This window comes from Nocardioides mangrovi, assembly GCF_020073815.1.
In the GTDB taxonomy this organism is placed as follows: domain Bacteria; phylum Actinomycetota; class Actinomycetes; order Propionibacteriales; family Nocardioidaceae; genus Nocardioides; species Nocardioides mangrovi.
Genome location: NZ_JAIQZJ010000013.1, coordinates 1 through 55,225, shown reverse-complemented (window position 1 = coordinate 55,225; position 55,225 = coordinate 1). Strand labels below are relative to the sequence as shown.

The window sequence follows — 55,225 nt, the reverse complement described above, 5'->3', positions numbered from 1 at the left end:
GTTGTCGTCGATCGCGAGTCGTACGTAGACGGGCATCTCCCGAGCCAGCCGCACGGCCCGGTCCAGGTAGGTGCCCGCACCCTGTCCGTAGAGCATCCGCCCCAGCTCGGCGCCGTAGGCCGTCGCGTCGCCGGCGTGCTCCGCCAGAGCCGTCAGGTCGAAGGTGACCGGGTCCGGTGCGAAGTACTGGTAGTCCTCGGTGTCCCCCGGCGCGTTGAAGAGGATCGAGAGGTCGAAGGCGCCGTCGCCGCGCCACTGCAGGAGCAGCTGGAGATCACTGTGCTTGAGCGCTGCGGATGCTGCCATGACGTACCTCGACACCCCGAGTCGTGTCCAAGCTCGCAGTCCACCAGCCCGTCACGCTGGCGACCCGTGGATCCGGCCTACATACGCCATAGTCGGTAGCGCCCGCCGGGAACCCCGGACTCAACACTGCTCCGCGTCCGAGGGCTCCAGCACGAGCGCGACGCCGTCCACCGTGAGCCGGCCCGTCGACCACGGCGTCACCGCCGAGCACCCCTCACCCCGGCCGGAGACGACCAGCTCGGTCGCCCCGCCGGCCTGCACGGTCGCCGACGCGACGTCCCACCTCGTGCCGCCCTCGCGGAACGCCTCCGACACGACCCAGACCGCACGGTCGGTGGGATTGACGACCCGGAGCGTCACCGTGAACGACCCGTCGACGTCCTGCCGGGACCCGACCACCGCGACCTCGGGCCCCTGGCCGCAGAAGGCGTCGACGGCCCGCCGGTAGTCGTCGAGGTTCGACGGCCGGTAGGTGGCGCTCACCGCGTCTCGGCCAGCGCCTCGTGACTCGACCGTCAGCACGGGGACCAGGTCGCGTACCTCGCACCTCGGGTGGATCCAGCCCTCGGCGGATACCCGCGTGTGCGCGGCGACCGGGAACGGGTCCGGCCCGGGCTCCTCGTACGTGCTCGACGCGAAGTGCAGTCCGCGCTCGACCTCGTCGCCGAGGGCGACGGATCCGCCGGTCAGCAGACTCGTCTCGGCCAGGACCGGGTCGATGCCCAGTCGGAGGCCGCCAGGCTCGACGTACACGTCGAACGGGATCGGCTGGGCGCCCTCGAGCGCCTCCGCGTCGTCGACGTCGTCGCCGATCCCGAGCCCCGCGCCGACGACCGCGGCCACGACGGCAGCAGCGCCGATCGCTCCGCCGGCCCAGAGTCTCGACATCGGACCAGCCTGCAGAATGAGTCGACGCCGCTGGCGGCTCGAGCGCGACGTCACCAACATCGGCGACTGACTCCCTCCTGAACCCGCCGGCGCTAGCGTGCGTCCAAGCGCGCGACACGAGGAGGCCGGATGCGGCGGGCAGTGGGCGTGGGCGCGGCCGCCGTCGGGGTGGCGGCGGTGCTCGTCGCCGCGCTCGTCGTGGGGCTCGGCGGTTCGGACAACAGCGGCACGACCGACGGTCCCGTCATCACGCTCGCGGGCGACTGGGACGGCTACCCGGCTGCCGAGGTGACGGGGCGGCTGACCCTGGTCGACGGCTGCCTGCTCCTCGGACGATCGGTGGTGTTCTGGCCGCACGGCGCCTCGTGGGACGCCGACGAGCAGGCGGTCGAGTTCGGCGGCGACTTCGACGACTCGACGGCGGTGACGGTCGGGGCGATGTTCACCGGCGGTGGCGGCTTCTTCTCGGCCGGCACCCTGAGCCGGCTCACCTCGATCGACGCCGACGCGCTGCTCCGCTGCGTGCGTACGACGGGGGCCGACGACACCGTGATGGCCTACCCCTCGGGCTGACGCCCAGAACTCTCATCGAGCGCGAGGTTCAGGACCGCCCCGGCGCGGTTACCGTGCAGGGCATGCGCTCCCTCGTTCTCGGAACCGTCCTGGCCCTCGGCGCCACGCTGTCCGCCCCCGCGGCGCAGGCGCACGCACCCCAAGCGGTCCACGCCGGCAAGGCCGATAAGGCCGACAAGGCCGACAAGGCCGACAAGAAGGCCGCCGCGCCCGGGCTGCACGTCAAGCGGCTGGTCACCGGCCTCGACCACCCGTGGGACGTGAAGCCGATCGGCAAGGGGCGGCTGATCTACACCCAGCGCGAGCGGGCGACGGTGTCGATCTGGGCCCACGGGCGCAAGCGGGTGATCAAGAACTTCCCGTCCGGACAGGTCTGGGTCTCCGGCGAGACCGGGCTGATGGGCCTCGAGGTCGCGAACGACTTCGGCAGCAGCCGCCGCTTCTGGACCTGCCAGGGCGGCAACACCAGCGGGGGTGGCCACGACGTCCGCGTGATGACGTGGACCCTCGACAAGCGGCTGCGCCGGGTCACCTCGCACCGCGAGCTGCTCGGCGGCTTCCCCACCACCAGCGGCCGGCACGGCGGCTGCCGCCTGCTCCAGGTCGGCTCGAAGCTGTACGTCGGGACCGGCGACGCGGCCACCGGCACCAACCCGGAGAACAAGAAGTCCCTCGGTGGCAAGACGCTCTGCCTGCGCCTCAGCGGCCGCCCGTGCGCGAGCAACCCCTTCGTCCACAGCGGCAACCGCAACAAGCGCTACGTCCACACCTACGGCCACCGCAACGTCCAGGGCCTCGCCCAGCGCGCCGACGGCAGCCTGTGGTCGATCGAGCAGGGCACCTACCGCGACGACGAGGTCAACAAGCTCCGCAACGGCGGCGACTACGGCTACAACCCTGTCCCCGGCTACAACGAGAACGTCCCGATGACCGACCAGTCGCTGCCCGGCAAGCAGATCGCCGCGAAGTGGCGCTCGGGCGACCCGACGCTGGCCACCTCCGGCGGTGGCTTCATCGCGGGCAGCGCCTGGGGCGCGCTCGACGGCACCCTCGCCGTCGCGGCCCTCAAGGCCGAGCGCGTCCTCTTCCTGACCTTCTCGAGGGCCGGCCGGCTGCAGGACGTCCGGACGCCGAAGAAGCTCCGTCAGTACGGCCGGATCCGCACCGTCGTCGACGGCCCCGGCTCGGTCTTCTACGTCACCACCGACAACGGCAACGGCGACGACGTGATCCTGGCGGTGCGCCCGAAGAGCTGAGCCCGAGCAGGAGCCCCGCTTGGAGCGATCCGCCATCCTGCCTGTGTGGACACCCAGACCATCGCGAACCTCCTGCTCGTCGTGGCCTTCATCCTCGTGGGCGGTGTCTTCGCGGGCACCGAGATCGCGCTGGTCTCGCTGCGCGAGGGCCAGATCAACGCCATGGAGCAGCGCGGCGCGCGCGGTGCCCGCGTCGCGTCGGTTGCCCGCGACCCCAACCGCTTCCTCGCCGCGGTGCAGATCGGCGTCACCGTGGCGGGCTTCTTCTCCGCGGCGTACGGCGCCTCGACGCTCGCCCCCGACTTCGCCCCGGTCCTGGAGCACGCCGGGCTCGGCGAGAGCGCCGCGGACACCGCGTCGCTGATCCTGCTGACGCTCTTCATCGCCTACCTCTCCCTGGTGCTCGGCGAGCTGGTGCCGAAGCGGCTCGCGCTGCAGCGCTCGCAGGGCGTCGCCTACCTGGTCGGCGGCCCGCTGGACCGCTTCGCGATCCTCATGCGCCCGGTCGTGTGGCTGCTGTCGGTGTCCACCAACGCCGTCGTCCGCCTCTTCGGCGGCGACCCGAGCGCCACCTCGGAGGAGCTCTCCGAGGAGGAGCTGCGCTTCCTCGTCGACCAGCACGAGGGCCTCGCCGACGACGAGCGCCGGATCCTCACCGACGTCTTCGACGCCGGCGACCGGTCGCTCTCGGAGGTGATGCGCCCGCGCGCGGACGTCACGTTCCTGCCGCTCGACGCCACCGTCGCCGAGGCGGTCGCAGCCGCCCGCGCCCACCCCTACTCCCGCTTCCCGGTGATCGGCGAGGACCTCGACGACGTCCGCGGCTTCCTCCACGTCCGCGACCTGCTCGGCGCCGACCCGCAGCGCAAGGTCAAGCACCTCGTCCGCTCGCTGGTGCACCTGCCCGCCACCAACCGCGTGCTCCCGACGCTCTCCCGCATGCGCGCGGAGAGCGTGCACATCGCCGTCGTCGTCGACGAGTACGGCGGCACCGACGGCATCGTCACCCTCGAGGACCTGGTCGAGGAGCTGGTCGGCGACATCCGCGACGAGTACGACGAGGCCGCGCCCGTCGAGAGCGCCACGGACGTCGAGGCCGGGCTGACGATCGAGGACTTCTCGGCCCGCACCGGCGTCCCCCTCGAGGACGGCCCCTACGAGACCGCCGCCGGCTACCTGCTGCACCGCCTCGGGCGGATCGCCCAGGTCGGCGACGCCGTGGAGGTCGACGGCCGGCTGCTGACGGTGAGCGCGGTCGACCGGCACCGGATCACCCGGATCACGGTGCTGCCGGCTACCGAGGGGTGACGCGACCGCGCAGGAAGTAGGCGACCGGGAGCATCCCGGCCGAGTTGACCACCACGAGGGCAACGCCCCAGACCCGCTTCGAGCCCCGAACCTCTGCCGCGGGACGGCGGGCCAGGTCGACCAGCGCCGCGGTCTTCAGCAGTCCGTCGACGGTCGCACCGACGACGATCGCCCGGCGCACCCTCGGGCTGAGCTCGTCCCACCGCTTCCTCGCCATGCCTCCAGCCTAGGTCCGGCGCAGAAGTCGTAGCCGACCACCTGCGCCGACGGGAGCCCGACCATGTCGAGATCGGCGCCGCTACACGCTCAGCAGCGCGACCGCGCCGACCCAGACCAGCACGGAGAGCACCGCGACGTACGGCAGCCGGCGCGGGTGCGGCGTCCACCAGGCGCAGGCGACCAGCAGCAGGAGCACCCACGCCACGAGCAGCAGGACGACCACCCACCAGGGCGCGAAGACCGCGCTCGCGGCGTACAGGAAGAACGTGCACGCCAGCCCGGCCATGCCGACGAACGGCCAGGGCGAGATGGGTTCGTTCACCCTCGGCTCACTCCGAGTCGTTCCACTTCGGGTCGTTGTCCCACTCCTGGTTGCGCTGCTCGGCCTTGTCGAGCGCGCCCTCGGCCTCCTCGCGGGTGCCGAAGGGACCGAGCCGGTCGATGGGCGGGCACATGTCCTCGCCCTGCTCGACGCGGTGGTGCTTCACGCAGAACCAGAAGTCGGCCATATCGGGAACGTACTAGACCCGCTGACAGACGCAACGTTCCCGAAACACGCAACTGGGTATGTTCCGGCCCATGAGCATCACCGGGCTGTTCGAGGACTATCCCGGCGCGCGCGGGCCGGCGTACGACGAGATGTTCGCGGCCGAGCAGCTGCGGGCGCCGTACGAGCGACTCCGGTCCTCGCTGACCGACCTCACCATCCCCGAGCTCGCGGCCCGGGTGGAGGCGCTGCAGGCGAGCTACCTCGACCAGGGCGTCACCTTCGACATCGGCGGCGAGGAGCGGGCCTTCCCGCTCGACATCCTGCCGCGGGTCATCGAGATGGACACCTGGTCGACCATCGAGCGCGGCGTGCAGCAGCGGGTGAAGACGCTGGAGGCGTTCCTGGCCGACGTGTACGACGCGGGCCAGGTCTTCGCCGACGGCGTGATCCCGCGCCGGGTGATCGCGACCTCGTCGCACTACCACCGGGAGGCGGCCGGCGTACGCCCGCCCAACGGGGTGCGCGTGCACGTCTCCGGCATCGACCTGATCCGCGACAACGCCGGCGAGTTCCGGGTGCTCGAGGACAACGTGCGGGTGCCGTCCGGGGTGTCCTACGTCATGACCAACCGGCGCGCGATCTCCTCCGCGCTGCCCGAGCCCTTCGCCGAGCACCGGATCCGGCCGGTGGCGGGCTACCCCCAGCGGCTGCTCGCCGCGCTGCGCGCCGCCGCCCCCGCGGGCGTCACCGACCCGACCGTCGTGGTGCTGACGCCGGGCGTCTACAACGGCGCCTACTTCGAGCACGCGCTGCTCGCGCGCACCATGGGCGTCGAGCTGGTCGAGGGCCGCGACCTCGTCTGCCGTCGTGGCCGGGTGATGATGCGGACCACCAAGGGTCTCGAGCAGGTGCACGTGATCTACCGGCGCGTGGACGACGAGTTCCTCGACCCGGTGCACTTCCGCGCCGACTCGATGCTCGGCTGCCCCGGCCTGATCGACGCCTCGCGCGCCGGCAACGTCACGCTCGCCAACGCGGTCGGCAACGGCGTCGCCGACGACAAGCTCGTCTACACCTACCTGCCGGACCTGATCCGCTACTACCTCGACGAGGAGCCGGTCCTCAAGAACGTCGACACCTGGCGGATGGGCGACCCCGAGGCCCGCGAGGAGGTGCTCGACCGGATCGACGAGCTGGTGCTCAAGCCGGTCGACGGCTCCGGCGGCAAGGGCATCGTGATCGGCCCGCGGGCCACCCGCGCCGAGCTCGACGAGCTGCGGGTCAAGGTCCTGGAGGACCCGCGCTCCTGGATCGCGCAGCCCGTCGTCCAGCTCTCGACGGTACCGACCTTCGTGGACGGCAAGTTCGGTCCCCGGCACGTCGACCTGCGGCCCTTCGCGGTCAACGACGGCAACCGCGTGTGGGTGCTCCCCGGCGGCCTGACCCGGGTCGCGCTCGCCGAGGGCGAGCTGATCGTCAACTCCTCCCGTGGCGGTGGCTCCAAGGACACCTGGGTGCTCGCCGGCCCGGGGCCGCTCCCCCGCCACGCCGAGACCACGACGGTGCCGGTCAGCCCGCCGCCGCAGACCACCGGGCCGGCGCTCTCCGACCTGGCCGACCACGAGCAGCAACAACAGCAGCAACAGGGGGTCTCGACAGGCTCGACCACCCAGGAGGTCCCGCCGTGCTGAGCCGGATCGCCGAGTCGATGTTCTGGATCGGTCGGTACGTCGAGCGGGCGGAGGACACCGCCCGGATCCTCGACGTGCAGACCCAGCTCCTCCTCGAGGAGGCGGGCATCGACGAGCAGACGACCTGCCGGACGCTGCTCTCGATCATGGGCGTCGAGGTCGACGACGACACCCGGGTCGACCTGACCACGGTGCTGCGGCTGCTCGCCTACGACCCGCACCACCCGAGCTCGATCGCCTCCGCGCTGGGCGCGGCCCGCGAGTCCGCGCGCCGGGCCCGCGAGACGCTCTCGGTGCCGATGTGGGAGTCGATCAACACGACGTACCGCGCGATCCCCTCGGGCCACTTCACCTCGATGCGGCCGCCGATGGTCTTCCAGTGGGTGCGCGAGCGGGCGGCCTTCATCAACGGCACCGCCGACGCGACGATGACCCGCGACGAGGGCTGGCACTTCCTCATGCTCGGGCGCTGCATCGAGCGCGCCGACATGACCTCACGGCTGGTCGCGACCGCCGCGGTCGCCGCGAGCACGGGCTCGCCGTGGACCAGCACGCTCCGCGCCTGCGGCGCCTACGAGGCGTTCCTGCGCACCTACCGCGGCATGGAGACCGACCGGGGCGCGGCGGAGTTCCTGCTGCTCGACCGGCTCTTCCCGCGGTCGGTGGTCTTCTCGCTCAACCGCGCCGAGCAGTGCGTGGACAACCTGGAGTCGTCCGGCCAGCGGGCGGGCTTCCAGAACGAGGGACAGCGGCTGCTCGGCCGCACCCGAGCCGAGCTGGAGTACCGCTCGCTCTCCGACGTCCTCGCCGACCTGCCCAACGAGATGGAGCGCCTGCAGCGCACCTGCGCGCTCGCCACCGAGGCGGTCACCCGCCGCTACTTCGCCGGCGCCGAGGCGCTGGCCTGGCAGGGGGTGCTCTGAGTGAGCATGCAGCTGCGCGTCGTCCACCGGACGACGTTCGAGTACGACGGCAAGGCGGTCGCGTCGTACAACCAGGCGCGCCTGACGCCGCAGACCACGCCCGAGCAGATCGTGTCGCACAGCCGGGTGGAGGTGTCGCCGGCGCCGTGGATCTACGAGTACCGCGACTACTTCGGCACCGCCGTGACGGCCTTCGAGGTGCTCGAGCCGCACGACTCGATGACGGTCACCGCGACCGCGACCGTGCACACCAACCGCCCGCCGGCGGGGATGCCGACGATCAGCTGGGAGGAGCTCGCCGACCCGGACGTGATGGACCGGTGGACGGAGTACCTCGCCCTCGCACCGATGACCGAGCCCGGCGAGGACTTCGCCGCGCGGGTCAAGCAGATCGGCGCCGACGCCTCCCTCCCGGGCGACGCGGCCCGCGCGATCTGCGAGCTCGTCCAGCGCGAGGTGGAGTACCGCGTCGGCGCCACCGACGTGCACTCGCGCGCCGCGGACGTGTGGGAGCAGCGCGCCGGCGTCTGCCAGGACATGGCGCACCTCGCCATCGGCGGCATGCGCCAGCTCGGCATCCCGGCCCGCTACGTCTCCGGCTACTTCCACCCCCGCGCCCGCCCCGAGATCGGCGAGACGGTCCCCGGCGAGTCGCACGCGTGGGTGGAGTGGTGGGACCACGGCTGGCACGCCTTCGACCCGACCAACGACACCGAGCCGGGCGACCGGTACGTCGTGGTCGCCACCGGGCGCGACTACGACGACGTGAAGCCGCTCAGCGGCATCTACTCCGGGGCCGCGACCTCGGCGATGGACGTCGAGGTGACGGTCACTCGTCTGGGGTGAGCGGCAGCTCCTCGGCGACCCGGGCGCGCATGTAACGCGGAGTTATGGGGTCTCCCGAGGCGTTGCAACGGGGCGGAAGGTCCCATAACTCCGCGTTACATATCGGCGCGGGCTTCAGCCCTCGGGGTTGAGTCGCTGCTCGACCCGGAGGACGGCGAGGCCGTGGTCGGGGTCGCCGCTCATCGCAGCGGCCAGCCGCAGGTGAGGAAGCGCCTCGGCGTACCGGCTCTGCCGCTCGAGGCACCGGCCCAGCGCGTGCTGGGACCAGTCGTCGGTCGGGTTGTCGGCCACGAGCCTCTCGAGGTCGGACTCGGCGCGCTGCAGCTGCGCGCGCATCAGGTAGGCCCACGCGCGCAGCGTGAGCAGGCCGGTGTTGTCGGGCTCCTGCTCCAGCGCCGGCTCGACCAGCTCGAGCGCCTCCTTGGGGGCGCGGTTGGCAAGCAGGTCGAAGGCGGTGCGGTAGGCCGATTCGGGGGCTGCCGCCATCTCCGGGAAGACGATGCGCGGCACGGGCAGCATCTCGTCGTTCATGTCGCTCCTAACGCTCGCAGGGCGTGTCCGATTCCCGCTAGTAGGTCGGCGGGTCGTCGTGCAGGATCAGCTGGAAGAGGACGTGATCGACCCAGCGTCCCCCGATGAAGAGGAAGCGCTCGGCCACGCCGTACTGCTGGAAGCCGGCGCGCCGCAGCACGGCCTGGCTCGCGGTGTTGTGCAGCATCGTCCCGGCCTCGAGCCGGTGCATCCCGATCCCCCGCGCGTACTGCTCCACGTGCCTCACCATCCCCGTCGCCAGCCCGCGCCCGAGGTGCTCGTGGTCGAGCCAGTAGCCGACCGTCCCGCTCTGCAGGACGCCCCGCACGACGTTGTCGAGCGCCACCTGCCCCACGATGCGCCCGTCGTGCCACAGGCAGAAGACGTGCCGCTTCCCCGACGCCTGCTCCCCGATCTGCCGCGTGATGTCCGCGGCCTGCCCCTCGACGGTGAAGAACGACTCCGGCCGCACCGGGTCCCACGGCGCCAAGTGCTCGCGGTTGCGCCCGTACGCCGCCGCCCGCTCCCCCGCATCCTCGATCGCCAACGGTCGCAGCTCATATCCCTCAGCCAGCACGATCCGAGGCTATCCGGCGGACCGGGGCCACGCTGGTTGAGGTGCGAGGAGCGCCAGCGACGAGCCGTACCGGTGGTTGAGGTGCGAAGGCGCTCTGGCGCCTGAGCCTCGAAACCCCGGAACCCGACGTACGGCGTCGAGCTAGATCTTCTCCATCTTCCGGAACGGGCTCGCCACCCGCACGGTCTTGGAGCCGAAGTTCACGGTCACGCCGGCCGGGTCGAGCGCGACGACCGAGCCGAGGCCGTGGAGGTCGTGGGAGACGCGGTCGCCGCAGTCGTACTGCTCGATCTCCGCCTCCACCTCCTGCTTGAAGGGGCTGCTCGCGGGCTGGCGGACTCGGGAGTGCGGCGTGGTAGTCATCGGTTCGAGTATGGACCCGGGCGAGCCCCGGCGGAGCATCCCCGCAGAAGAAGCTGTCGCCGACGAAGACCCGGCTGGACCACTACGCCGCTATCCTTCTCCTGCGGATGGGCTGGCCGGGCGACCGCGTGGAGGCAACTCCCCGAGGAAGGTCCGGGCTCCACAGGGCAAGGTGGTGGGTAACACCCACCCGGGGCAACCCGCGGGACAGTGCCACAGAGAACAGACCGCCCCTGGCAACAGGGGTAAGGGTGAAACGGTGGTGTAAGAGACCACCAGCGACCGGGGTGACCCGGCCGGCTCGGTAAACCCCACCTGGAGCAAGGTCAAGAAGTCCGGTGCTTGCACCGGACGCGCGCATGACTGAGGGCGGCCCGCCCGAGTGCGCGGGTAGACCGCTGGAGGCGGCCGGCAACGGCCGCCGTAGATGGATGGTCGCCACGCTTCGGCGTACAGAACCCGGCCTACAGGCCAGCCCATCCGCTGCGAGGGTTCGTGCACGGCCAGGGCGGGCAGAGAGAAAGCCATGGTAGCGAGCATCGGCTTCTACTCCGACGACCTGACTCGCGAGCACATCGTTGCGGCCAACCGTGCGGCGATGCTCGTGGACCTCACCGCGGCTTGGCGCAGCTGGTTCGAGGAGGTCGGGCTCGAGTCCCCGGACGGACTCACCTACCTCGCCATCGATGATCGCGAGAAGCCACGGCGCTGGGTGCGTGGGCCGGATCTGACGTACAAGGTCGGTGCAGCCCGCATCGTCCGGGCGGAGGCGGATGGGCGGCTGGTGGCCGAATGGTTGGCGATCTTCGGCGAGATGTTCGACTACTGGGCCGAGAAGAAGGGCACCGATCCGCACCCGCCGTTGCCCGACCCGGATGCGCCGCTGCCGCCGGAGGTCGAGGCCAATCTCATGGCGTTCTACGGCAACCAGGTCCTGATGGACGCCGAGACGGAGCTGATGATGGAGCTTCTCGACGACGACTGACGCCTCCGTGATCGGGTATCGAACAGTCATGAGCACCCACGCGCTGCCCGCACGACGCGGCCTCCCGTCCGGTCTGGCGCTGGTCGTCTTCCTGCTGGCGGTCGCGGCGGTGGCCGGCGTCGGCGGTCTCGCGGCGGCGAACGCATCGGACACCTACGACCGGCTCGAGCTGCCGGCGTTCGCGCCGCCCAGCTGGCTGTTCGGGCCGGTGTGGACGGTGCTCTACGTGCTGATCGCGGTCGCCGGCTGGCTGGTCTGGCGGCAGGTCGGCGTCGACCGGGCGATGGCGGCGTACGCCGTGCAGCTCGTGCTCAATGCGTGCTGGACGCCGCTCTTCTTCGCCGGGGACTGGTACGGCGCGGCTCTCGTGGAGATCGTCGTGCTGGTGGCGGCCGTGGTGGTGACGATCGGGATGTTCTGGCGGCGGCAGCGGGCGGCGGCGTACCTGCTCCTCCCCTACGCCGCGTGGGTCGGGTTCGCCACGGCGCTGAACGCGTCGATCTGGTGGCTGAACCGCTGACCGAAACGTCGCTCGCGGGGCCCGCCGAGAAGTAGGGTCCGACCATGGTCTGCGCGTCCTGTGGAGAGGCGCTGCCGGCCAATGCCAAGTTCTGCCTCGAGTGCGGGACGCCGGTCGCGGCGGACAGCGGCCGTGAGGTCCGCAAGACCGTGACCCTGCTCTTCACCGACGTCACCGGCTCGACGGCGATGGGCGAAAGCCTGGACCCCGAGGCCTACCGGGGCGTGATGGGCCGCTACTTCGACGTGGCCCGAGAGGCGGTGGAGCGGCACGGCGGGACGGTCGAGAAGTTCGTCGGCGACGCCGTGCTGGCGGTGTTCGGGGTGCCGGAGGTGCGGGAGGACGACGCGCTGCGCGCTGTCCGCGCGGCCCACGAGCTCAACGCCGCGGTCGCCGAGCTGTCCACCGAGCTCCAGGCCAGCCACGGGGTGGCGCTGACGATCCGGACGGGCGTCAACACCGGCTCCGTCGTGGCGGGTACGGCGAGGGCGGGCGGGTCGTTCGCGACCGGCGACGCGGTCAACACGGCTGCCCGGCTGGAGCAGGCGGCGGGGGCGGGCGAGGTGCTGCTGGGCGAGCAGACCTGGCAGCTGGTGCGCGACGCGGTCGACGCGGAGCCGGTCGCCCCGGTCGAGGCGAAGGGCAAGAGCGAGCCGGTGCCGGCGTACCGCCTGCTCACCATCCGCGACGCGGACGCCGGCCGGAGCAGACGCCTGGACGACCCGCTGGTCGGCCGCGACCGGGAGACCCGCGCACTCGACGACGCGCTCGAGCGCACGCTCGCCAGCGGCCGCAGCCACCTGGTCACGGTGGTCGGGGCGCCGGGGATCGGGAAGACGCGGCTGGTGGGCGAGTTCGTCGCCCGGGTCGGCGACCGCGCCGACGTCGTGAGCGGCCGGTGCCTGTCCTACGGCCAGGGCATCACCTACTACCCGATCGTCGGCGTAATCCGCTCCGCGCTGCGGCTCGGCGGCACCGAGTCCGACGAGGTCGTCCGGCACGCGCTCACCCGGGCGATGGCCGAGGCCACCGACGCCGACGGGGTCGCCGACACCCTGCTCCCCCTGCTCGGCGGCGGCGGGGAGCCGCGCGGCCACGACGACACCTTCTGGGCGGTACGCCGCCTCCTCGAGCAGCTCGCCCAGCGCCGCCCGCTCGTGGTCACCGTCGACGACCTGCACTGGGCCGAGCCGACCCTGCTGGAGCTCCTGGAGCAGGTGCGCGAGGAGGTCGCGGACCTGCCGCTGCTGCTCATCTGCGGCGCCCGGCCCGAACTGCTCGAGGAGCACCCCGAGTGGGGCCACGGCTCCCTCGACTCGCTGACCTTCGGGCTCGACCCGTTCGGCGCCGCCGAGGTGCGCGACCGGGTCGAGACGATCCTCGCGGGCCCGGCGCCCGACGAGCTGGTCGCCACCGTGACCGAGTGGTCGGGCGGCAACCCGCTCTTCGTCGAGGAGATCGTGGCCCACCTGGTCGAGGAGGGTCACCTGCGCTTCACCGATCGCTGGGAGACCACCGGCGACATCGGCCGGGTGCGGGTGCCGCCGACCGTGTCGGCGCTGCTCGCGGCGCGGCTCGACCGCCTCCCCTCCGACGAGCGCGACCTCCTCGGCCGGGTCTCGGTGATCGGCCAGTCCTTCATCGCTGCCGAGGCCGTCGAGCTGCTCGACCCCGACCAGCGGCCCGCCACCGCGGCGCTGCTGACCCAGCTCGCCCGCCGCGACCTGCTCCGCCGGGTCCGCGACGGCGCCGGCGACGCGTGGGCCTTCCGCCACATCACGATCCGCGACACGGCCTACGACGCGCTCCCGAAGGCGCTGCGCGCCGAGCTGCACGAGCGCTTCGCCGACGCCGTCGCGAGCGCCGCTGCCGCGGGCGAGACCGGTGCCGAGCGGTCGGCCTTCGTGGCCCACCACCTCGCCGAGGCGCTCCGGCTGCGCACCGAGCTCGCCGCCCACGACGCCGCGCTGGCGCCGCTGCGCGCCCGGACGGCCGTGGCGCTCGGCCGGGCCGGCCTCGACGCCCAGGACCGCGACGACCCGGACGCGGCCACGGCCCTGCTCCACCAGGCGGCCGCGGTCCGGCACCCGGACCCCGCCGTACGCCGTGATCTCCTGCTCGACCTGATCACGGTGCAGCTGGCCGTGTCGCGGGCGCGCGAGGCCAGCGAGACGCTCGCCGAGCTCGATCGGGAGACCGAGGGCGTCGCTCCGCTCGACCTGGCCACGCGCGATGCGTGCGCGCTCATCATCGACCTCAGCGTCAGCGACGAGATCGACCCCGTGCGCGCGATCGAGGTCGGTGAGCGGCTCGAGGGCATGGCGCGCGACGCCGGCGACGATCGACGCGCCCTCGTCGGGCTGATCACGCTCAGCACCGCCTACAGCATGGCCGCGCTGTGGTCCCCGGCGATGACGGTGGCCGAGCGGCTGCTCGCGTCCGGGTCGCCGGCCAGCGTCCGCCTGGGACACCTCCAGCGCGGCGGTGCGGCCCTGCACGGCTCCACCCCGCTCTCCCGGCTGCGGGACTACTACCCCGTACGGACCGACTCCCCCACCGGGCGCTACTGGAGCGCGATGATCGAGGCCATCGGGATGGCCGGCCCCCTTCCCGAGGAGGCCGGCCCCGCGATCGCCGTGGCCACCCTCCGGTCCGAGGAGGCCGGCGAGCTGGCCACCTTCCTGGTCGGCACCTCCTACGCCCGCCACCTCGTCGGCGACCTCGACGGTGCAATCGACCACTACGGACGCGCGGTCGAGAAGCTCTTCGCCGACGGCGAGGGCGCGATCGCCTCGACCTACATCGGCGAGCGGTCGATGGTCCGCCTGCTCCGGGGCGACGACGTCGACGAGATCGCGCAGGAGCAGGTCGTCGCGCACCGCCACACCTCGCCGTACGACGGTGCCTCGGTCTCCCTCAACGCCGTCGTTGCCTGCGCGGTCGCCGTCCATGCCGGCGACCTGGGCGAGGCCCGCGAGCAGGCGGCGCTGGCGCTCCGCGTGGTCGACACGACCGAGAACATCTGGCACCAGGCGGAGGTACGCCTGCACGTGAGCGCGCTCGCGCGGACCACCGGCGACCGAGCCGAGGAGCGGCGTCTGCTCAGCGAGGCGCGGGACCTCTTCCGCGCCAAGGAGATCGCCTACTGGGCACGCTGGTGCGAGGAGCGGCTGGCCGAGCTCGATCGGGACACCCCGTGACGAACGACGAGATGCGCGCGACCTGGACCAGCGCGGGAGTCGGGTGGGTGGAGCACCAGCGCATCTTCGACTCCGTCTTCGCCCCGGTCACCGCGGCGCTGCTCGACGCGGCCGACCTGGGCCCGCGCCAGCGGGTGCTGGACGTCGGCTGCGGGTCGGGCACGCTCCTCGCGGCCGGCGCCGACCGTGGCGCCTCGATGGTCGGCATCGACATCTCGCCGACCATGGTCGAGGCGGCCCGCCACCGGGTCCCGGAGGCGACCGTGGTGCTCGCCGACGCCCAGACGGCCGGACTGCTCGACGCGGCGCCCGGCGCGGCGTTCGACCGGGTGGTCTCGCGGTTCGGGGTGATGTTCTTCGCCGACCCCGTCGTGGCCTTCACGCGGATCTGGTCGGCCGCCACACCCGACGCCCGGCTGGCGTTCGCCTGCTGGCGGACCCGGGCGGAGAACCCGATGTTCTCCCTGGGCACCGACGTCCTCGTCGCCCGGATGGCGCCGCGGCCCGAACAGCCGCCGTACGCGCCCGGGCCGACGGCCTTCGCCGAGCCGGACCGGCTCCACGCGGTGCTCGAGGGCGCCGGCTGGACCTCGGTCACGATGACGCCCGTCGACTTCACGTGCGACTACGGCGTCGACGGCAGCGACGGCGTCGAGGAGCGGATGGCCACGATGCTCGCGACCACGACCGGGCAGGCGGCGCGTGCCGAGCTCGAGCCGGTGCTCGGGCCTGCCGGGTGGGCGGCGTTGCTCGACGAGGCCCGCCGGGAGGTGGCGGCGGCGAAGGTGGACGGCGTGGTCCGCTTCCCGGGCGCGATCTGGCTGGTCACGGCCGAGGCCGGCGACTGACGCGGAGCCGTTCGCGCTCAGGCACGCTCAGGCGCGGTCGTGGAGCGTGACGTGGTAGCCGTCGGGGTCGGCAAAGGTGAACGTGCGCCCGAACGGCCCGTCGATCGGCTCGGCGACGATCGGGTGACCATCGGCCACGAGCGCGTCGTGGATCTCCTGGACGTCGGTGGCGTGCAGCCACAGGGCGACGCCGAGGCCCGGCTGGGCGGCGCCGAGGTCGGTGCCGGGCAGCAGGTCACGGACGGCGAAGGCGATCGGCGTGGTCGCGAAGACGACGGCGTGCGGCGGACCGGCCGGCGAGCGGACCAGGCCGAGGTAGCGCTCGTAGAACGCCTGCGAGGCGTCCAGGTCGCGGACCTGCAGGGAGATGAAGTCGGGACCGGTGGCGGGCATGGGAGCTCCTTCGTGCGTGTCAGTTATCTGACATCAAAGGTATGTCAGAATACTGACATGGGTCAAGACGGGATCGATCTCGAGACGTCGCTGGGCTACCTGCTCAAGGAGGCCTCCAGCGCGCTGCGCCTCGCGATGGAGGAGGTGCTCCGGCCGCTGGGGATGACCATCACCCACTACTCCTGCCTGGAGCTGCTGGCCCAGCGCCCCGGGCTCTCCAACTCCGAGCTGGCGCGCGGCGCCTTCGTGACCCGGCAGTCGATGAACGTGCTGCTCCAGGCGCTCGAGCGCGACGGCTACGTGACCCGCCCCGCGGCCCCGCCGGTCGGCAAGGCGCTGCCCACCCGGCTCACCGCACGCGGCCGGCGGAGCCTGGAGAAGGCGACGGCCGCGGTCCGCTCCGTCGAGTCGCGGATGCTCGAGGGCCTCAGCGCCGGCGACCAGCAGGAGGCCTTCCGGATGCTGACGAGCATGGTCCGCTCGCTGCGGGAGGGGCCTACGCCAGGGTGAACTCGACCGTCCGGGTGTCGACGTCGGCGACCGTGAGGCGCACGCGTACGTCGGTGCCGAGCGGCAGGTCGCGGTCGGTGGAGACGACCCGGGCCTCGACGTCGGGCTCGTGCACGAGGACGACGCCCCGGTGGAGGTCCTTCTCGTCGACGTCGATCACCACGGCGTCGAACTCCTCCCCCACCCGGTCGGCCAGCACGCGGGCCTCGACCAGGTCGAGCACGGCACGCTCGTAGGAGTGGGCCTTGGCCGCGGACGCCTGGAGCGTCTTGGGCAGGTCGTGCAGCGCGACGTGCACCCAGGCGGGGACGTCGGTGTCGGCGCAGATCGCCAGGCACACCTCGCCGGCGTAGCGGTCGCCGAGGCGGCGCAGCGGCGCGGTGACGTGGGCGTACTCCGACGCGAGCGCGGCGTGCTGCGGGTCCGCGGGGGTCTCGCCGTCGAACGCGACGTACCCGCTGCCGCGGAGCAGGCGGGCGCAGGCGTTGACCATCGCGGCCTGGGCGGGCACGGACGGGTCGAGCGAGCGGATGAAATCGGGATAGAGCTGCTCGGCCGGCCACTCGATGCCGAGCGCGCGGGCGGTGCGGTGGAGCCGCTGGACGTCGTGCGGGTTGGGCGGCGGGAGCACCCGCAGCAGGCCGACCCGGGCGTAGACCATCAGCGCCGCGGCGGCGAAGCCGGTGAGCAGGGAGATCTGGGCGTTCCAGCGCTCGACGGGCAGCTGCTCGCGGAAGTCGAGCCGCCAGCGGTCGCCCTCGACCACGACGTCCTGCTCGGGCAGCGGCAGCGAGACGCCGCCGCGGACGGCCTCGCGCGCCTCGCGGAGCGTGCCGACCTCGCGGAGCAGCACCAGCGACTCCTCGGCGCTGCCGTCGTCGAGGGCGGCCTGCACCTCGTCGTACGTCAGCTGCTGGGTGGAGCGCACCCGCGCCCGCTCGACGTGGACGTCGTGGCGCGCCCCCTCGCTGTCGAGGCGGATCGTCCACAGCAGCGCGGGGCGGACCTCGCCGGGCAGCAGCGACGCGGCGCCCTCGGAGAGCACCTTCGGGTGCAGCGGGACCTTGGAGTCCGCGCCGTACAGGGTCTCGCCGCGGCGGTGCGCCTCCCGGTCCACCGGATCGTCAGGTGCGACGAAGGCGGCGACGTCGGCGATCGCGTAGGAGACGACGTAGCCGTCGCCGTCGCGCGCGATGTGGAGGGCCTGGTCGAGGTCGCGGGCGCCCGGCGGGTCGACGGTCACCAACGGCAGGTCGGTGCGGTCGAGCTCCGGCAGGCGCGGCGACGCGGCGGCCGCCTCCGCTGCCGACTCGACCTCGGGCGGGAAGTCCGGGGTGACCTCGAGGTCGGCCTGGATCTTCGCGATCCCGGCGCGCAGGCTCTCGGCCGCGACCCCGTCGTCGACGGAGCGGACCCGGACGACGCGGTTGCTCGGCATACCGGCACCATAACTGCGTGCTGATTCTGTTGCCCCCCAGCGAGGGCAAGACCGCCGCGCGCCGCGGCAAGTCGCTCGACCTCGCCGCCCTCGACCTGCCCGCCCTGACCCCCGCCCGCGAGCGGGTCCTGGACGCCCTGGTCGAGCTCTGCGAGGGCGATCCCGACGTCGCCGCGAAGACCCTCGGGATCGGCGGCACCCAGCTCGACCTGGTCGCCCTCAACGCCCGGCTCCGCGAAGCACCCACGCAGCGGGCCGACCACGTCTACACCGGGGTCCTCTACGACGCCCTCGACGTCGCCACGCTCTCGACGGCCGCGCGCCGCCGGTCCTCGTCGCGGGTGGCGATCACCTCCAGCCTCTTCGGGCTGGTCCGGCCTGGCGACCGGATCCCGGCCTACCGGCTCTCCGGCGACACCACGCTCCCCGGCCTCGGCCCGGTGGCCGCGGTCTGGCGCGAGCAGCTCGGTCCGGTCGTCACCGAGGCGGTCGGCAACGGCCTGCTCGTCGACCTGCGCAGCGGCACCTACGTCAACTTCTGGAAGCCCGTCGGCGTCCGCTCCGCGACCGTGCGCGTGCTGCACGAGCACCAGGGCGTCCGCAGGGTGGTCAGCCACTTCAACAAGGCCACCAAGGGCCGGATCGTGCGGGCGCTGCTCGAGGACGGCGCGACACCGCGGACGCCGGAGCGGCTGGCCGAGGCGCTGCGCGACCTCGGCTGGGTGGTCGAGGTCGACGGCGCGCGCCTCGACGTGGTCGTCAGCGACCTATAGGACGCTGCTGCCGGGCGGCAGCGCGTTGAAGAGGCGCATCGTCGGGCGCTCGTCGTACCAGCTCAGCACGCTCACCGACGCGGCCGACAGCTCCATCCGGAAGACCGCCTCCAACGGCGCGCCGACCGCCTGGGCGACCAGGATCTTGATCGGCGTGACGTGGCTGACCACGACCACGGTGCGGCCAGCGTGGGTCTCGAGCAGCCGGCCGAGCGCGGCCAGCACCCGCTCCTCGACGCTGCGGAAGGACTCGCCGCCGCCGGGCGCGTGGTCGAGCGAGCCGAGCCAGGTCTTCATCTCGTCGGGGTGGCGCTGCGACACCTCGCCGAAGGTGAGGCCGTCCCAGGTGCCGAACTCCATCTCCGCGAAGCCCGGCTCCTCCTCGATCGTCCGGCCGAGCCGCTCGGCGATGATCTCGGCGGACTCGCGGGTACGGCGGACCGGCGAGGCGACGACCGCGTCGACCCGGTCGGCGAGGGGCGCGAGCCACTCGGCGGCGGCGCGGACCTGGTCGCGGCCCTCGTCGCTGAGGCCGGGGTTGGCGGACGCGAGGCCGCCGGAGAAGCGCTTCTCGGTCGTGTGCGGCGTGGCGCCGTGGCGGACCAGGATCACCGTCGTCGGGGTGCCGGGCGGCGACCAGCCCTGGGCCGGCTCGGCCTTCTCGGCGGCCGGCGGCTCCTCCCCCGCGACCGTGACGCCGGAGCGCTTGCCGTCGAGCGCCTCGTTGGCGAGCCGGTCGGCGTGGGAGTTCTGCGCCCGCGGCACCCAGGTGTACGTCGTACCGGCCGGCGCGAGGCGGGACGCCTCGGCGTGCAGCGGCTTCATGTCGGGGTGCTTGACCTGCCAGCGGCCGGACATCTGCTCGACGACGAGCTTGGAGTCCATCCGGACCTCGACCTCGGCGTCGGGCGCGAGGTCGGCGGCCATCCGCAGGCCGGCGATGAGGCCGGAGTACTCCGCGACGTTGTTGGTCGCGACGCCCAGCGTGGTGCCGTCCTCGGCGATCACCGCGCCGGTGTCGGCGTCCTTGAGGACCGCGCCGTACGCCGCGGGCCCGGGGTTGCCCCGCGAGCCGCCGTCGGCCTCGATCAGGACCCTGCGGGTCACAGCCCCGACTCGGGCGTGCGGACCAGGATCCGCTGGCACTCCTCGCAGCGGACCACCTCGTCGATCGCGAGGCCGCGGATCCGGTTGATCTCACCGGCGTCGAGGGTGAGCCGGCAGCCGCCGCACGCGCGGGCGCGCAGCTCGGCCGCGCCGATGCCGCCCTTCTGCTCGCGCAGCCGCGCGTAGAGCGCCACCAGGTCGTCGGGCAGGCCCTCGGCGGCCGGACCGCGGTCGGTGCTCACGTCGGCGAGGCGGGCGTCGAGGTCGGCGACCTTCTCGTCGCGGGCGACGCGCAGCTCGCCGAGCTTCTCGTCGGTCTCGGCGACCATGCCCTCGAGCTTGGTGAGCTCGCCCTGGGCGTCCTCGAGCCGCTGCATCACCTCGAGCTCGTCGTCCTCGAGGGTCGAGATGCGGCGGTCGAGGGAGACCAGCTCCTGCTGCATCCGCTCGAGGTCCTTGGGGTTGGTGACCAATCCCTGGTCCATGCGGTCGCGGTCGCGCGTGCGCCGGGTCTTGACCGCCTCGACGTCCTGGTCGACCTTCTGCTGCTCCAGGGTCAGGTCGTCGACGGCGATCCGGGCGTCGCGGACCAGGTTGTCCACGTCGCCGCGCTTGGCCTCGAGCTCCGCGATCTCGGCGATCTCCGGCAGCGACGCCCGCTGGTGGCGCAGCTGGTCGGCACGGGAGTCGAGCGCCTGGAGGTCGAGCAGCTTGAGCTGGGCGGCGGGGTCGGCTTTCAGGACGGTCTCCTCTAGACGCGGAACTGCCAGGGGTCGGTCCGGATGGTGCTCACCCGGGTCTCCAAAGTATCTCCCACGGCCTCGCGCAGCCGCGCCTCCACCCGGGGCAGCCAGGTCCACTCGGCCGCCCAGTGCGGGACGTCGACCAGCGCCGGCCCCTGCCGCTCGGCGAACTCGCTCGCCGGGTGGTGCCGCAGGTCGCTGGTGACGTAGACGTCGGCGTCGGTGCCGGCGACCGTGTCGAGGAGGAAGTCGCCCGCCCCGCCACAGACGGCGACCCGGCGTACGACGCGGTCGGGATCGCCCGCCACGCGGGCTCCGACGGCGGTCGCGGGCAGGGCGGCCGACACCGCGGCGGCGAACTTCCCCAGCGTCGTCTCCGGCACCGTCCCGATCCGCCCGGTGCCGGTCGCGGTGAGGCCGGGGTCGGCGAGCTCGACGACGTCGTACGCCGGCTCCTCGTAGGGGTGTGCGGCGAGCATCGCCGCGAGGACGGCGGCCCGCCGCGACCGGGGCAGCACCACCTCGACCCGCTCCTCGTCGACGATCTCGACCCGCCCGACCGCGCCGATCGCGGGCGACGCGCCGTCGAGCGGGCGGAAGCGGCCGACGCCCGGCGTCGAGAAGGAGGCGTGGTCGTAGGCGCCGATCTCGCCGGCGCCCGCCTGGGCGAGCACGGCGCGGAGCCGCTCGGCGTCGTCGCGCGGGGCGAAGACGACGAGCTTGTCGATCGGCGTCGCGGGGGCCGGGACGATCGGCGCGAGGTCGGTGAGCCCGAGCGCCAGCGCCAGCGACTCGGAGACGCCGGTGACGGCCTGGTCGGCATTGGTGTGCGCGGTCAGCAGGGCGCAGTCGACGCCGGCGAGGGTGGCCAGCGTCCGGCCCTTCGGGGTGGTGGCCGGGAAGCCGTGGACGGGCTTGAGGAAGAGCGGGTGGTGCACGACGAGCAGGTCCGCGCCCCAGTCGGCGGCCTCGCGGGCGACCTCGAGCGTCGGGTCGACCGCGAACATCACCTTGCGCACCCCGACGCCCGGGTGCCCGTAGACCAGCCCGACGGCGTCCCAGGAGTCGGCGGTCTCGGGCGGGTACCACGCGTGCAGCAGACCGACGACGTCCTTCAGGGAGGGCATGCCGGGAGGCTATCGGCTCGGATCGGGGACCATGGTGCGCGTGTCAGGCACCGTCGTCGCGCTGTACGTCGCCCCCGAGCACCACGCGCCCATGGAGCCGCGGTCCTCGATCTCCGTGGAGGCCGGCCGGGGTGTGGTCGGCGACCGCTACTTCGGCACCCGCCACCGCCACGTCACCGTGCAGTACGCCGGCGACCTCGACGCGGCCGCCGCCGACCTCGGCGCGCCGGTCGAGCCGGCGATGACGCGTCGTACCGTCACCGTCGACGAGCCCGGCGTGCGCCTGCAGGTCGGCGAGGTGCTGCTCGAGGTGGTCCGGATCGCCGCGCCCTGCAAGATCATGGAGGACAGCATCGGCCCCGGCGGCCGGGTGGCCCTCCGGCGCCGCGGCGGCACCGCCTTCCGCGCCCTCTCCTCCGGCACGATCCGCCTTGGCGACCCGGTCACCTTGATCGACTGACCCAGGTTCACCAAGGGATCAGGTCGAACCCGCGCTTCCCGTGGTGAATTCGTCGAGGAAAGCGTCGGTTCCCCAAGGGATGAAGGCGAAGCCCCCGTGTCGGTTCGCCGTGATCCCTTGGTGAACCCACAGCCATGCGAGCTCAGCGGCAGGGGTCAGTTGACCTGACGCTCGTAGCCCTCCCAGTACGGCGCGCGGAGCTTGAACTTCTGCAGCTTGCCGGTCGCGGTCCGGGCGAGCTCGTCCCGGAACTCCACCGTGGTGGGGGCCTTGTAGCCGGCGGCCTTGTCCTTGCACCAGGCGATCAGCTCGGCCTCGGTGGCCGACTCGCCCTCGGCGAGGACGACGAGGGCCTTGATGGTCTCGCCCCACTTCTCGCTCGGGACGCCGATGACGGCGACCTCGGCGACGGCCGGGTGGGAGAAGAGGACGTCCTCGACCTCGATCGAGGAGACGTTCTCGCCGCCGGTGATGATGACGTCCTTCTTGCGGTCGGAGATCGTCAGGTAGCCGTCGTCGCCGAGCACACCGCCGTCGCCGGTGTGGAACCAGCCGTCGCCGAGCGCCCGCTCGGTCTCCTCGGGCTGGTTCCAGTAGCCCTCGAGCACCACGTTGGAGCGCGCGAGCACCTCGCCGGCCGCCCCAGAATCCTGCTGGGCCTCGTCAGTGGAGATCTGCAGCGTCACGCCGATCGCCGGCGCACCGGCACGGGTCAGCAGCGAGGCCTGCTCCTCGGCCGGCAGGTCGTCCCACTCCGCCCGCACCCGGTTGAAGGTCAGCAGCGGCGAGGTCTCGGTGAGGCCGTAGATCTGGATGAACTCCCAGCCCAGCTCCTCCTGCACCCGGATCACCGTCTTCGTCGGCGGCGGCGCGCCGGCCATGATGATCCGCACCCGGTCGCGCCCGGGGATCTCGCCCTCCCACGTCTGCGCCGCCTCCAGTACAGCGGCCGCCACCGCCGGCGCGGCACACATGACCGTCACGCCGTGGTCGCGGACCCGCCGGAGGATCTCGGCGCCGTCGACCTTGCGGAGCACGATGTGCTGCGCGCCGACGCCGGTCGCGAGGTAGGGCCAGCCCCAGCCGTTGGCGTGGAACATCGGCAGCGTGTGCAGGTAGACGTCGCGGTCCCCCGCCTGGGCGTGCAGGCCGAAGGTGACCGCGTTGGTCCAGATGTTGCGATGGGTGATCTGCACGCCCTTGGGCCGGGCGGTCGTGCCGGAGGTGTAGTTGATGCAGGCGGTGGCGTTCTCGTCGGGCTCCCAGGCCTTCGGCTCCACCCCCGGCGCGGCGTACAGGTCGTCGTCGTTGCCGAGGACGAACTTGAACTCCGCGTCGACCTGCTTGAGCGACGCCTCCAGCTCCGGGTCGATGAGCAGCACCCGTGCGCCGGAGTGCTCGACGATGTAGCTGATCTCGTCGGGCCGCAGCCGGAAGTTCACGGGCACCAGCACCCGCCCCCAGCCGCTGACGCCGAAGAAGGACGTGAGCAGCCGCGCGCTGTTGTGGCTGACCACCGCGACCCGATCGCCCACGGCGAGGCCGAGCTCGTCGAGCTTCGCCGCCTGGCGACGGGCGAGCGCACCCATCTCGGCGTACGTCAGCTCGCCCAGGCTCAACGCCGGCTGATCGGGCTCGTCGATGACGCCGACGCGATCGCCGTAGACCTGCACGGCACGGTTGAGGAAGTCCGAGACGCTGAAGGGCACGATCATGTCGCCACTGTAGTGACGGCCACGTTGCCCCGGGGTTGCTCCGATCCCCGCCCAGGTCGATGAGAGTGCTCTCATCGACCTCTCATGCTGGCCCCACGGTCGGTGATGATGGTGGGGTCATGAAGACGCTGTGGAAGGTCCTGCTCTGCCTCGCGCTCGTCGTCCCGCTCGGGGCGTACGTCGCGGGCTCGCTCGCCGCGGCGTCGGCCGACGACCCGCCGCAGCGCCACGACATCGTGATCCGGGAGAGCCAGCCGACCACGGCCCCGACGCAGCCGACCCGGTCGGCCGGCCCCACGGGCACCCCGACCGACGACGGCGAAGGCGACGATGACGACGCCGACGATGACGACGTCGAGGTGATCACCCCGGAGTACGACGACCTCGACGATGACCACGGCGACGACCACGGCGACGACCACGGCGACGACCACGGCGGCTCCAGCGACGACAGCGGCCACGGCAGCGACGACCACAGCGGGCGGGGCGGTGGCGAGGACTAGCCCCTCCGTCCGGGTCCGGATCACGGCCACCGTCGCGCTGCTCGTGCTCGCGGGCCTCATCGTCGCGGGCGCCGTGGTCTACACGATCGAGTCGCGGCGCCTCGACCAGCAGGTCGACGCCCGGGCCGCCCAGGAGTTCGCCGAGCTCGAGACCCTCCAGGACGCCGGCGGCGCTGCGTCACCGAAGGCGCTGGTCCGAGGCTTCCTGAAGACCAACCTCCCGGACGACGACGAGCTCCTCATCGCCTGGTACGACGACCACGTCGGCGCCCAGTCGCCCGCGTGGAACGCGGTCAGCGGGAGCACCTGGATCGCCGACACGATCCGCCCGCTGCTCGACGACAACGGCACCACCCGCGTCGACTCCGAGTTCGGCGAGCTCCAGGTCGACGTCCAGACCGTGCGCGACGGCGACCGGACCGGCGCGTTGGTCGTGGTCACCTTTCTCGAGCGGGCCCGCGCCGGTCTCCTGGAGACGATGCGCACCTACGTCATCGTCGCCGCGCTCACCCTGCTGCTGGTCACCGCAGCCGCGGCCTGGGTCTCCGGGCGGCTGCTGTCACCGCTGCGCACGCTGCGCGAGACCGCCGATGACATCTCCGCGACCGACCTGTCCCGGCGGCTGCCGGTGACCGGCAACGACGACCTGACCGCCCTGACCCGGACCTTCAACCGGATGCTCGACCGGCTCGAGGCGGCGTTCGTCGGCCAGCGGCAGTTCCTCGACGACGCCGGCCACGAGCTGCGCACCCCGCTCACGGTCCTCAGCGGCCACCTCGAGCTGCTCGACACCACCAGCGAGCGCGACGTCGCCGACACCCGCGCGCTGCTCCTCGACGAGACCGACCGGATGGCCCGCCTCGTCAACGACCTGATCCTGCTCGCCAAGAGCGACCGGCCCGACTTCCTGCGGCCCGGCCCGTTCGACGTCGCCGCGCTGACCTCCGACCTGGCGGCCAAGGCCCGCGGGCTCGGCGAGCGCGCCTGGGCCGTCGACGCGGTGGCCGACGTCAAGGTCGTCGCGGACGAGCAGCGCCTCACCCAGGCGGTGCTCCAGCTCGCCGACAACGCCGTCAAGCACACCTCTCCCGACGACACGGTCGCGATCGGGTCGTCGTACGACGGTCACCTCCTGCGGCTGTGGGTCCGCGACACCGGCCCGGGAGTGCCCGTCGAGGACCGGGAGCGGATCTTTGAACGATTCGGCCGCTCCGACGTACCCCCTGGTGACGAGGGCTTCGGCCTGGGGCTCTCGATCGTCGGGGCCATCGCGCGAGCGCACGGTGGTGACGTGACGGTCGAGGACCCCGAGCAACCCGGGGCCCGGTTCGTGGTCACCGTGCCCGCGGAGCACCTGGAGGAGGACTCATGGCCCGCATCCTGATCGTGGAGGACGAGCGCCGGATCGCGTCGTTCGTGGCGAAGGGGCTGGAGGCCGAGGGCCACCGGACGACCGCGGTCGCCGACGGCCGCGACGGCCTCGACCACGCGCTGAGCGGCGACTACGACCTCGTGGTCCTCGACATCGGGCTGCCGACGATGGACGGCTTCGCGGTGCTCGAGCAGCTGCGCGCCCAGGGCTCGACGGTGCCGGTGATCGTGCTGACCGCCCGCGACTCGGTCGGCGACACCGTCTCCGCGCTCGAGGGCGGCGCGGACGACTACATGCCCAAGCCGTTCCGCTTCGCCGAGCTGATGGCGCGGGTCCGGCTCCGGCTGCGCCACGCGCAGGACGCCACGGCCCGCCCGCAGGAGTCGCTGGACCGCGGCGGCGTCCGCCTGGACGTCCGCACCCGGCGCGCCGACGTCGGCAACCGCGCCGTCGACCTGTCGGCCCGCGAGTTCGCGCTCGCGGAGATGTTCATGCGCAACGCCGGCCAGGTGCTCTCGCGCGAGCAGCTGCTCGACCACGTCTGGGGTCTCGACTTCGACCCGGGCTCCAACGTCGTCGACGTGTACGTCGGCTACCTGCGCCGCAAGCTCGGGGCGGAGTCGATCGAGACGGTCCGCGGGATGGGCTACCGCTTCGCGCGCTGAGCCGTGCCCTCGGTGGTGCCGGGGTCGTCCGGAGCGACGTAGTCGAGGCCGTTGATCGTGACCACGGTCGGCGCGCCGTCGGTGCCCTCCTGGACCTCCAGGGTGACGGTCGTGCCCTCGAGCGCGGTGAGCTCCTCGCGGTTGGTGCCCGTCGTGCCGTCGCCGTCGAAGTCCGCGAGCGCGGTGGTGTCGAGGTAGGTGTCGTCGCCGACGTCGAGCAGCGTGTCGTCGAGGCACCAGGTCGTCGCGTCGCCGGCGCACGGCGCGAGCACGCCGGTGAGCGTGGTGGTCGCCGGGTCCGTGGGGTCGGTCGGGTCGGTCGGGTCCGTGGGGTCGGTCGGGTCCGTGGGGCCTGTCGGATCCGTGGGGTCCGTGGGGTCCGTCGGGTCGGTCGGGTCCGTGGGATCCGTGGGGTCGGTGCCCGGGTCGCTCGGGGTCAGGTGGTCGCCACCGTGGCCGTCGTGGCCGTGCGCCTCGCCGAGGCCCTGCTGGCCGTGCTGACCCTGCTCACCGTGCTGGCCCTGCCCGGAGTGGTGCGCGTGGTGCACCGGCGTCGTGTCCGGCGTCGTGTCCGCGTTCTCCTGCACCCGGATGGCGACGGTGGTGATCGAGCCCGTCGGGACCGCCCCGAAGTCACCCTTCTCGTAGGCCTTCTCGACCGCGAGCACGTCGTCGACGTACCGCTCGGAGGGGTTGTAGCGCATCAGCGCCGTCCGGACCCCCGCGGTGGTGCCGAGGTCGTCGGAGGCGGCGCAGAGGAAGACCGCGGCGCCGAGCGCGGCGTCGTCGATGTCGTCGGCGGAGCGGACGCCGTCACCGTCGGCGTCGACGCCGACGACGGCCCAGGTGCCCGGGAGGAACTGCATCGGGCCGACGGCCCGGTCCCACCGCGCGTTGCCGTCGGTCTGGCCGGCGTCGGTGTCGGCGATCGCCGCGAACGGCCCGGCGCCGTCAAGGACCGGCCCGCGGATGGCGGGGCTCGAGGTGCCGTCGGCGGCGAGCGTCGCGCCGCCGAAGCGCCCGTGGTCGGACTCGATCCGCCCGATCGCGGCCAGCAGCTCCCACCGCAGCCCGCAGCCCTCGTGGACCTGGCTGATCACCGTGACGGCGCGTTGGTACGCCGCGAGCGCGACCGCCGGGATGTCGCTGTCGTCGATCGCACCCTTGCCGGCGGACTTCTCGGCCAGCACCGGGCGGGGGGCGCTCGGCCGCACCGAGGTCACGTCCGGGCCGGTGACGGGGACCGTGGCCGGAGCCGGGAGGACGCCGGTGACGGCGGCGACGGGCTCGGGGGCTGCCTGCGGGGTCACCGCGTCGCGGGGCGCTCCGGAGCCCGTGGCGACGGCCAACGGGATCAGGACGGCCACGGTGGTGGCGCCCACACGGAGCGGACTGGAGGACTTGGGCACGGACGGAGACTCTCAGGTGTCGTTGTGGATCAAAGGTAACCACAGGGAGAACGGACGACGACCCCGAGATACATCTCCACCCCCAACTTTTGAAACCGTACCTCGTGACTAGACAAATGGGGGTCGTTTCCCGAGGACACACCGGCCGGTGATCTCCCAGTGGTGGGATCGGCCCGGCTCAGCGGGTCCTGAGGCCCCCGCCCAGCCGTACCGGCGGCTGCCGGTCGAGCACCGGTTCGAGTGCCTCGGCCACCTCGCGGGGCGCGGGCCGGTCCTCCGGGCGTACGGCGAGGCACGCCTCGAGCGTCGCGGCCACCTCCGGCGGCACGCCGTCCGGGAGCGCCGCCGGCTCGTCGGTCGGCAGGTCGACGGCGCGATAGCCGGCGACGGCCTCGAAGAGGGTCGCGCCGAGGCCCCACACGTCGCTCGCGGCCGACGGCGCGCCGTAGCGGTCCGGGTCCCACTGCTCGGGCGACATGTAGGCGTCCGTGCCGATCCCGCGGGTCCGGGCGGCGTCGTCGGCCCGGCGGGCCACGGAGAGGTCGATCAGCCGGGCCGGCGCGCCCATGATCACGTTGCTCGGCTTGACGTCGAGGTGGACCCAGCCGATCCGCCGCAGGTAGTGCAGCGCGCTGGCGACCTCGATGGCCAGCGGGACGTACTGGTGCTCCTCCAGCGGCCCGTAGCGGCGGACCAGGCTCGAGAGCCGGGGGCCGTCGACCTGCTCGAGCACCAGGTGCGGGAGGTCGCCGCCGGGCACGTGCCGCAGGCCGCGGGCGACGACCGGGTGGTTGACGGCGGCGAGCGCCTCGGCCTCGCGGGCGAGGTCGAGCAGGGTGCGCTCGTCGTGGATGCGGCCGGGCCGGACCGCCTTGACGACGACCGGGGCGTAGGTGACCTCGTCGAAGGCCAGCCACGCCTCGTACGCCGACCCGCCGCCGAGCCGACGGACGGCCGTCAGCTCGGCGGTGATCGGCGCGCCCTCGGGGAAGTCCCAGGACGTCGGCATGGTCAGCCTCGGCCGGAGTGACCGGTCCGGGTCCGGGTCTGGGTGTTGGTGTCGGTCCCGCCGTTGGTGCTGGTGTGGTGGCGGGAGTGGTGTCCGGCGCGGGTGCGGGTCCGGCTCTGGTGGTTGAGCCCGGTGTCGTCGTCATCGTCGTCGTCGACGGTGGTGACGACGACCTGGCTGTCGTCGTCGCGCTTGAAGGCCTTGCCGTGGTGGTGACCGCGGTCGTCGCGGCCGCGGTCGTCGGACCCGTGGTCGGCGAACGCGGTCGGCGCCTGCCACGCGACCAGCCCCGTGGTCACGAGCGCGGCCAGGCCGAGCGTTCCGGTGGTGATCAGCTTGTTGCTCATGGTCGTCTCCTCAGTGTCGGTGTGACTGAGGACGACTCCACCGGGCCGCGGTGAGGTGACCGTGAGGCCGGGATGAGACCGCTCTTACGACGCCGAGCGCCGCCAGGCCAGGAGCTTGCGGGCCGGTGCGTCGGCGACCGGCGACTCGCTCTGCTCCCAGACGCGCCGCCACGGCGCGACCTCGGGGCCGGTCGGGTCCGGTGTCGAGCCGGCGGCGACCCGGCGCCGCGCCTCCCACCAGGTCGAGCGGTCCTCGTCGAGCAGCGCGGCCACGGCGCTCTTGATCCGCGGCGCGAAGTCGCGCACCGACTCCTCCGGCCCCGCGACCAGCGGCTCGCCGAAGCGGATCGTCAGCTGCCGGCGACCCGGCGACGGCCAGCCCTGGCCGCGCGGCATCGCGGCGAAGGTGCCGCGGTGGGCGACCGGGACGACGGGGACGCCGTACTCCTTGGCGAGGTAGGCCGCACCCATCCGGAACTTGCCCATCCAGCCGTCGGTCGACCGGGTGCCCTCGGGGTAGATCACCAGGCTCCAGCCGTCGGCCAGCACCTCGCCCGGGGTCGCGGCCATGGTGCCGCCGCGCCGGTCGATCGGGAAGGTGTTGAAGAGCAGCGAGGAGCCGACCGCGCGCCACCAGGTGTCGAAGAAGTAGTCGGCCGCGGCCGCCACCGCCGTACGCCGGCGCCACTCGTCGGGCAGCGACAGCAGGATCAGCGGGGTGTCGAGGTGGGAGGCGTGGTTGGCCACGAAGATCACCGGCCCGTCGATCCGCGCCAGGACGTCGAGCCCCTCGACGCGGGTGCGGACCTGGGAGCGGAAGAGCGGCTCGAGGCCGGCCTTCTGGGCGACCTCGCGGGCGGCCATCGCCGGCTTGCGACGCGACCACTCGGTCCGGAAGACCGTCGACCGCGACGGCAGCACCCACGGCTCGGCCGACTTCGGCACCTGCGCGCGCCGGCCCCACCGCCAGCCGCGCGCCACCTGGCGCACGTCGTCGACGGACTCCTTGAGGAAGCTCATCGGGGTCCCCGATCGATTGTCGGGCGGAGGAGCGAAGCGGGGGAGCTCGAGAGCCGAGTGGGGTGATTCATCGGACGTCCGCGAGGAGGTGGGGCGGGTTGTGGAGGTAGGTGATCGACGGCGAGGTGCCGAGGGTGTCGGAGGCGATCTCGAGCGCGTCGGCCAGCGTGGTGGCAGCACGGAAGCCCAGCCGGGCCGCGGCCCGCCGGTCCGCGCCGACCCAGATCACCGAGTCGACGTGGTCCATCGCGTGCGCCGCCCAGTACCACATGTAGAACGGGTGGACGCCGTGGTAGGCGTGCGAGGTGCGGTAGAGGTGGATGTACCAGGGGTCGGTCGCGAACTGCTGCTCGTACTTCTCCCCCACGACCGCCGGGTCGGTCGACTCGGCCAGCACCTCCTCGTAGAAGTCGACGTACGACGGGTGGTGCAGCTGGTTGAAGCCCTCGTTGAGCGGGTGGTAGAGGATCACCGCGCCGCCCTTCCGGACGACCGGCTGACCCCGGTAGGAGTTGAAGTAGTAGCCCAGGCCCATGCAGGTCGCCAGGATCGGGTTCATCGAGCTGTTGACGTTGTAGGGGCCGAGGTAGGGCACCCCCATCACGAGGACGTCCGACTGCCCCTGGACCTCGACGAGGTGCTGCTGGTGCACCTTCTGCAGCGTCCGCTCGTGGACCGCCTCGACCTCGCCGGCGTTGACGCCGGTCAGGCCGTAGACCGACCGCATGTCGTGGAACATCTTGTGCCGCATCTTCTGCGGCGCGACCGCCAGGCCCCGGCGTACGCCGAGCATCGTGGCCTGGTCGCGCACCGACCACTCCCACTCGCGCTTCTGGAGGAAGTCGAAGGGCTTGGGGAAGACGTCGTTGTTGAGCGTCGTCTCGATCTGGAAGACCTTGACCGAATCCTTGATGATCCGACCCATCCGCCAGGCGGAGTGGTGCATCGCGGAGTGCTTGTGGTCCATGAAGGAGCGCGAGTGGACCATCGTCTTGGCGTTGTGGTGGTGGCGCAGCGACTTGTACGACGCGAGCCCGATGCCGACCGACTTGTGCCCGCCGTCCATGGCGACGAGGTTGACGTTGACGTAGACGAGCAGGTCGGACTCGGCGGCCCGCTTGCTGATCTCGATGTCCTCGCCCTTGTCGGTGGTGCCGAGGTGGGTGAGGTCGTCGCGGTCCTCGGCGTCGAAGTTGTAGAGGTCGCCCTGGGGGTAGAACGAGCGGAAGACCCGCTCCCCCACGATGTGCCTGAGCTCGGCCGCGGTCATCCGCCGGTGCAGCGCGTTGGCGGCGATCAGCTTCACGTCGTCGACGCCCGCCTCGGCGGCCATGGTGAGGACGTGCTCGATGATCCGGCCGCGGATGTCCGGCGCCTTCATCGTCGGCAGCGGGAGCGAGAGGTCGTCGAACGCGATGGTCAGCTTCATCCCGGAGAAGAGCAGCTCCGGCAGCGGGTCCATGTCGTGCGGGTGCAGCAGCGCCTCGCGGATCGCCTCGTCGACGTCCGGTACGGCGGGGATCGACTCAGGCGGGTAGACGACGCGCGTGCCGAGAGGGAAGCCGTCCTCCAGCCGGAAGCCGAGGCCCTCGTGGACGACGAGCGGCGGGGTGCGGTCGTCCACCTCGAGGACGAAACCGGGGCGACTCATGCTGGGCACCTCATTGGGAGCTCCTCGGGTCGAAGGCCACCTTGACCGTCCCGAGACGGCCGGCGGAGTGGGCGTGGTCGAGCGCTTCCCGCCAGCGGTGCAACGGGTAGCTGGCGACGGACTTGGCGAGCTGCTGGACGGCGTCGGACGCGACCAGCTCGGTGGCCTTCGCGAAGGCCTCGTCGGAGCGTGCCGACGCGTAGGTGCCGACCACCTCGAGCTCGCGGAACCAGGCGGCGGAGAGGTCGGCGGAGGCCGGCATGCCGGAGAGCACGACCCGGCCGCCGGCGCGGGTCGCCTGGAGCGCGGTCTCCAGCGACTGCTTGCTCCCGACCGCGTCGACGGCGACGTCGACGCCGCCGAGGAGGTACGGCGAGGAGAACTGCGGCTCGAGCTGGAAGGCGCCGGTCGCGCGGCGTACCCGCCGCAGCACCTCGCCCGGCGCGACCACCTCGGTGGCGCCGAAGTCGCGCGCCAGCTCGCGCTGGTGGCCGTGCTTGGCGACGACGATGATCTCGCCGGCGCCGGTGAGCTCGCGCAGCGCGAGCGTCGCGAAGAGGCCGACCGACCCGGCGCCGCTGACGAGCACCCGGTCGCCGTTGGCGATCCCGGCGCGCAGGGCGGTGTGGACGGCACAGGCGACCGGCTCGATGAGGATCGCCTGCTCGTCGGAGAAGCCCTCGGGCACCACGTGCATCTGGCTGCGGTGGGCCGCGAGCTGCTGGCCCCAGCCGCCGCCGGTGTCCTTGCAGAAGCCGGTCTGCAGGCCCGGCGAGAGGTGGCCGACGGTGATCCGCTCGCAGAGGTTGGTGCGGCCGGAGGCGCAGGCCGAGCACGGCTCGACCCCGCGGGCCGCGCAGGTGAGCACCGGGTCGATGACGACGCGGGTGCCCTTGGGCAGGTCCTCGCAGTCCTCGAGCAGCTCGGCCACGACCTCGTGGCCGGGCACGAAGGGCAGCGACACGACCGCGGAGAAGTAGAGGCTGGTCTTCCCCGACAGCGCGCCGAGGTCGGAGCCGCAGATGCCGGAGAGCCGCGTGCGCAGCCGCGCCCAGCCGGGCCGGTCGACACGAGGCTCGTCGATGGTGACCAGGCGCAGCGGCGCGGCGAAGCCGGAGAGCACCCCGGGCATCCGGCCGCCGATCGCCTTGCCGGCCACGGTCCTCGACACCGACCGGAACATCTCGAGCGCGAGCATCATCCGAGGCCTCCCGCGGGGTTGAGACTGCGCGTGTTGGAGTCGGAGCTGGCCCAGTCGACGATGGTCCAGCGGTGGCGACGGGCGTGCCGGAAGAGCGGGACGTCGGGCTTCACGGCCACCGGCCGGCCGACCGCCTCCAGCAGCGGCAGGTCGGAGTGGGAGTCGGCGTAGCCGTAGGACTTGGCGAGGTCGAGGCCGTGCTCGGCGGCGTACTGCCGGATCCACGCGGCGCGCGACTCCCCCACCAGCGGTGAGGTGGCGAGGTAGCCGGTGCAGACGCCCCGGTCGTCGGTGGCCAGCTCGGCCGCCTCGATGTGGTCGAAGAGCGGCTCCAGCGGCCGGGTCAGCGGCCGGATCGCGCCGGTGATGAGCACGGTGCGGTGGCCGGCGGCGCGGTGCTCGCGGATCCGGCGTACGGCGTCGGGCGAGAGCCGGGCCAGCACGTGGCTGGTGAGGTGCTCGTCGGCGATCGCCTCGAGGTCGGCGAGCCGGGCCCCGTCGTACTCGCGGTAGACGGAGCGCAGGAAGGCGCTGCGCTCGCGGCGCTCGGCGCGCACCAGGCTGGGCAGCCGGCCGACCATCCGGCCCAGCTCGCCGAGCCGCTCGGTGCCGCTCTGCTCGCGCAGCCGGAGCCACAGGTAGGTCTCGATGACGTTGGAGGACAGCAGGGTGCCGTCCATGTCGAAGAAGGCGCCGATGCCCTCGGCCTCGGCGACGGGCTTGAGCGTCGGGTCCGCTGCGGCACGGCGCTTGCGCCGGGCCTCGTCCATCCGGCGTACGGGCGCGGTCACCGCCGGGCAGTGCACGTCGCGCAGGTAGTGGGGCCAGTCGACGACCGCCGTGTCGAAGGCGAACGCCTCCTGGTCCTCCGGTGTCAGCGAGCGGTAGAGCGCGAGCGTGCGGCTGTCGGAGAAGCGCAGCTCGGCCTGGGCGTACTCGCGGTAGATGTCGAGGTAGCGGCGCAGGAACTCCAGCCGCCGGCCCTGCTGGTCGAGCTTGCGGGTCAGGTCGCGGGCCCGGTCGCTGCGCGGCGCGTGCCCGAGGACGTAGTCGGCGGCCTTGAAGGCGCGCTCGCTGGTGACGAGCAGCCGCTCGACGGCATGGGCGCCGGGCAGCCGCCACTCGGGCAGCCGGGCGGCACCGCGGTCGCCGGCGGCGAAGGGGTGCTCGTCGAAGTAGGCGCGCACGTTGTCGTAGAGCGTGCCGAAGGTGAGCGGGTTGCGGTCGCCCGAGGAGACGTGGAAGTACGCCGGCGCCCCGACCTCGGGCGGGTGCGCCAGGACGGCGACGATCGCGGCGACGACGTGGTCGACCGGGACGATGTCGACGATCGTGTCGGCGGCCGCCGGGAACTCCGGCAGCTCACCCCGGCCGTAGGCCAGGATCAGCGGCTCGGCCATCTTGAAGCCCTCGATCCAGCCCGGGTAGGGCCGCTCGAGCGCGGACTCGATGATGCTCGGCCGGACGATCGAGACCCGGTGATCGCGGGCGTGCTGCTCGACCACGCGCTCGCCGAGCGCCTTGGTGAAGGTGTAGCAGTCGGTCCACCCGAGGCTGCGGGCGCGCTCGGAGCCGATCCGCACCAGCTCCTTCTTCACCCACTCCTTGCGCGCCTCCTCGGTGGCCGCGGCCGCGGTCAGCAGGCCGGCCCGGCTGTGGGTGCGCTCCGCCTTCTTGCGCTCGCGCTCGAGGACGCCGGCGCTGCGGCTCTGGTGCTCCACCGACCGGCGCTGGGACAGGCCCCAGGCGAGCTCGGCCTCGAGGTCGACCGCGTGGTCGACCGGGCCCTCCGGGATGGAGCCGCGTCGCCGGCCCGCGACGTACGCCGTGGAGATGTGCACGTAGTGGAGGCCCGGCCCGGCCTCGCGGACCCGGTCGAGGAGCTCACGGGTGCCGAGCACGTTGGTGCGGAAGCCCTCGTCGACCGGCGGGTCGAAGGACACGTCGCCGGCGCAGTGCACGACCGCGTCGAGGTCGGTCGGCAGGGCGGGGACGTCGGTGAGGTCGCCGGCCAGGACCTCGACCCGGGCCGCCGCCTCCTGGACGTCGTCGAAGACCGGCTTGCGCAGCAGCGCCGCCGTCCGCGCCTCCGCGGTCGTCGAGCCCTTCGGGCGCACGAGCACCGTGACCCGGGCGCCGGGGGCCTCGCGCAGCAGCAGCTGCAGCAGCGCCTCCCCCACGAACCCGGTCACGCCGGTGAGGAGGACGTGCTGGCCGTCGAGCCGTTCGGAGATCGTGCCCTGGGTGCCGGGCATCAGCCGCGCTTCTCCTGGACCTTCTCCTTGACGATCAGGATCGGGAGCAACCACGCACCGATCAGCGAGACCAGCCAGACGATGACGGACGCCTCCACCCAGGTGAGGCCGCCCGAGATCGAGAGGTTGTCGGTCAGCAGGCTGGTGATGATCAGCGCCACCAGCGTCGCCACCAGGGCCACCCCGCCACGCAGCCGGGGCGCCCTGCTGATCGCCATCTGCGTCAGGAAGGGCTGGGCGAGGGCGTAGACCACGGTGAAGATCACCACGGCGATGATGAGGGCGCCGAAGGTCAGCGTCATGTCGTCTAGGGCCCACGCCGCGACGATCAGGCCGAGAGCGTTGGCCAGCAGGGTCAGACCCACGTTGATCAACATCCGGATCATGTCGTGAACCTACTACCGCTGGGCACCGAGGTGCTTGAGGGCCTCGCGACGTGAGAGGCCGGAGAGACGACCGTCATGGCGCGCGACCTCGGCCCGCACCCAGTCCGGATCGGTGCGGGCGAAGTCGCGCAGCGCCCAGCCGATGCCCTTGCGCAGCCAGAACGACGGGTCGTCCAGGTTGGCCTCGACGGCGTCGCGGAGGAGGTCGCGGTCGGTCTCCGCGCGGTGCCCGACCTGGCAGATCACGGCGGCCCGTCGTACCCACAGGTCGTCGTCGGTGGCCCACCCGCGGACGACGACGGTCAGCTCGGGCCGGTGGGCCAGCAGCGCGGGACCGACGAGGTGCTGCGCGGTCTCGTCGACGAGGTCCCACCAGGCGCCGGTGACCAGCAGGTGCCGGGCGAGCGGCACCGAGTCCGGGTCGAGCCACTGCGTCGCCCGGCGGTCCCGGACGACGGCGAGCGCGGCGTACCGCTCCTCCCGGTGGGTGGCGCCGTCCCAGAGGTCGCGGACGGTCGCCTCCCACGACTCCCGGTCGGCCGGCGGGTGCAGCGTGAGGAGCGGGCGCAGCAGACGCGTGAGCTCCGGCTTGGTGAAGCCCCGGTAGGGCATCGCGGACTTCATGTACGCCTGCTGCTGGACCGCCCGCTCGGGGTCGCCGCCGGCCGCGAGGACGTCGCGGATCGCAGCGGCGAGATCGGTCACCCGGCCACTGTAGGAAAGCCGGGTGACCGTGCCGGTGACGAGACCTACGCCAGCAGGCCGTCGACGACCAGGAGGACGCCGAAGAGCACGAACAGCGCGGCCGCGCCGTACTTGATGACCTTCTCGGGGAGCTTCCGGCCGAGGACGGCGCCGACGACGATCGCGAGCGCGTCCGCGGCCACCATGCCGACGGTGCTGCCGATCCAGGTGCCGAGCCAGCCCTCCTGGGTGGCCAGCGTGATCGTCGCGAGCATCGTCTTGTCGCCCAGCTCGGCCAGGAAGAACGCGACACCGACGGCGAAGATCGCGGCACCCTGGCTGGTGCGGGCCTTGTCGGCCTCCTCGTCGGTGAGCTCGTCGCCGCGCAGCGTCCAGGCGCCGAACCCGAGGAAGGCGATGCCGGCGACGATCGAGATCGCCCCCTGGTAGTCGGCGAACGCGTCGCCGATGGCGTAGCCGATGCCCACCGATGCGAGGTGGACGATCGCGGTGGCCGCGGTGATGCCGATGAGCACGTCGCGTGCCCGGTAGCGAGCGGCGAAGGTCATCGCCATCAGCTGGGACTTGTCCCCGAGCTCGGCCACGAAGATCACGGCGGTGCTGAGCAGGAAGGCGTACACGGGATTCCTCTCTCCGGCCCGGCCGGAGAGACGCCCTCGTGTCCCAGGAGGAACGGACGTGCCTTCGACCAGGCACGTCTGTTCGTTCAACAGGGTCGTGGTGCTGGTCGAAAGTCTCGTCCGCCACCGTGACGGTGGCCGGCTGCACCGGACCCGGCTCGAGAGCGGATCAGTATGTCGACGCAGCTGTTGGGGACTACTCCCTTTCGCTTTCAACCATATCGGAACCGCGAGCGGAGGGACGAATCGTCCGCTGGTCGAGGTGCGAGGAGCGCCAGCGACCGTCGGCGCTGACCCGACGCGAGCCTCGCTCGGCGGACGCTTGCAGTGGGCGCAGAGGGGATCGAACCCCCGACCACCTCGTTGTAAGCGAGGGGCTCTACCGCTGAGCTATACGCCCCGGAGCGCGGCAAAGACTACGCAGAGGAGGCCGCGGAAATGAAGTTGGACCGCAGGCGTCTCGGGTCACCTGCGGTCCAACGACCAGAAGAGTAGGTCTGCCGATCGGCCGCTGTCCCGAGATCCTGAGCAAAACCGCGGAAGGACCCGGTCCGGTCTAGACCGCGGCCGCCAGCTGCCGCAGGTGCTCCTCGAGGTCGCGGCCGTCGGGGTTGGCGTTGTGCACCGACCACCGCAGCCGGCCCTGCTTGTCCACGACGTACGACGAGCGCCGCGGGCAGCCGCGGACGTCGTCGAAGACCTCGTAGGCGCGGGTCACCTCGCCGTGCGGCCAGAAGTCCGACAGCAACGGGAAGTTGAGGCCGTCCTGGTCGGCGAAGACCCGCAGCGAGTAGACCGGGTCGCACGAGATCGCGAGCACCTCGGTCTCGAAGGTGAGGAACTCGTCGAGGCGGTCGCGGATGCCCGCCATCTCGCCGGTGCACACCCCGGAGAACGCGTAGGGGTAGAAGAGGATCGCCACGGCCTTCTTGTCGCGGTACGACGAGAGGGAGACGTCCTGGCCGAACTGGTCGCGCAGGGTGAAGTCGGGCGCGGGTCCACCCAGCTCGAGTCCGGTCATGCCCCCGATCCTGTCACCTGCCACCGACGGGACCTCAATCGGTGGAGAGCTCCCGCTTGAGCACCTTGCCGGTGGCGTTGCGGGGCAGCTCCGGGAGGAAGACGATGTCGCGCGGCACCTTGTAGCGGGCCAGGTTGTCCTTGACGTGGGCGCGCAGCTCGTCCTCCAGCGTGCCGGTCTCGACGCCGTCGCGGACCACGACGTACGCCCGCAGCCGCTTGCCGAAGTCGGGGTCGTCCACGCCGACGGCGGCGACCTCGACGACCGCCTCGTGGCGCATCAGGCTGTCCTCGACCTCCTTGGGGAAGACGTTCTCCCCGCCCGAGACGATCATCTCGTCGTCGCGGCCCTCGACGTGCAGGCGGCCGTCGGCGTCGAAGCGGCCGACGTCGCCGGTCGACATCAGCCCGTCGACGACCTCCTTGCTGCCGCCACCGGTGTAGCCCTCGAAGAGCAGCCCGTTGCCGACGAAGATCCGGCCGGTCTCCCCCGCCGGGACCTCCGTGCCGTCGGGGTCGAGGATCTTCACGACGGTGGCGTACGGCGGCTTGCCGGCCGCGGCCGGGTCGGCCCGCAGGTCCTCGGGCGTCGCGATCGAGGCGTAGGCGACCTCGGTCGAGCCGTAGATGTTGTAGAGGTGGTCGCCGAAGTGGTCCATCCAGTCGATCGCGAGGTCGCCGGGCAGCGCCGAGCCCGACGACGCGACGACCTTGACCCGCGAGAGGTCGTAGCGCGCGAGCGTCTCCTCGGGCAGCGTCAGGATCCGCTGGAGCATCACCGGGATGACCGCGACCGAGTCGCACCGCTCGGACTCGATGACCTGCAGGCACGCCTCGGGGTCGAAGCGGCGGCGCAGCACCATCGTGGAGTTGAGCAGCATCGCCAGCGCGAGGTGCGCGAAGCCCCAGGTGTGGAAGAGCGGGGCGGCGATGTGGGTGCGCCACCCCCACCGGAGCGGCATCCGAGACAGCAGCGAGACCGCCGCCTCGATCCCGGCCTCGCTGCGCGGCGCACCCTTCGGCGTTCCGGTGGTGCCGGAGGTGAGGATGACGATGCGGCCGTGCCGGTCGGCGGGCTGGAGGTCGTCGTCGGGCTGCCCGGCGATCAGCGACTCGACCGTGGCGGCGCCGGTCTCGAGGTCGGACTCCTCGTCGACCCACCCGAGCACCCGCTCCGGTACGTCGGCGCCCGCGAGAAGCGACGCGAACTCCTGGTCGAACACGACGACCTTGGGCTTCTCCCGTCCGAGCACCTCGACCAGCTGCGGCCCGGCGAAGGCGGTGTTGAGGTAGAGGATGTCGGCGCCGACCTTGGCGGTGGCCAGGCTGGCGTCGATGAAGCCGCGGTGGTTGCGGCACATCACCGCGACGCCGTCCCCGGATGAGACGCCGAGGTCGGTGAACGCGCGGGCCAGCGCGTTGGAGCGGCGGTGCAGCTCGTCGTACGTCAGCGAGCCGAGCTCGTCGATGACGGCGACCCGGCGGGGAGCGAGCAGCGCCGCGGCGGCGAAGCCGCCCGCGGGGCCGACCCCCCACTGCTGGAGCGCCTTGCCGGCCTTCGCGAGCGCGACCGGAGGGTGCAGCCGGATCACGCCGGCACGACCGAGGACCTTCAGGGACGTCCCACCGGCGCCGACGCCGGTGCGGACCTTCTGCAGCAGGGGCACGTGACCTCTTCCTGGCGGGGACTGCGTCAGGCCTGCCCAACGATCCCGTCCGGAAAACGTCCCGACACCGTGACGGACGCTACGCCCCCGGGAGCTACGCCAGCGACTTGGGCGCGACCAGACGGGTCGCCGACCAGTCGCGGCTCACCGCGGCGGTCGTGGTCTGCGAGAGGCCGGCGATCGGCGCGGCCTCCGCGATGTCCGCCGGGTCGACCGCGTTGGCGCGCCCCACCTTCGGGGTCAGCAGCCAGATCGCTCCGCCGCCGACGAGGTCGGTGAGCGCGTCGACGAGGCTGTCGACGAGGTCGCCGTCCTCGTCGCGGAACCAGAGGAGCACCGCATCGACCACGTTGCCGTAGTCGCCGTCGACCAGGTCGGCGTCGATGCAGTCCTCGACGGCGACCCGGAGCGCGTCGTCGGTGTCGGAGTCCCACCCGAGCTCCTGGACGACCATGCCCAGCCTGAACCCGAGCCGTTCGGCCGGGCCGGTGGCTCCGGTCTGGGTGGACTCACCACCCGAGGTCGCGCTCAACGGGCACCTCCAAGTCAGTTCTGTGTGATCACGTGCGTAGGACGCACCCTCGTGGTCCGAGGGTGGGGAGTAGTCCAGCGGAGTTCCCGCAGGGGCGCAACCCGTGTCCAGCCTGGCGGGTACCCGATCTCGCCTACCCACGGGTAAATTCCCCGCCTCGATCGTGCGTGCAACGATGAGTACCGTGACCGAAGAATCAACCCCCACTTCCGGCACGGACACCACGCGGAGCGGCAGGACCCCGACCGTCATCCACGAAGGCCTGCCCACCCAGCTGCCCGACATCGACCCGGACGAGACCCACGACTGGCTCGACTCCTTCGACGCCCTCATCGACGAGCGCGGCCGCGAGCGCGCCCGCTACGTCATGCTGCGCCTCCTCGAGCGCGCGCGTGAGATGAGCGTCGGCGTGCCCGCCCTGCGCAGCACCGACTACATCAACACGATCCCGCCCGAGCGCGAGCCGTGGTTCCCCGGCGACGAGGAGGCGGAGCGCCGGATCCGCGCGTTCATCCGGTGGAACGCCGCGGTCATGGTCTCCAGCGCCAACCGCAAGGGCCTGGAGGTCGGCGGCCACATCGCGACGTACCAGTCGTCGGCGAGCCTGTACGAGGTCGGCTTCAACCACTTCTTCCGCGGCAAGGACCACCCCGGCGGCGGCGACCAGATCTACATCCAGGGTCACGCCTCCCCCGGCATCTACGCCCGCGCGTTCCTCGAGGGCCGGCTCACCGAGGAGCAGCTCTACCACTTCCGCCAGGAGGTCCAGCACGGCCCGCACGCCGGGCTGTCGTCGTACCCCCACCCGCGCCTGATGCCGGAGTTCTGGGAGTTCCCGACGGTCTCGATGGGCCTGACCGGCATCAACTCGATCTACCAGGCTCGGTTCAACCGCTACCTCGCCAACCGCGGCATCAAGGACACCGGCGAGCAGCGCGTGTGGGCCTTCCTCGGCGACGGGGAGATGGCCGAGCCGGAGTCCCTCGGCGCAATCCGCATCGCCGCCCGCGAGGAGCTCGACAACCTCACCTGGGTGATCAACTGCAACCTCCAGCAGCTCGACGGCCCGGTCACCGGCAACGGCAAGATCATCCAGGAGCTCGAGGCCAACTTCCGCGGCGCCGGGTGGAACGTCATCAAGGTCGTGTGGGGCCGCGAGTGGGACGACCTGCTCGCCCGCGACGTGGACGGCGTCCTGGTCAACCGGATGAACTCCACCCCCGACGGCGCCTTCCAGACCTACTCGGTCGAGAGCGGCGCCTACATCCGCGACAGCTTCTTCGGCTCCGACCCGCGGCTGACGAAGATGGTCGAGCACATGACCGACGACCAGATCCGCAAGCTGCCCCGCGGCGGTCACGACTACCGCAAGGTCTACGCGGCCTTCGACTCGGCGACCAAGCACGTCGGCCAGCCGACGGTGATCCTGGCCAAGACCATCAAGGGCTGGACGATCGACGCCCTCGAGGGCAAGAACGCCACCCACCAGATGAAGAAGCTGACCCAGGACGACATCAAGAAGTTCCGGGACCGCCTCTACCTGCCGATCTCCGACCGCGACCTCGAGCGCTCCTACGAGGAGACCGGCGCGGCCCCCTTCTTCCACCCGGGCGCCGACTCGCACGAGATCCAGTACATGCTCGACCGTCGCAAGCAGCTCGGCGGCTCGCTGCCCAAGCGGGTCACCCGGGCCAAGTCCCTCACCCTGCCGGGCGACGACGTGTACGCCGAGCTCAAGCAGGGCTCGGGCAAGCACTCGATCGCCACGACCATGGCCGTCGTCCGCCTGCTGAAGGACTGGATGAAGGACCCGGAGATCGGCCAGCGGATCGTGCCGATCGCGCCGGACGAGTACCGCACCTTCGGCATGGACGCGATGTTCCCGAGCGCGAAGGTCTACAACCCGGCCGGGCAGAAGTACGAGTCCGTCGACCGCAAGTTGTTGCTCTCCTACAAGGAGTCGGCGCAGGGCCAGATGCTCCACGAGGGCATCTCCGAGGCCGGTGCGATGGCCTCGGCGACCGCCGCGGGCTCGGCGTACGCCACCCACGGCGAGCACATGATCCCGTTCTACATCTTCTACTCGATGTTCGGGTTCCAGCGCACGGGCGACTCGATCTGGGCGATGGCCGACCAGCTCTCGCGCGGCTTCCTCGTCGGCGCCACCGCGGGCCGGACCACGCTGACCGGTGAGGGTCTCCAGCACGCCGACGGCCACTCGCCGCTGCTCGCGTCGACCAACCCGGCGGTCGTCCACTACGACCCCGCGTTCGCCTACGAGATCAGCCACATCATGAAGTCCGGTCTCGAGCGGATGTACGGCGAGGACGCCGAGAACGTCATCTTCTACCTCACCGTCTACAACGAGCCGGTCTCGCAGCCGAAGGAGCCGGACGACGTCGACGTCGAGGGCATCCTCAAGGGCATCCACCACGTGCAGTCCGCCGAGGGTGAGGGCCCGCGGGCCCAGCTGCTCGCCTCCGGTGTCGGCTTCCCGTGGATCCAGGAGGCCCAGCGGATCCTCGCCGAGGACTGGGGCGTCCGGGCCGACACGTGGTCGGTGACGTCGTGGAACGAGCTCGCCCGCGACGGCGCCGCCGCCGAGGAGTGGAACCTCCTCCACCCGGGCGAGTCGCCGCGCACGCCGTACGTCGCCGACAAGCTGCAGGCCGTCACCGGCCCGGTCGTCGCGGTGTCCGACTACATGCGCGCCGTGCCCCTGCAGATCGCGCGCTGGGTCCCCGGCGACTACCGCGTCCTGGGCGCCGACGGGTTCGGCTTCGCCGACACCCGACCGGCCGCCCGCCGCTTCTTCCACATCGACGCCCAGTCGGTCGTCGTGCAGACCCTGCAGGCCCTGGCCGACGCCGGCCAGATCAGCCGTGACAAGGTCGAGGAGGCGTTCGCGCGCTACCGGATCGACGACCCGACCGCCACCGCCGGCGTGAAGCAGGAGGGCGGCGACGCCTAGCCGACCCGGCACGAACTGATCGCTGACCCGGCAGAGAGTCTCTGCCGGGTCGGCGTCATTTCAGACCGCGTCGACGGCGTGCAGCGTGCGCTCCTGGGCGCCGCTCTTCAGCAGCGAGCGGAAGCGGGCGCGGGAGTACGTCGCGGGCTCGGTCGTCCGGATGAAGTCGTGGACGATCCGGCTGAAGCGGTAGGGGTGGTCCTTGTGCGGGAAGTGGCCGGCGTCGGGGATCACCTCGACCCGGGCCTTGGGCGCCATCATCGCCGCGTTGGAGGCGTGCCGCACCGGGATCACCCGGTCGTCGCGGCCCCACACCACCCACATCGGCATCTCCTCGGTGAGATAGGCCCGGTCGGACATGGTCACGATCTGGCCGCGCCAGTCGACGACCGCGCGGACGACGTGCCGGATCGCGTGCCGCGACCGCGGGTCCTTGAAGGAGTCGAAGACGGCGGCGACCTCGTCGAAGTCGTGGGTGGCCTTCAGCGGCAGCTCGGAGAGGGCCCGCAGGCCGGCCACGCCGAGGTGGCGCAGGCCGGGGAGCGTGAGGACGCCCATCACCTCGTGGAAGCCGGGCGTGGTGATCGCCCGGATCGCGGGGGTGACCTCGGGGCCGAGGCCGCCGGAGGACACGAGCATCAGCCGCTCGGTGCGCTCGGGGAACTGGTAGGCGAACTGCATCGCCACACCGCCCCCGAAGCTGTGCCCGATGACGGTGACCTTGTCGATGCCGAGCACCGTGATCAGGTCGCGCATGCCGTTGGCGTAGCCGCCGACGCTGTAGTCGGCCCGCGGCTTGTCGGACTGACCGTGTCCGAGCAGGTCGGGCGCGATGACCGTGTAGCGACGGCTCAGCGACTCGATGACCGGCTCCCAGGTCGTGTGGTCGCAGCCGAGGCCGTGCAGGAGCAGCACCACCGGCCCGGACCCGGTCTTCACGTAGGCCCGGCGGTGCCCGTGGATCGTCACGAACTGGACGTCGTACTCCTGGGTCACACAGACCTCCCGGGTCGGCTCGCCTCGACAGGCGTAGACAGTGATTGAAACATGACCGATGCGGGCCACGGACGCAGATCCCCTTGATTTACCGGGGTTTTACGTCGGTAGTGCGTCGCGGCGGGCGATAGCCTCGCCGGGTGGCCACGCGACCAGGGAGCCGAGACGGCGCGGCCTCGCACCAGCGCGCCGCGGACGCGCTCCAGCGCGCGACCGGGGCGCTGAGCACCGCCGCCACGGCCCGGATGGACCAGGACATGGCCTGGTTCCGCGAGCTGAGCGCCGAGGAGCGCTCGTGGGTCTCCACGATCGTCCAGGCCGGCATCCGGGGCTTCGTCGACTGGTACCGCCGCGCCGGCGACCAGCCGGCGCCCGCGGGCGGCGAGATGGTCGCCTCGGTCTTCGGCGTGGCGCCGCGCGCCCTGGCCGGCGTGATCAACCTCCAGCAGACCGTCGACCTGGTCCGGCTCTCGATCGAGGTCGTGGAGACCAACGTCGAGGAACTGCTCGACCCGCAGGACGCCGCGGAGGTGCGCGCCGCGGTCCTCCGCTACGCCCGCGAGGTCGCCTTCGCCACCGCCGAGGTCTACGCCCGCGCCGCCGAGGTGCGCGGCGCCTGGGACGCCCGGCTCGAGGCCCTGGTCGTGGACGCCGTGCTCCGCTCCGACCCCGACGAGGCCCTGCTCTCCCGGGCCAGCGCCCTCGGCTGGGCCGGCCGCGACGAGGTGACCGTCGTGCTCGGCACCATCCCCGCCGACCGCTCGGAGACCGACACCTTCGACGAGGTACGCCGCGCCGCGCGCGACGCCGGCATGGACGCACTCTGCGCCGTGCAGGGCGACCGGCTGGTGGTGGTGCTCGGCGGCGTCGAGGACACCCACGCCGCCGCGTCCGCGATCGCGGACGAGTTCGGCCCCGGCCCCGTGGTCGTGGGTCCGGTCGCGGACGGGCTCGCCCAGGCCCACGTGTCGGCCCGGGCCGCACTCGCCGCGCAGCGTGCCGCGGCCGGGTGGCCGGAGGCGCCGCGGCCGGTCCGCAGCGCCGACCTCCTCCCCGAGCGGGTGCTCGCCGGCGACGGCCACGCCCGCCGCCATCTCGTCGACGAGGTCTACCTCGCCCTGGTCCGCGCTCGGGGGACGCTCATCGAGACGCTCTCGGCGTACTTCCAGCACGGCTCGTCGATCGAGGGCGCCGCGCGCGCCCTCTTCGTGCACCCCAACACCGTCCGCTACCGGCTGCGCCAGGTGGCCGACCTGACCGGACTCTCGGCGACCGACCCGCGCGACGCGCTCACCCTCGAGATCGCCCTGGTCCTGGGCCGCCAGTCCGGCCGCTCAGCCTGAGGAGAGCCTGAGCGACTTTTGTAGGAACCCTACAAGGACGCGCCGCAGGTTTTCGTGCGGGCCGGACGCGAGGATCGGGCGTACGACGCGGCAGAGTGGATGTCGTGCTCGTGATCGTGGCCCCGGGCCAAGGTGCCCAGACTCCCGGATTCCTCTCGCCCTGGCTGGCGGACCCGACCTTCGCGGCCCGGTTCGACTGGCTCTCGACCGTCGCCGGGATCGACCTGGCCCACTACGGCACCGAGGCCGACGCGGAGGCCATCCGCGACACCCGGATCGCCCAGCCGCTGCTGGTCGCGACCGGCCTGGTCGCGGCCCTGGAGCTCTTCCCCCATCCGGCCGACGCCTTCGACCAGATCGGCGCCGTCGCCGGCCACAGCGTGGGTGAGATCGCCGCTGCGGCCGGTGCCCGGGTGATCACCGCCGAGCAGGCGATGGTCCTGGTCCGCGAGCGCGGCCGGGCGATGGCCGACGCGGCCGCCGTGACCCCCACCGGCATGACCGCCGTCCTCGGCGGCGACCGCGAGGAGGTCCTCGCGGCGATCGACAAGCACGGCCTGACCGCCGCCAACGACAACGGCCCGGGCCAGATCGTCGCGGCCGGCACGATGGAGCAGCTCGCGGCCTTCGCCGAGGAGCCCCCGGCCAAGGCCCGGCTGATGCCGCTGAGCGTCGCCGGCGCCTTCCACACCCGCCACATGGAGCCGGCCGTCGGCCACCTCGCCTCGCTGGCGCGGTCGGTGTCCGTCCACGACCCCCGCACGCGGGTCATCTCCAACCGCGACGGCAAGGTCGTCCACGACGGCCGCGACGTGCTGGCCCGGATCGTCGGCCAGATCGCCAGCCCGGTCCGCTGGGACCTCTGCCTCGATGCGATGGAGGACCTCGGCGTCACCGGCATCCTGGAGATGCCGCCCGCCGGCACCCTCACGGGCATCGCCAAGCGCGCGCTCAAGGGAGTCGAGACCTTCGCCCTCAAGACGCCCGACCAGCTCGACGACGCGCGGGCGTTCTGCGAGAAGCACGGTGAGTCCTCGGGCCTCGCGACCACCCCCACCTGGCGAATGGTCGTCTCCCCCGCCAAGGGCACCTTCCACATCGCCGCCGAGGCCGCCGACTCCGAGGTCCTCCCGCCCGGCACCACGATCGGCGAGGTCGCCAGCCTGCGCGACCGTACGGCGGTCTCCGCCCCGCACGGCGGCCAGGTCGTCGAGTGGCTCGTCGAGGACGGCGACCTGGTCTCCCCGGGCCAGCCACTCCTCCGGCTGCACCCCGAGGGAGGTCAGTGATGACGGGCCAGGGCCTCGCCCAGGTCGACGGCGCCCGGCACGCCGCGATCCTCGGCATCGGCTCCTACCGGCCGAGCCGGGTGATCCCGAACGCCGAGGTCGTCGACGCGATCGACTCCAGCGACGAGTGGATCCAGCAGCGCTCCGGCATCCGCCAGCGTCGCTGGGCGACCCCCGAGGAGACCGTGCAGATGATGGCCGTCGCGGCCTCCCGCACGGCCATCGAGCGGGCCGGCATCGACCCCAAGCAGATCGAGTGCGTGATCGTCGCGACCGTCACGCACATGTACCAGACCCCCGCGATCGCGACCGCGATCGCCCACGAGCTCGGCACCGACCAGGCGGCCGCCTTCGACATCTCCGCGGCCTGCGCCGGCTTCTGCCACGGCATCGCCATGGCCGCCGACCTGGTGCGCGGCGGCAGCGCCGGCCACGCCCTGGTGATCGGTGTCGAGCGGCTCTCCGACCTCACCGACGTCGGTGACCGCGGTACCGCCTTCATCTTCGCCGACGGCGCGGGCGCCGCGGTCGTCGGACCGAGCGACACCCCCGGCATCGGCCCGGTCGTCTGGGGCTCCGACGGCGAGCAGTTCGACCTGATCCGGCAGCGCGAGGACTGGCGCGACGTGATCGCCAGCGAGCAGCCGGTGATGCCGCACCTGGTGATGCAGGGCAACGCCGTCTTCCGCTGGGCGTCGTACCAGATGGCGAAGACCGGCCAGCAGGCGCTCGACCGCGCCGGCATCACCATCGACGACCTCGACGTCTTCGTCCCCCACCAGGCCAACATGCGCATCACCGACGCGATGGCCCGGGCGATGAAGATGCCGGAGCGGGTCAAGATCGCCCGCGACATCGCCGAGCAGGGCAACACCTCGGCCGCATCGATCCCCCTCGCCCTCGACCGGATGATCGAGGAGGGGGACGCGCGCAGCGGCGACAAGGCCCTCCTGATCGCCTTCGGTGCCGGCCTCGCGTACGCCGCGCAGGTCGTCATCGTCCCGTAGTTCGCACCACCCAACCACCAAGTCCCACACGAAAGGGAACGCCTGATGGCAACCACCGAGGAGATCCGCGCCGATCTCGCTGACATCGTCAACGAGGTCGCCGGCATCGACGCCGACGACGTGCAGCTCGACAAGTCGTTCGTCGACGACCTGGACGTGGACTCGCTGTCCATGGTCGAGGTGGTCGTGGCGGCCGAGGAGAAGTTCGGCGTCTCGATCCCCGACGACGAGGTCAAGAACCTCAAGACCGTGGGCGACGCCGTCGCCTTCATCGAGCGCGCCCAGGCCTGACCGGCCACCGGCACGTCACCTCAGCAAGGAGCACCATGTCGAAGCGAGTCGTCGTCACCGGCCTCGGGACCACCAGTCCCGTCGGCGGTGACGTGCCCAGCACCTGGGACGCCCTGGTCAACGGACGCTCGGGCGTCCGCTACCTGACCGACGACTGGGCCGCCGAGATGCCGGTCAAGATCGCCGGCCGGATCGCGGTCGAGCCGACCGAGGTCCTCGAGCGGGTCAAGGCCCGGCGTCTCGACCGCAGCTCGCAGTTCGCCATGGTCGCCGCCATGGAGGCCTGGGCCGACGCCGGCCTGGAGGGCGCCGAGCTGGACAACCACCGGCTCGGCGTCGCCATGGCCTCCGGCATCGGCGGGGTGACGACGCTCCTCGACAACTACGACATCCTGAAGGAGAAGGGACCCCGCCGGGTCTCCCCCCTCGCGGTGCCGATGCTGATGCCCAACGCCCCCGCGGCGCAGATCAGCCTGTACGTCGGGGCGCGCGCGGCGGTCATGACGCCGGTGTCGGCGTGCGCGTCCGGCAACGAGGCGATCGCCCACGCGATCGACCAGATCCGGCTCGGCCGGGCCGACGTGGTCGTCGCCGGCGGCACGGAGGCGGCGGTCCACCCGCTGCCGATGGCGGCCTTCGCCAACATGATGGCGCTCTCCAAGACCGCCAGCGGCGAGGAGGGCGGCGACCCCACCACGGTCTCGCGGCCCTGGGACCTCGCCCGCGACGGCTTCGTGCTCGGCGAGGGCGCCGGCGTCCTGGTGCTGGAGTCCGAGGAGCACGCGCTGGCGCGCGGCGCCCGGATCTACGCGACCGTCCTCGGCGCCGGCATCACCGCCGACTCCCACGACATCGCGCAGCCCGACCCCGAGGGCCGCGGCGGCTCCCGCGCGATCCTCCAGGCGCTCGCCGAGGCCGAGATCAGCCCCGCCGACATCGCCCACGTGAACGCCCACGCGACGTCGACGCCGCAGGGCGACATCGCCGAGGGCCTCATGCTGCACGCCACCCTCGGCGCCCACGCGACCGAGGTCGTGGTCACCAGCACCAAGTCGATGACCGGCCACCTGCTCGGCGGCGCCGGCGCACTGGAGGCGGTCGCGACGGTCCTCGCGCTCCACCACCGCATCTCGCCACCGACGATCAACCTGGACAACCCGGACCCGGCCGTCGAGCTCGACATCGCCACCAAGGCGCGCGACCTGCCGCTCGGCGACATCGCCGCCCTCAACAACTCCTTCGGCTTCGGCGGTGCCAACGTGGCCGTCGCCTTCGGGAGCATCTGAGATGACGGCCACCGCGACCAAGCCGGCGAAGCTCCCCCGCGAGGAGGACCCGCGCAACCCGGTGCACCGGCTCACCGCGCTCCTCGACGAGGGCAGCCTCGAGCTGATCACCCCCGACGACGACTCCGGCATGCTCGCCGCGATCGGCAACGTCGACGGCACCCGCGTGGTGGCCTTCTGCTCCGACGCGACCGTCATGGGCGGCGCGATGGGCGACCTGGGCTGCCGGGTCGTCGTCGACGCCTACCACCGGGCGATGACCGACGGCGTCCCGATCATCGGGCTCTGGCACTCCGGCGGTGCCCGCCTCGCCGAGGGCGTGCTCTCCCTGCACGCGGTCGGCCGGATCTTCCAGGCGATGACCCAGGCCTCGGGCAAGATCCCGCAGATCTCGGTCGTGCTCGGCCCGGCGGCCGGCGGCGCGGCGTACGGCCCCGCCCTCACCGACGTCGTCATCCTCGGCCCCGAGGGCCGGATCTTCGTGACCGGCCCGGACGTGGTCCGCTCGGTCACCGGCGAGGACGTCGACATGCTCCGCCTCGGCGGACCCGAGCCCCACGGCCGCCGCTCCGGCGTCGTGCACATCCTCGCCGAGTCCGAGCGCGAGGCGCTCGACCGGGCCCGCGGGGTCGCGTCGCTGCTGGGCGCGCAGGGCAGCATGAAGGTCGACGAGGTCGAGGACCGTGACCTCGAGGCGCTGCTCCCCGAGTCCAAGAAGCGCGCGTACGACGTGCACCCGCTCGTCGAGTCGATCCTCGACGAGGGCACCGCCCAGGAGCTCCACGCCCGCTGGGCGCCCAACATCGTCACCGCCCTCGGCCGCCTCGGCGGCCGCACCGTCGGCGTCGTCGCCAACAACCCGCTCCGCCTCGGCGGCTGCCTCGACTCGCTCTCGGCGGAGAAGGCCTCCCGCTTCGTGCGGATGTGCGACGCGTTCGGCGTGCCGCTGGTCGTCGTGGTGGACGTGCCGGGCTACCTGCCCGGCGTCGGGCAGGAGTGGGACGGCGTGGTCCGCCGCGGCGCCAAGCTCCTGCACGCCTTCGGCGAGTGCGTGGTCCCCCGGGTCACCCTGGTCACCCGCAAGACCTACGGCGGCGCCTACATCGCGATGAACGCCCGCTCGCTGGGTGCGACGAAGGTCTTCGCCTGGCCGGGCGCCGAGGTGGCCGTGATGGGCGCGGTCGCCGCGATCCGGATCCTGCACCGCCGGCGCCTCGCCGAGGTCGCCCCGGACATCCGCCCGCAGGTCGAGGCCGAGCTGGCCGCCGAGCACGAGCGGATCGCCGGCGGGGTCGACAAGGCGGTGGAGATCGGCGTCGTCGACGAGGTCGTCACGCCCACGGCGACCCGCTCGACGATCGCCCGGGCGATCGAGGACGCCGTGCAGACCGTCGGCGTACGCCGCGGCGCCCACGGCAACATCCCGCTCTGACCGTGCGCTGACCCGGCCGACGGATCAGGCGGCGGATCGGGCTGTCACCTGCCCGTAACGCGCCCGCGGGGCCTGCGTTGGACCTTTCATGACCTCGGTCACACAGCAGGCCTCCACCCGGCTCGGCTGCGCCTTCGTGGCGGCGGCCGTGTCGCTCATCGGGTGGCTGCCGGTGCCGGGGACGTCCGACGCACCGTCGGACGGGGCGCAGCGGCCGCGGTCGTCGTACGGGCACACCCGTGCCCCCGACGGCACGCTGCGGCCGGGCTGCCACAACTACCGCTACCACTACCGCGTCAACTCCCCCACGCACGACTGGACGCTGGAGACCTTCCTGCGCGACCCGCGGCACGACGGGCTCGCCTCCGGGGTGTTCGCCACGGACAGCGACCCCACGTCAGGACCGGCGCACTTCCGGTTCTGCCGCTACTCCACGAAGCCGGGCCGGTTCACCATCAAGGCACACCTGCACTGGTACAACGGGTCGGGCGAGGACCACGACGTGTGGCTAGAACCGTCGCACTTCCGGCTCAGCCGCCGCTGATCCGGGGCTCAGACCACCTGGTGCAGCCAGCGGACCGGCGCGCCGTCGCCGGCGTACCGGAAGGACTCGAGCTCGTCGTCCCACGGCTTGCCGAGCAGCTTGTCGATCTCGATGAGCAGCGTCGTGTCGCCGAGCGCGGCCTTGACCACCGCGGCCTTCAGCCGGTCCTCGGGGATCATGATGTCGCCGTGCAGCCCGGTGACGGCGTGGAAGACGCCGAGCGCGGGGGTGAAGGAGAAGCGCACGCCCTCGGAGGTCGAGGTCGGCTCCTCGGTGATCTCGAAGCGGAGATGGTTCCAGCCGCGGAGGGCGGAGGCGATCGCCGCGGCGGAGCCGGCCTCACCGGACCAGGAGAGCTCCGCGCGGTAGGACCCGGACTGGGCCGGCTGCGGCGTCCAGTCCAGGTTCACGGGCATGCCGAGGACACCGCTGACGGCCCACTCGATGTGTGGGCACAGCGCGGAAGGCGCTGAGTGGACGTAGAGGACGCCCCTCGTCGCGGTGCGGGTGGCAGTGCGTGCGGTCACCGTGACCTCCTTCATCTTCGGCGTGAGGTACGCCTTCCCCAGCGATCTCGTCGAAGATGAACGGTCGAAGTGACACCGATGTAGTTGTCAGGGCCATTGTGGCCCATGTGGCGCGTGAAAACCAGTGATCAGCCAGTGAATCAGCCGGGGACCGCCGCGGCGCGCCGCGGACCCAGGCTGAGCAGGTCGGCGATGACCTGCTCGGCGATGCCGAGACCACCCAGGTGGCTCTCCCCCTCGATCACCGAGAGCGTGGCGTCGGGGAGTCGGCCGACGACGTGCTCGCCGTGCCGCAACGGCACGATGTGGTCCTCGTCGCCGTGCCACCACCGCACGGGCACGACGACGTCCGCGGCATCGAAGCCCCACGGCCGGGTGAAGAGCACCAGGTCGTTGAGCGGTGCGGAGGTCTGGAAGCGGCTCCCGTTGAGCAGGTCGTCGAGGAACATCGCCTTGAACTCCGGCCGCGACAGCAGGCTCTTGTCCCCCGCCGGCTGGACCGCGGCATAGAGGTCGAGGGCGCTGCCGGCCAACGGCCGAACCAGCCGGATCGTCTGGGTCAGGGCGACGCCCAGCGGCACCCGGGCGACCGAGAGCACCGGCGCCAGCGAGACCGCCAGCTGGATCGGTCCGCCTGCCACGGCATCCGCGCCGCGGGTCGGGGCCACGCCGCCGAGGACCGCGACGCCGTGCACCCGGTCAGGCAGCGCGGCCCCGGCAGCGAGCGCGTAGGGGCCGCCACCGGAGAGGCCGATCAGCCGCACCGTGTCGATCGCCAGGGTCTCGAGCACCAGCTCGAGGTCGTGGGTCCAGTCCCGGATGTCCGGGTAGAGGTGGGGCGTCGACGAGCCGATCCCGGGCCGGTCGAGCGCGATGATCCGGACGCCCTCGCGCTCGGCGTACGCCCGCGCCTCGAGCGGCACCTGCCGCCGGGCTCCGGGCGTGCCGTGCATCCACACGATCGCAGGCCCCGTGCGCGAGCCGTACTCCGCGAAGCTGAGGCGCCGGCCGTCGCGGACCGCGACGGACCCCTCGAGGGCCGGCCGCTTCACGTCCTTCATGCCGAGTATTGTCCCCTGCGCACCGAGGCGGGGTCGACGATGTTGCGTGGCTCGCGCAGTGCGCCGAGGAGCATCCCGTCGCCGACGACCGCCGGGCCGTCGACCACGTCGAGCACCACGCACGTGATGTTGTCGACGCCGCCGGCGAGCAGCGCCGACTGGGTGAGCACGGCCGCGGCCGAGTGCGGGTCCGCCAGGGTCAGGACCTCGGCGATGCGGTCGTCGGCGACCATGTCGGTCAGGCCGTCGGAGCAGAGCAGGATCCGGTCACCCACGCGCGCGTCCAGGTCCAGGAGGTCCGGGCCCTCGCTGCCCGAGTCGATCGCGCCGTCGAGGGAGCGCAGCACGACGTTGCGCCACGGGTGGCGAGCACGGTCGGCGGGGTCGAGCTGGCCGGTGTCGACCAGGTGCTGCACGTAGGTGTGGTCCTGCGAGACCTGACGGAGCTCGCCGTCGCGGACCAGGTAGGCGCGGCTGTCCCCCACGTGCGCCAGGACGATGCGCTCGCCGTCGCAGAGCACCGCGGTCAGCGTGGTCGCCATCCCGGCACGCTCGGGGTCCTCGACGACCCCCGTGCGCAGGTTGCGACGGCTCGTGGCGACGGCGCGCGTGAGGACGCTCTCGGGGTGGGCACCGAAGTGCGCCAGGGCGGTCGCGGCCACGACGTACGCCGTCGTGGCCGAAGCGACCTCACCTGCGGCCGCGCCTCCGACGCCGTCAGCCACCACCGCCACGTAGGGCCCCTGGAAGGCGGAGTCCTCGTTGTGGGGCCTCACTCGTCCGACGTCGCTGACGCCGGCACCCGAGAATCGCAGCATCCAGTCCTCCTCGCGGACAGTCTGTCGGATCCTCCCCCGGGCCCCCAGGGGGAAACCTCTCCGTGGCCGGCAGCGTGGCGCCGCCGCGGAGCGGCACGGAGCGGAGCTCCGTTGCGACACGCTCGGCCAGTTCAGTCAGCCGAGGCGCTTCTCCAGGGCCTCCGCGCGGTCGGCCGCGTCGGTCAGCTCCTCGCTGTCGATCGCGTCGACCCGGTGGAACCAGGTCAGCGCGTCCTGGTCGCGGCCGGCCGCCTCGAGCGTGTCGGCGTACGCGTAGCGCAGGCGGACCACCCAGGACGCGCGGCTCTTCGACATCAGCGGGGCGAGCTCGAGGGTCCGCAGCGCCGCGTCGAGCTGGCCGAGGTCGCGACGGGCGCCGGCCTCGACGATGGTCATCTCGGCCTTCGCCTCGGGGGCGAAGTTGGGCACGGACGGGCTCTTGGCGAGCTTCAGCGCCTCCTGCGGCTTGCCGAGCGCCCGGTGGCAGTCCGCCATGATCGGCAGGTAGGCCGTCGCCCCGTTCATCCGCTTCGCGGCGCGCAGCTCCGCGAGCGCCTCGGCGTAGTGGCCGGCGGCGTACGCCGCCTCGCCGGCAGCCTCTCGCACGACCGCGATCCGCGAGGCGCGGGCGCGGGCGGCCATGGCGTGCTGGTAGGCCAGCTCGGGGTTCTCGTCGATGAAGATCCCGGCCGCGGCCAGGTGCCGCGCCACGCGCGCGGCCAGCTTCTCGGGCAGCCCCTTCAGCTGGGCCGCCACCGAGCGGTCGAGCTCGCGCCCGGTGATCTCCTCGGGCAGCTCGGGACCGTCGTAGCGAGCCTGCTCCTCGGTGCGGGTCGGCTTCTCCTCGCGACGCCCGGCGGGGCGACCGCCCCGCGCCGGCGGCTTCCCACCCGAGCGAGCAGCCGGCTTGCCACCGGAACGAGCCGGCGGCTTCCCGCCGGCCCGCGAGTCCGGCTTGCCGGACCGACCGGCGCTCGACGAGCTCGACGACCTGCTGCTGGAGCCGGTCGGCTTCCCGGAGCGGCCGGCGGCCGGTCGGCCACCACTGCTGCTGCGACGGGGGCCGTCCCCGGACGGACGCTGGTTGCGACGCTGATCGGCCACGGCTCTTCTGCTCCTGCTCTGGCCCGTCGATCGGGCCTGAAATGTAGTAGAGGCCACCAATACCTTGGTGGCCTCTACTGAGTGTATGTCCGGCGGCGTCCTACTCTCCCACAGCCTCTCGGTTGCAGTACCATCGGCGCTGAAAGGCTTAACTTCCGGGTTCGGGATGGGACCGGGTGTTTCCCTTTCGCTATGGCCGCCGTAACTCTATGTGGCGTCCACTCACCGGGGTGTTCACGGTGGTGGGCCAAGCTTCGTTGTTCTGTTGTTGATCCAGTTGTGTGCTGGATGGTGTGCTGGATGGTGTGGTGGTTCTTGTGTAGTGGACGCGAACATGTTGTTCGTCTTTACGCGTAGTCGATGGCTTTGTGGTTTTGGTTGAGGGTTTGTGTGACAAGCCCTCG

General features: G+C 72.4%; 56 protein-coding genes, 1 tRNA gene, 1 rRNA gene and 1 other RNA gene (1 of these 59 cut by a window edge). 25 read left to right on the top strand and 34 right to left on the bottom strand.

All coding sequences use genetic code 11. From position 1 onward, the window contains the following. Both K8U61_RS19095 and K8U61_RS19090 read right to left on the bottom strand, forming a co-directional pair. Window positions 1-306 carry the beginning of an SIR2 family protein gene (locus K8U61_RS19095; RefSeq protein ID WP_224124648.1) on the bottom strand. 1,821 nt of this gene lie to the left of the window's left edge, so 306 of the gene's 2,127 nt are visible here — the first part of the coding sequence; it begins with the start codon at window positions 304-306; its stop codon lies beyond the left edge, outside the window. A gap of 120 nt (window positions 307-426) precedes the next feature. After that, window positions 427-1,194, bottom strand: a complete 768-nt coding sequence (locus tag K8U61_RS19090; RefSeq protein ID WP_224124647.1) for a hypothetical protein — start codon at window positions 1,192-1,194, stop codon at window positions 427-429. A gap of 129 nt (window positions 1,195-1,323) precedes the next feature. Here K8U61_RS19090 and K8U61_RS19085 point away from each other — a divergent pair, with 129 nt between their 5' ends. From K8U61_RS19085 to K8U61_RS19075, 3 genes are all read left to right on the top strand, one after another. Then, window positions 1,324-1,767 carry a hypothetical protein gene (locus tag K8U61_RS19085; protein WP_224124646.1) on the top strand — a complete coding sequence of 148 codons (444 nt, stop codon included), beginning with the start codon at window positions 1,324-1,326 and terminating at the stop codon, window positions 1,765-1,767. A 62-nt stretch (window positions 1,768-1,829) separates the two neighbouring features. Next, window positions 1,830-3,023 carry a PQQ-dependent sugar dehydrogenase gene (locus tag K8U61_RS19080; protein ID WP_224124645.1) on the top strand — a complete coding sequence of 398 codons (1,194 nt, stop codon included), beginning with the start codon at window positions 1,830-1,832 and terminating at the stop codon, window positions 3,021-3,023. 45 nt (window positions 3,024-3,068) lie between these two features. Beyond that, window positions 3,069-4,331: a hemolysin family protein gene (locus K8U61_RS19075; protein WP_224124644.1), complete on the top strand. Its 1,263-nt coding sequence runs from the start codon at window positions 3,069-3,071 to the stop codon at window positions 4,329-4,331. Here the strand turns inward: K8U61_RS19075 and K8U61_RS19070 are convergent. From K8U61_RS19070 to K8U61_RS19060, 3 genes are all read right to left on the bottom strand, one after another. Next, entirely contained in the window at window positions 4,318-4,548 is a 231-nt protein-coding gene (locus K8U61_RS19070; protein WP_224124643.1) for a hypothetical protein, read from the bottom strand. The two genes, K8U61_RS19075 and K8U61_RS19070, sit on opposite strands and share 14 nt — an antisense overlap. Window positions 4,549-4,629: 81 nt before the next feature. After that, window positions 4,630-4,872, bottom strand: a complete 243-nt coding sequence (locus K8U61_RS19065; RefSeq protein ID WP_224124642.1) for a hypothetical protein — start codon at window positions 4,870-4,872, stop codon at window positions 4,630-4,632. Between the two features lie 7 nt (window positions 4,873-4,879). Next, window positions 4,880-5,059, bottom strand: a complete 180-nt coding sequence (locus K8U61_RS19060) for a hypothetical protein (protein WP_224124641.1) — start codon at window positions 5,057-5,059, stop codon at window positions 4,880-4,882. 70 nt (window positions 5,060-5,129) lie between these two features. On the opposite strand from K8U61_RS19060, the gene K8U61_RS19055 reads away from it, so the two are divergent. From K8U61_RS19055 to K8U61_RS19045, 3 genes are read left to right on the top strand one after another with little or no spacing between them, the layout of a single operon-like run. Further along, the gene (locus tag K8U61_RS19055; protein WP_224124640.1) at window positions 5,130-6,731 is read left to right on the top strand and encodes a circularly permuted type 2 ATP-grasp protein; all 1,602 of its coding nucleotides are present in this window, start codon (window positions 5,130-5,132) and stop codon (window positions 6,729-6,731) included. Then, a complete protein-coding gene (locus K8U61_RS19050; protein WP_224124639.1) occupies window positions 6,725-7,654 on the top strand; it encodes an alpha-E domain-containing protein in 930 nt (309 codons plus the stop codon). Before K8U61_RS19055 ends, K8U61_RS19050 begins: the two co-directional genes overlap by 7 nt. 6 nt (window positions 7,655-7,660) lie before the next feature. Continuing rightward, window positions 7,661-8,500 (top strand): transglutaminase family protein, encoded by an 840-nt coding sequence (locus tag K8U61_RS19045; protein ID WP_224124772.1) that lies wholly within the window; start codon window positions 7,661-7,663, stop codon window positions 8,498-8,500. Between the two features lie 114 nt (window positions 8,501-8,614). Here K8U61_RS19045 and K8U61_RS19040 read toward each other — a convergent pair whose 3' ends face one another. From K8U61_RS19040 to K8U61_RS19030, 3 genes are all read right to left on the bottom strand, one after another. Next, window positions 8,615-9,031 carry a tetratricopeptide repeat protein gene (locus K8U61_RS19040; RefSeq protein ID WP_224124638.1) on the bottom strand — a complete coding sequence of 139 codons (417 nt, stop codon included), beginning with the start codon at window positions 9,029-9,031 and terminating at the stop codon, window positions 8,615-8,617. Window positions 9,032-9,068: 37 nt separating this feature from the next. Beyond that, window positions 9,069-9,608: a GNAT family N-acetyltransferase gene (locus K8U61_RS19035; protein ID WP_224124637.1), complete on the bottom strand. Its 540-nt coding sequence runs from the start codon at window positions 9,606-9,608 to the stop codon at window positions 9,069-9,071. Between the two features lie 141 nt (window positions 9,609-9,749). Next, window positions 9,750-9,971 carry a hypothetical protein gene (locus tag K8U61_RS19030; protein WP_224124636.1) on the bottom strand — a complete coding sequence of 74 codons (222 nt, stop codon included), beginning with the start codon at window positions 9,969-9,971 and terminating at the stop codon, window positions 9,750-9,752. 108 nt (window positions 9,972-10,079) lie between these two features. Between K8U61_RS19030 and rnpB the strand changes: the two genes are divergently transcribed. The 5 genes from rnpB to K8U61_RS19005 all read left to right on the top strand — a co-directional run bounded on the left by rnpB (window position 10,080) and on the right by K8U61_RS19005 (window position 15,524). Then, an RNA gene (gene rnpB / locus K8U61_RS19025) (RNase P RNA component class A) lies at window positions 10,080-10,454 on the top strand. Between the two features lie 43 nt (window positions 10,455-10,497). Then, a complete protein-coding gene (locus K8U61_RS19020; protein WP_224124635.1) occupies window positions 10,498-10,956 on the top strand; it encodes a hypothetical protein in 459 nt (152 codons plus the stop codon). Between the two features lie 28 nt (window positions 10,957-10,984). Beyond that, window positions 10,985-11,476, top strand: coding sequence for a TspO/MBR family protein (locus K8U61_RS19015; protein ID WP_224124634.1), 492 nt, complete (start codon window positions 10,985-10,987; stop codon window positions 11,474-11,476). A 44-nt stretch (window positions 11,477-11,520) separates the two neighbouring features. Next, window positions 11,521-14,676, top strand: a complete 3,156-nt coding sequence (locus tag K8U61_RS19010; RefSeq protein WP_224124633.1) for an adenylate/guanylate cyclase domain-containing protein — start codon at window positions 11,521-11,523, stop codon at window positions 14,674-14,676. Then, window positions 14,673-15,524: a class I SAM-dependent methyltransferase gene (locus K8U61_RS19005; RefSeq protein WP_224124632.1), complete on the top strand. Its 852-nt coding sequence runs from the start codon at window positions 14,673-14,675 to the stop codon at window positions 15,522-15,524. Before K8U61_RS19010 ends, K8U61_RS19005 begins: the two co-directional genes overlap by 4 nt. 27 nt (window positions 15,525-15,551) lie before the next feature. On the opposite strand, the gene K8U61_RS19000 is transcribed toward K8U61_RS19005, so the two are convergent. After that, a complete protein-coding gene (locus K8U61_RS19000) occupies window positions 15,552-15,917 on the bottom strand; it encodes a VOC family protein (protein ID WP_224124631.1) in 366 nt (121 codons plus the stop codon). A gap of 57 nt (window positions 15,918-15,974) precedes the next feature. On the opposite strand from K8U61_RS19000, the gene K8U61_RS18995 reads away from it, so the two are divergent. After that, on the top strand, window positions 15,975-16,427 hold the full coding sequence (locus K8U61_RS18995) for a MarR family winged helix-turn-helix transcriptional regulator (RefSeq protein ID WP_224124630.1): 453 nt from the start codon (window positions 15,975-15,977) through the stop codon (window positions 16,425-16,427). Here the strand turns inward: K8U61_RS18995 and K8U61_RS18990 are convergent. Beyond that, the gene (locus K8U61_RS18990; RefSeq protein ID WP_224124629.1) at window positions 16,414-17,865 is read right to left on the bottom strand and encodes an RNB domain-containing ribonuclease; all 1,452 of its coding nucleotides are present in this window, start codon (window positions 17,863-17,865) and stop codon (window positions 16,414-16,416) included. The genes K8U61_RS18995 and K8U61_RS18990 overlap by 14 nt on opposite strands. Window positions 17,866-17,882: 17 nt before the next feature. Here K8U61_RS18990 and yaaA point away from each other — a divergent pair, with 17 nt between their 5' ends. Then, a complete protein-coding gene (gene yaaA / locus K8U61_RS18985; protein WP_224124628.1) occupies window positions 17,883-18,638 on the top strand; it encodes a peroxide stress protein YaaA in 756 nt (251 codons plus the stop codon). Here the strand turns inward: yaaA and K8U61_RS18980 are convergent. The 3 genes from K8U61_RS18980 to K8U61_RS18970 are packed head-to-tail and all read right to left on the bottom strand — an operon-like array spanning window position 18,633 to window position 21,615. After that, window positions 18,633-19,745 carry a bifunctional RNase H/acid phosphatase gene (locus tag K8U61_RS18980; protein ID WP_224124627.1) on the bottom strand — a complete coding sequence of 371 codons (1,113 nt, stop codon included), beginning with the start codon at window positions 19,743-19,745 and terminating at the stop codon, window positions 18,633-18,635. The genes yaaA and K8U61_RS18980 overlap by 6 nt on opposite strands. After that, window positions 19,742-20,455: a zinc ribbon domain-containing protein gene (locus K8U61_RS18975; protein WP_443680388.1), complete on the bottom strand. Its 714-nt coding sequence runs from the start codon at window positions 20,453-20,455 to the stop codon at window positions 19,742-19,744. The genes K8U61_RS18980 and K8U61_RS18975 overlap by 4 nt, the downstream gene beginning before the upstream one ends. Before the next feature lie 41 nt (window positions 20,456-20,496). Further along, window positions 20,497-21,615 (bottom strand): Nif3-like dinuclear metal center hexameric protein, encoded by a 1,119-nt coding sequence (locus K8U61_RS18970; protein ID WP_224124625.1) that lies wholly within the window; start codon window positions 21,613-21,615, stop codon window positions 20,497-20,499. Between the two features lie 40 nt (window positions 21,616-21,655). Between K8U61_RS18970 and K8U61_RS18965 the strand changes: the two genes are divergently transcribed. Further along, window positions 21,656-22,075, top strand: coding sequence for an MOSC domain-containing protein (locus tag K8U61_RS18965; RefSeq protein ID WP_224124624.1), 420 nt, complete (start codon window positions 21,656-21,658; stop codon window positions 22,073-22,075). Between the two features lie 155 nt (window positions 22,076-22,230). On the opposite strand, the gene K8U61_RS18960 is transcribed toward K8U61_RS18965, so the two are convergent. Further along, window positions 22,231-23,790, bottom strand: coding sequence for a long-chain-fatty-acid--CoA ligase (locus tag K8U61_RS18960; RefSeq protein WP_224124623.1), 1,560 nt, complete (start codon window positions 23,788-23,790; stop codon window positions 22,231-22,233). 119 nt (window positions 23,791-23,909) lie between these two features. On the opposite strand from K8U61_RS18960, the gene K8U61_RS18955 reads away from it, so the two are divergent. The 3 genes from K8U61_RS18955 to K8U61_RS18945 are packed head-to-tail and all read left to right on the top strand — an operon-like array spanning window position 23,910 to window position 26,330. Further along, window positions 23,910-24,293: a hypothetical protein gene (locus K8U61_RS18955; RefSeq protein WP_224124622.1), complete on the top strand. Its 384-nt coding sequence runs from the start codon at window positions 23,910-23,912 to the stop codon at window positions 24,291-24,293. After that, window positions 24,280-25,677 (top strand): sensor histidine kinase, encoded by a 1,398-nt coding sequence (locus K8U61_RS18950; RefSeq protein WP_224124621.1) that lies wholly within the window; start codon window positions 24,280-24,282, stop codon window positions 25,675-25,677. Before K8U61_RS18955 ends, K8U61_RS18950 begins: the two co-directional genes overlap by 14 nt. Next, entirely contained in the window at window positions 25,662-26,330 is a 669-nt protein-coding gene (locus K8U61_RS18945; RefSeq protein WP_224124620.1) for a response regulator transcription factor, read from the top strand. The genes K8U61_RS18950 and K8U61_RS18945 overlap by 16 nt, the downstream gene beginning before the upstream one ends. Here the strand turns inward: K8U61_RS18945 and K8U61_RS18940 are convergent. From K8U61_RS18940 to K8U61_RS18875, 14 genes are all read right to left on the bottom strand, one after another. Continuing rightward, window positions 26,312-27,739 carry a lytic transglycosylase domain-containing protein gene (locus tag K8U61_RS18940; RefSeq protein ID WP_224124619.1) on the bottom strand — a complete coding sequence of 476 codons (1,428 nt, stop codon included), beginning with the start codon at window positions 27,737-27,739 and terminating at the stop codon, window positions 26,312-26,314. The genes K8U61_RS18945 and K8U61_RS18940 overlap by 19 nt on opposite strands. Window positions 27,740-27,917: 178 nt before the next feature. Further along, entirely contained in the window at window positions 27,918-28,748 is an 831-nt protein-coding gene (locus K8U61_RS18935) for a serine/threonine-protein kinase (protein WP_224124618.1), read from the bottom strand. 2 nt (window positions 28,749-28,750) lie between these two features. Then, entirely contained in the window at window positions 28,751-29,095 is a 345-nt protein-coding gene (locus K8U61_RS18930; protein WP_224124617.1) for a hypothetical protein, read from the bottom strand. A gap of 84 nt (window positions 29,096-29,179) precedes the next feature. Beyond that, on the bottom strand, window positions 29,180-30,115 hold the full coding sequence (locus K8U61_RS18925) for a lysophospholipid acyltransferase family protein (RefSeq protein WP_224124616.1): 936 nt from the start codon (window positions 30,113-30,115) through the stop codon (window positions 29,180-29,182). A gap of 67 nt (window positions 30,116-30,182) precedes the next feature. After that, window positions 30,183-31,766 (bottom strand): NPN-dependent hydroxyacid isomerase, LarAH14/15/16 family, encoded by a 1,584-nt coding sequence (larAH, locus tag K8U61_RS18920; protein WP_224124615.1) that lies wholly within the window; start codon window positions 31,764-31,766, stop codon window positions 30,183-30,185. Between the two features lie 10 nt (window positions 31,767-31,776). Next, window positions 31,777-32,964, bottom strand: coding sequence for a zinc-dependent alcohol dehydrogenase (locus K8U61_RS18915; protein WP_372454317.1), 1,188 nt, complete (start codon window positions 32,962-32,964; stop codon window positions 31,777-31,779). Continuing rightward, window positions 32,964-35,222: an HAD-IB family hydrolase gene (locus K8U61_RS18910; RefSeq protein ID WP_224124613.1), complete on the bottom strand. Its 2,259-nt coding sequence runs from the start codon at window positions 35,220-35,222 to the stop codon at window positions 32,964-32,966. Before K8U61_RS18910 ends, K8U61_RS18915 begins: the two co-directional genes overlap by 1 nt. Next, on the bottom strand, window positions 35,222-35,608 hold the full coding sequence (locus tag K8U61_RS18905) for a phage holin family protein (RefSeq protein ID WP_224124612.1): 387 nt from the start codon (window positions 35,606-35,608) through the stop codon (window positions 35,222-35,224). Before K8U61_RS18905 ends, K8U61_RS18910 begins: the two co-directional genes overlap by 1 nt. A 12-nt stretch (window positions 35,609-35,620) precedes the next feature. After that, the gene (locus K8U61_RS18900) at window positions 35,621-36,313 is read right to left on the bottom strand and encodes a DNA alkylation repair protein (RefSeq protein WP_224124611.1); all 693 of its coding nucleotides are present in this window, start codon (window positions 36,311-36,313) and stop codon (window positions 35,621-35,623) included. A 44-nt stretch (window positions 36,314-36,357) separates the two neighbouring features. Beyond that, window positions 36,358-36,933: a TMEM165/GDT1 family protein gene (locus K8U61_RS18895; RefSeq protein WP_224124610.1), complete on the bottom strand. Its 576-nt coding sequence runs from the start codon at window positions 36,931-36,933 to the stop codon at window positions 36,358-36,360. 328 nt (window positions 36,934-37,261) lie between these two features. After that, a tRNA-Val gene (locus K8U61_RS18890) sits at window positions 37,262-37,333 on the bottom strand. Window positions 37,334-37,489: 156 nt separating this feature from the next. After that, on the bottom strand, window positions 37,490-37,954 hold the full coding sequence (locus K8U61_RS18885; RefSeq protein WP_224124609.1) for a peroxiredoxin: 465 nt from the start codon (window positions 37,952-37,954) through the stop codon (window positions 37,490-37,492). Window positions 37,955-37,988: 34 nt separating this feature from the next. Then, window positions 37,989-39,620, bottom strand: a complete 1,632-nt coding sequence (locus K8U61_RS18880; RefSeq protein WP_224124608.1) for an AMP-binding protein — start codon at window positions 39,618-39,620, stop codon at window positions 37,989-37,991. Window positions 39,621-39,714: 94 nt separating this feature from the next. Further along, on the bottom strand, window positions 39,715-40,152 hold the full coding sequence (locus K8U61_RS18875; RefSeq protein ID WP_224124607.1) for a DUF3052 domain-containing protein: 438 nt from the start codon (window positions 40,150-40,152) through the stop codon (window positions 39,715-39,717). Between the two features lie 184 nt (window positions 40,153-40,336). Here K8U61_RS18875 and aceE point away from each other — a divergent pair, with 184 nt between their 5' ends. Next, on the top strand, window positions 40,337-43,123 hold the full coding sequence (aceE, locus tag K8U61_RS18870) for a pyruvate dehydrogenase (acetyl-transferring), homodimeric type (protein ID WP_224124606.1): 2,787 nt from the start codon (window positions 40,337-40,339) through the stop codon (window positions 43,121-43,123). A gap of 60 nt (window positions 43,124-43,183) precedes the next feature. Here aceE and K8U61_RS18865 read toward each other — a convergent pair whose 3' ends face one another. Beyond that, window positions 43,184-44,119, bottom strand: coding sequence for an alpha/beta fold hydrolase (locus K8U61_RS18865; protein ID WP_224124605.1), 936 nt, complete (start codon window positions 44,117-44,119; stop codon window positions 43,184-43,186). 140 nt (window positions 44,120-44,259) lie between these two features. Here K8U61_RS18865 and K8U61_RS18860 point away from each other — a divergent pair, with 140 nt between their 5' ends. The 7 genes from K8U61_RS18860 (at window position 44,260) to K8U61_RS18830 (ending at window position 51,311) form a co-directional block, all read left to right on the top strand. Further along, window positions 44,260-45,462, top strand: a complete 1,203-nt coding sequence (locus K8U61_RS18860) for a PucR family transcriptional regulator (RefSeq protein WP_224124604.1) — start codon at window positions 44,260-44,262, stop codon at window positions 45,460-45,462. A 104-nt stretch (window positions 45,463-45,566) separates the two neighbouring features. Then, complete coding sequence (locus tag K8U61_RS18855; protein WP_224124603.1) at window positions 45,567-46,751, top strand: acyltransferase domain-containing protein; 1,185 nt, start codon at window positions 45,567-45,569, stop codon at window positions 46,749-46,751. Beyond that, window positions 46,751-47,758, top strand: coding sequence for a beta-ketoacyl-ACP synthase III (locus tag K8U61_RS18850; RefSeq protein ID WP_224124602.1), 1,008 nt, complete (start codon window positions 46,751-46,753; stop codon window positions 47,756-47,758). The genes K8U61_RS18855 and K8U61_RS18850 overlap by 1 nt, the downstream gene beginning before the upstream one ends. A gap of 45 nt (window positions 47,759-47,803) precedes the next feature. After that, window positions 47,804-48,049 (top strand): acyl carrier protein, encoded by a 246-nt coding sequence (locus tag K8U61_RS18845; protein ID WP_011755445.1) that lies wholly within the window; start codon window positions 47,804-47,806, stop codon window positions 48,047-48,049. Between the two features lie 35 nt (window positions 48,050-48,084). Beyond that, the gene (locus tag K8U61_RS18840) at window positions 48,085-49,335 is read left to right on the top strand and encodes a beta-ketoacyl-[acyl-carrier-protein] synthase family protein (protein ID WP_224124601.1); all 1,251 of its coding nucleotides are present in this window, start codon (window positions 48,085-48,087) and stop codon (window positions 49,333-49,335) included. Between the two features lies 1 nt (window position 49,336). Next, window positions 49,337-50,767: an acyl-CoA carboxylase subunit beta gene (locus K8U61_RS18835; RefSeq protein WP_224124600.1), complete on the top strand. Its 1,431-nt coding sequence runs from the start codon at window positions 49,337-49,339 to the stop codon at window positions 50,765-50,767. 88 nt (window positions 50,768-50,855) lie between these two features. Beyond that, window positions 50,856-51,311, top strand: coding sequence for a hypothetical protein (locus K8U61_RS18830; RefSeq protein ID WP_224124599.1), 456 nt, complete (start codon window positions 50,856-50,858; stop codon window positions 51,309-51,311). 8 nt (window positions 51,312-51,319) lie between these two features. On the opposite strand, the gene K8U61_RS18825 is transcribed toward K8U61_RS18830, so the two are convergent. From K8U61_RS18825 to rrf, 5 genes are all read right to left on the bottom strand, one after another. Then, complete coding sequence (locus tag K8U61_RS18825; protein ID WP_224124598.1) at window positions 51,320-51,853, bottom strand: DUF3145 domain-containing protein; 534 nt, start codon at window positions 51,851-51,853, stop codon at window positions 51,320-51,322. A gap of 125 nt (window positions 51,854-51,978) precedes the next feature. Further along, window positions 51,979-52,899, bottom strand: a complete 921-nt coding sequence (locus K8U61_RS18820; RefSeq protein ID WP_224124597.1) for an alpha/beta fold hydrolase — start codon at window positions 52,897-52,899, stop codon at window positions 51,979-51,981. Beyond that, a complete protein-coding gene (locus K8U61_RS18815; RefSeq protein ID WP_224124596.1) occupies window positions 52,896-53,717 on the bottom strand; it encodes a PP2C family protein-serine/threonine phosphatase in 822 nt (273 codons plus the stop codon). The genes K8U61_RS18820 and K8U61_RS18815 overlap by 4 nt, the downstream gene beginning before the upstream one ends. A gap of 135 nt (window positions 53,718-53,852) precedes the next feature. Next, window positions 53,853-54,821, bottom strand: coding sequence for a tetratricopeptide repeat protein (locus K8U61_RS18810; protein ID WP_224124595.1), 969 nt, complete (start codon window positions 54,819-54,821; stop codon window positions 53,853-53,855). Between the two features lie 87 nt (window positions 54,822-54,908). Then, window positions 54,909-55,025, bottom strand: a 5S ribosomal RNA gene (rrf, locus tag K8U61_RS18805). Window positions 55,026-55,225: the final 200 nt, after the last annotated feature.

What these genes read in the sequence shown, in the direction of transcription:
- K8U61_RS19090 (WP_224124647.1), bottom strand. Translation starts at nt 1,194, where the DNA reads ATGTCGAGACTCTGGGCCGGCGGAGCGATCGGCGCTGCTGCCGTCGTG.
- K8U61_RS19070 (WP_224124643.1), bottom strand. Translation starts at nt 4,548, where the DNA reads ATGGCGAGGAAGCGGTGGGACGAGCTCAGCCCGAGGGTGCGCCGGGCG.
- K8U61_RS18970 (WP_224124625.1), bottom strand. Translation starts at nt 21,615, where the DNA reads ATGCCCTCCCTGAAGGACGTCGTCGGTCTGCTGCACGCGTGGTACCCG.
- K8U61_RS19060 (WP_224124641.1), bottom strand. Translation starts at nt 5,059, where the DNA reads ATGGCCGACTTCTGGTTCTGCGTGAAGCACCACCGCGTCGAGCAGGGC.
- K8U61_RS19000 (WP_224124631.1), bottom strand. Translation starts at nt 15,917, where the DNA reads ATGCCCGCCACCGGTCCCGACTTCATCTCCCTGCAGGTCCGCGACCTG.
- K8U61_RS19030 (WP_224124636.1), bottom strand. Translation starts at nt 9,971, where the DNA reads ATGACTACCACGCCGCACTCCCGAGTCCGCCAGCCCGCGAGCAGCCCC.
- K8U61_RS19085 (WP_224124646.1), top strand. Translation starts at nt 1,324, where the DNA reads ATGCGGCGGGCAGTGGGCGTGGGCGCGGCCGCCGTCGGGGTGGCGGCG.
- K8U61_RS18825 (WP_224124598.1), bottom strand. Translation starts at nt 51,853, where the DNA reads ATGAAGGAGGTCACGGTGACCGCACGCACTGCCACCCGCACCGCGACG.
- K8U61_RS18885 (WP_224124609.1), bottom strand. Translation starts at nt 37,954, where the DNA reads ATGACCGGACTCGAGCTGGGTGGACCCGCGCCCGACTTCACCCTGCGC.
- K8U61_RS18845 (WP_011755445.1), top strand. Translation starts at nt 47,804, where the DNA reads ATGGCAACCACCGAGGAGATCCGCGCCGATCTCGCTGACATCGTCAAC.
- K8U61_RS18960 (WP_224124623.1), bottom strand. Translation starts at nt 23,790, where the DNA reads ATGATCGTGCCCTTCAGCGTCTCGGACTTCCTCAACCGTGCCGTGCAG.
- K8U61_RS18915 (WP_372454317.1), bottom strand. Translation starts at nt 32,964, where the DNA reads ATGCTCGCGCTCGAGATGTTCCGGTCGGTGTCGAGGACCGTGGCCGGC.
- K8U61_RS18830 (WP_224124599.1), top strand. Translation starts at nt 50,856, where the DNA reads ATGACCTCGGTCACACAGCAGGCCTCCACCCGGCTCGGCTGCGCCTTC.
- K8U61_RS19040 (WP_224124638.1), bottom strand. Translation starts at nt 9,031, where the DNA reads ATGAACGACGAGATGCTGCCCGTGCCGCGCATCGTCTTCCCGGAGATG.
- K8U61_RS18990 (WP_224124629.1), bottom strand. Translation starts at nt 17,865, where the DNA reads ATGCCGAGCAACCGCGTCGTCCGGGTCCGCTCCGTCGACGACGGGGTC.
- larAH (WP_224124615.1), bottom strand. Translation starts at nt 31,766, where the DNA reads ATGAGTCGCCCCGGTTTCGTCCTCGAGGTGGACGACCGCACCCCGCCG.
- K8U61_RS18835 (WP_224124600.1), top strand. Translation starts at nt 49,337, where the DNA reads ATGACGGCCACCGCGACCAAGCCGGCGAAGCTCCCCCGCGAGGAGGAC.
- K8U61_RS18820 (WP_224124597.1), bottom strand. Translation starts at nt 52,899, where the DNA reads ATGAAGGACGTGAAGCGGCCGGCCCTCGAGGGGTCCGTCGCGGTCCGC.
- K8U61_RS18935 (WP_224124618.1), bottom strand. Translation starts at nt 28,748, where the DNA reads ATGCCGACGTCCTGGGACTTCCCCGAGGGCGCGCCGATCACCGCCGAG.
- K8U61_RS18850 (WP_224124602.1), top strand. Translation starts at nt 46,751, where the DNA reads ATGACGGGCCAGGGCCTCGCCCAGGTCGACGGCGCCCGGCACGCCGCG.
- K8U61_RS18840 (WP_224124601.1), top strand. Translation starts at nt 48,085, where the DNA reads ATGTCGAAGCGAGTCGTCGTCACCGGCCTCGGGACCACCAGTCCCGTC.
- K8U61_RS18930 (WP_224124617.1), bottom strand. Translation starts at nt 29,095, where the DNA reads ATGAGCAACAAGCTGATCACCACCGGAACGCTCGGCCTGGCCGCGCTC.
- K8U61_RS19055 (WP_224124640.1), top strand. Translation starts at nt 5,130, where the DNA reads ATGAGCATCACCGGGCTGTTCGAGGACTATCCCGGCGCGCGCGGGCCG.
- K8U61_RS19080 (WP_224124645.1), top strand. Translation starts at nt 1,830, where the DNA reads ATGCGCTCCCTCGTTCTCGGAACCGTCCTGGCCCTCGGCGCCACGCTG.
- K8U61_RS18995 (WP_224124630.1), top strand. Translation starts at nt 15,975, where the DNA reads ATGGGTCAAGACGGGATCGATCTCGAGACGTCGCTGGGCTACCTGCTC.
- K8U61_RS18815 (WP_224124596.1), bottom strand. Translation starts at nt 53,717, where the DNA reads ATGCTGCGATTCTCGGGTGCCGGCGTCAGCGACGTCGGACGAGTGAGG.
- K8U61_RS18925 (WP_224124616.1), bottom strand. Translation starts at nt 30,115, where the DNA reads ATGAGCTTCCTCAAGGAGTCCGTCGACGACGTGCGCCAGGTGGCGCGC.
- K8U61_RS18945 (WP_224124620.1), top strand. Translation starts at nt 25,662, where the DNA reads ATGGCCCGCATCCTGATCGTGGAGGACGAGCGCCGGATCGCGTCGTTC.
- K8U61_RS18955 (WP_224124622.1), top strand. Translation starts at nt 23,910, where the DNA reads ATGAAGACGCTGTGGAAGGTCCTGCTCTGCCTCGCGCTCGTCGTCCCG.
- K8U61_RS18905 (WP_224124612.1), bottom strand. Translation starts at nt 35,608, where the DNA reads ATGATCCGGATGTTGATCAACGTGGGTCTGACCCTGCTGGCCAACGCT.
- K8U61_RS19010 (WP_224124633.1), top strand. Translation starts at nt 11,521, where the DNA reads ATGGTCTGCGCGTCCTGTGGAGAGGCGCTGCCGGCCAATGCCAAGTTC.
- K8U61_RS19015 (WP_224124634.1), top strand. Translation starts at nt 10,985, where the DNA reads ATGAGCACCCACGCGCTGCCCGCACGACGCGGCCTCCCGTCCGGTCTG.
- K8U61_RS19045 (WP_224124772.1), top strand. Translation starts at nt 7,661, where the DNA reads ATGCAGCTGCGCGTCGTCCACCGGACGACGTTCGAGTACGACGGCAAG.
- K8U61_RS19020 (WP_224124635.1), top strand. Translation starts at nt 10,498, where the DNA reads ATGGTAGCGAGCATCGGCTTCTACTCCGACGACCTGACTCGCGAGCAC.
- K8U61_RS18910 (WP_224124613.1), bottom strand. Translation starts at nt 35,222, where the DNA reads ATGCCCGGCACCCAGGGCACGATCTCCGAACGGCTCGACGGCCAGCAC.